59 protein-coding genes, 1 tRNA gene, 1 other RNA gene and 1 riboswitch (2 of these 62 cut by a window edge) are annotated in these 53,233 nt (G+C 67.9%); of the genes, 28 read left to right on the top strand and 33 right to left on the bottom strand.

Annotated features, from left to right (window positions below):
• The 3 genes in view from cbiB to DFS13_RS13770 are tightly spaced (each overlapping or abutting the next) and all read left to right on the top strand, a layout consistent with a single transcriptional unit that may run on beyond the window.
• Nucleotides 1-292, top strand: the end of a protein-coding gene (cbiB, locus tag DFS13_RS13780) for an adenosylcobinamide-phosphate synthase CbiB (protein ID WP_006496108.1). Its footprint begins 653 nt before the window's first position; only the last 292 of its 945 coding nucleotides appear in the window; its start codon lies off the left edge, out of view; its stop codon occupies nucleotides 290-292.
• Nucleotides 285-1,301: a threonine-phosphate decarboxylase CobD gene (gene cobD / locus DFS13_RS13775; protein ID WP_006496109.1), complete on the top strand. Its 1,017-nt coding sequence runs from the start codon at nucleotides 285-287 to the stop codon at nucleotides 1,299-1,301. Before cbiB ends, cobD begins: the two co-directional genes overlap by 8 nt.
• Nucleotides 1,298-2,215 (top strand): cobalamin-binding protein, encoded by a 918-nt coding sequence (locus DFS13_RS13770; RefSeq protein ID WP_111441816.1) that lies wholly within the window; start codon nucleotides 1,298-1,300, stop codon nucleotides 2,213-2,215. The genes cobD and DFS13_RS13770 overlap by 4 nt, the downstream gene beginning before the upstream one ends.
• Before the next feature lie 104 nt (nucleotides 2,216-2,319).
• On the opposite strand, the gene cobC is transcribed toward DFS13_RS13770, so the two are convergent.
• The 5 genes from cobC to DFS13_RS13745 all read right to left on the bottom strand — a co-directional run bounded on the left by cobC (nucleotide 2,320) and on the right by DFS13_RS13745 (nucleotide 6,699).
• Nucleotides 2,320-2,904, bottom strand: coding sequence for an alpha-ribazole phosphatase (gene cobC / locus DFS13_RS13765; RefSeq protein WP_062884371.1), 585 nt, complete (start codon nucleotides 2,902-2,904; stop codon nucleotides 2,320-2,322).
• Nucleotides 2,889-3,641: an adenosylcobinamide-GDP ribazoletransferase gene (locus DFS13_RS13760; RefSeq protein ID WP_060210788.1), complete on the bottom strand. Its 753-nt coding sequence runs from the start codon at nucleotides 3,639-3,641 to the stop codon at nucleotides 2,889-2,891. The genes cobC and DFS13_RS13760 overlap by 16 nt, the downstream gene beginning before the upstream one ends.
• Before the next feature lie 13 nt (nucleotides 3,642-3,654).
• On the bottom strand, nucleotides 3,655-4,710 hold the full coding sequence (gene cobT, locus DFS13_RS13755; protein ID WP_111441815.1) for a nicotinate-nucleotide--dimethylbenzimidazole phosphoribosyltransferase: 1,056 nt from the start codon (nucleotides 4,708-4,710) through the stop codon (nucleotides 3,655-3,657).
• A 61-nt stretch (nucleotides 4,711-4,771) separates the two neighbouring features.
• A complete protein-coding gene (locus DFS13_RS13750; protein ID WP_006484439.1) occupies nucleotides 4,772-5,587 on the bottom strand; it encodes an ABC transporter ATP-binding protein in 816 nt (271 codons plus the stop codon).
• Nucleotides 5,584-6,699, bottom strand: a complete 1,116-nt coding sequence (locus tag DFS13_RS13745; protein WP_048989041.1) for an iron ABC transporter permease — start codon at nucleotides 6,697-6,699, stop codon at nucleotides 5,584-5,586. Before DFS13_RS13745 ends, DFS13_RS13750 begins: the two co-directional genes overlap by 4 nt.
• 41 nt (nucleotides 6,700-6,740) lie before the next feature.
• Nucleotides 6,741-6,990: riboswitch (cobalamin riboswitch) on the bottom strand.
• 154 nt (nucleotides 6,991-7,144) lie between these two features.
• Here DFS13_RS13745 and DFS13_RS13740 point away from each other — a divergent pair.
• The 5 genes from DFS13_RS13740 to DFS13_RS13720 all read left to right on the top strand — a co-directional run bounded on the left by DFS13_RS13740 (nucleotide 7,145) and on the right by DFS13_RS13720 (nucleotide 9,765).
• Entirely contained in the window at nucleotides 7,145-7,495 is a 351-nt protein-coding gene (locus DFS13_RS13740; protein WP_006478092.1) for an ATPase, read from the top strand.
• Nucleotides 7,492-7,806, top strand: coding sequence for a cell division protein ZapA (locus DFS13_RS13735; RefSeq protein WP_006478091.1), 315 nt, complete (start codon nucleotides 7,492-7,494; stop codon nucleotides 7,804-7,806). Before DFS13_RS13740 ends, DFS13_RS13735 begins: the two co-directional genes overlap by 4 nt.
• An 81-nt stretch (nucleotides 7,807-7,887) precedes the next feature.
• A non-coding RNA gene (ssrS, locus tag DFS13_RS13730) (6S RNA) lies at nucleotides 7,888-8,069 on the top strand.
• Nucleotides 8,070-8,380: 311 nt separating this feature from the next.
• A complete protein-coding gene (locus DFS13_RS13725; protein ID WP_006478090.1) occupies nucleotides 8,381-8,842 on the top strand; it encodes an EVE domain-containing protein in 462 nt (153 codons plus the stop codon).
• A gap of 182 nt (nucleotides 8,843-9,024) precedes the next feature.
• A complete protein-coding gene (locus DFS13_RS13720; protein WP_006484449.1) occupies nucleotides 9,025-9,765 on the top strand; it encodes an SIMPL domain-containing protein in 741 nt (246 codons plus the stop codon).
• A gap of 123 nt (nucleotides 9,766-9,888) precedes the next feature.
• On the opposite strand, the gene lgt is transcribed toward DFS13_RS13720, so the two are convergent.
• Complete coding sequence (gene lgt, locus DFS13_RS13715) at nucleotides 9,889-10,785, bottom strand: prolipoprotein diacylglyceryl transferase (RefSeq protein ID WP_034201458.1); 897 nt, start codon at nucleotides 10,783-10,785, stop codon at nucleotides 9,889-9,891.
• Between the two features lie 87 nt (nucleotides 10,786-10,872).
• Nucleotides 10,873-11,787, bottom strand: a complete 915-nt coding sequence (locus tag DFS13_RS13710; RefSeq protein WP_006484440.1) for a LysR substrate-binding domain-containing protein — start codon at nucleotides 11,785-11,787, stop codon at nucleotides 10,873-10,875.
• Between the two features lie 134 nt (nucleotides 11,788-11,921).
• On the opposite strand from DFS13_RS13710, the gene ilvD reads away from it, so the two are divergent.
• Nucleotides 11,922-13,595: a dihydroxy-acid dehydratase gene (ilvD, locus tag DFS13_RS13705; protein WP_060264752.1), complete on the top strand. Its 1,674-nt coding sequence runs from the start codon at nucleotides 11,922-11,924 to the stop codon at nucleotides 13,593-13,595.
• A 128-nt stretch (nucleotides 13,596-13,723) separates the two neighbouring features.
• Entirely contained in the window at nucleotides 13,724-14,050 is a 327-nt protein-coding gene (locus DFS13_RS13700) for a c-type cytochrome (protein ID WP_006484446.1), read from the top strand.
• Nucleotides 14,051-14,188: 138 nt separating this feature from the next.
• On the opposite strand, the gene DFS13_RS13695 is transcribed toward DFS13_RS13700, so the two are convergent.
• From DFS13_RS13695 to DFS13_RS13685, 3 genes are read right to left on the bottom strand one after another with little or no spacing between them, the layout of a single operon-like run.
• Nucleotides 14,189-14,944 (bottom strand): DUF2486 family protein, encoded by a 756-nt coding sequence (locus DFS13_RS13695; RefSeq protein WP_006496119.1) that lies wholly within the window; start codon nucleotides 14,942-14,944, stop codon nucleotides 14,189-14,191.
• Nucleotides 14,945-14,969: 25 nt separating this feature from the next.
• Nucleotides 14,970-15,386, bottom strand: coding sequence for a DNA polymerase III subunit chi (locus DFS13_RS13690; RefSeq protein WP_006484796.1), 417 nt, complete (start codon nucleotides 15,384-15,386; stop codon nucleotides 14,970-14,972).
• Between the two features lie 34 nt (nucleotides 15,387-15,420).
• Nucleotides 15,421-16,932 (bottom strand): leucyl aminopeptidase, encoded by a 1,512-nt coding sequence (locus tag DFS13_RS13685; protein WP_006484797.1) that lies wholly within the window; start codon nucleotides 16,930-16,932, stop codon nucleotides 15,421-15,423.
• Nucleotides 16,933-17,054: 122 nt separating this feature from the next.
• Between DFS13_RS13685 and lptF the strand changes: the two genes are divergently transcribed.
• The 3 genes from lptF to DFS13_RS13670 are packed head-to-tail and all read left to right on the top strand — an operon-like array spanning nucleotide 17,055 to nucleotide 19,712.
• A complete protein-coding gene (gene lptF, locus DFS13_RS13680; protein WP_006484800.1) occupies nucleotides 17,055-18,149 on the top strand; it encodes an LPS export ABC transporter permease LptF in 1,095 nt (364 codons plus the stop codon).
• 3 nt (nucleotides 18,150-18,152) lie between these two features.
• Nucleotides 18,153-19,301, top strand: coding sequence for an LPS export ABC transporter permease LptG (gene lptG, locus DFS13_RS13675; protein ID WP_006496121.1), 1,149 nt, complete (start codon nucleotides 18,153-18,155; stop codon nucleotides 19,299-19,301).
• Between the two features lie 27 nt (nucleotides 19,302-19,328).
• Complete coding sequence (locus DFS13_RS13670) at nucleotides 19,329-19,712, top strand: sirohydrochlorin chelatase (RefSeq protein WP_058901720.1); 384 nt, start codon at nucleotides 19,329-19,331, stop codon at nucleotides 19,710-19,712.
• Nucleotides 19,713-19,793: 81 nt separating this feature from the next.
• On the opposite strand, the gene cobA is transcribed toward DFS13_RS13670, so the two are convergent.
• The 6 genes from cobA to DFS13_RS13640 all read right to left on the bottom strand — a co-directional run bounded on the left by cobA (nucleotide 19,794) and on the right by DFS13_RS13640 (nucleotide 25,977).
• Nucleotides 19,794-20,543: a uroporphyrinogen-III C-methyltransferase gene (gene cobA / locus DFS13_RS13665; RefSeq protein WP_111441814.1), complete on the bottom strand. Its 750-nt coding sequence runs from the start codon at nucleotides 20,541-20,543 to the stop codon at nucleotides 19,794-19,796.
• Nucleotides 20,544-20,603: 60 nt separating this feature from the next.
• Nucleotides 20,604-21,920, bottom strand: coding sequence for a sulfate adenylyltransferase subunit 1 (locus DFS13_RS13660; protein WP_006484806.1), 1,317 nt, complete (start codon nucleotides 21,918-21,920; stop codon nucleotides 20,604-20,606).
• Nucleotides 21,921-21,942: 22 nt separating this feature from the next.
• Complete coding sequence (gene cysD / locus DFS13_RS13655; protein ID WP_006478076.1) at nucleotides 21,943-22,905, bottom strand: sulfate adenylyltransferase subunit CysD; 963 nt, start codon at nucleotides 22,903-22,905, stop codon at nucleotides 21,943-21,945.
• Between the two features lie 75 nt (nucleotides 22,906-22,980).
• The gene (locus DFS13_RS13650; RefSeq protein ID WP_006496123.1) at nucleotides 22,981-23,733 is read right to left on the bottom strand and encodes a phosphoadenylyl-sulfate reductase; all 753 of its coding nucleotides are present in this window, start codon (nucleotides 23,731-23,733) and stop codon (nucleotides 22,981-22,983) included.
• Nucleotides 23,730-24,272 carry a DUF934 domain-containing protein gene (locus tag DFS13_RS13645; protein ID WP_006496124.1) on the bottom strand — a complete coding sequence of 181 codons (543 nt, stop codon included), beginning with the start codon at nucleotides 24,270-24,272 and terminating at the stop codon, nucleotides 23,730-23,732. The genes DFS13_RS13650 and DFS13_RS13645 overlap by 4 nt, the downstream gene beginning before the upstream one ends.
• A 25-nt stretch (nucleotides 24,273-24,297) precedes the next feature.
• Nucleotides 24,298-25,977: a nitrite/sulfite reductase gene (locus DFS13_RS13640; protein ID WP_006484802.1), complete on the bottom strand. Its 1,680-nt coding sequence runs from the start codon at nucleotides 25,975-25,977 to the stop codon at nucleotides 24,298-24,300.
• Nucleotides 25,978-26,189: 212 nt separating this feature from the next.
• Between DFS13_RS13640 and DFS13_RS13635 the strand changes: the two genes are divergently transcribed.
• The 3 genes from DFS13_RS13635 to DFS13_RS13625 all read left to right on the top strand — a co-directional run bounded on the left by DFS13_RS13635 (nucleotide 26,190) and on the right by DFS13_RS13625 (nucleotide 28,548).
• A complete protein-coding gene (locus tag DFS13_RS13635; protein ID WP_006478072.1) occupies nucleotides 26,190-27,131 on the top strand; it encodes a CysB family HTH-type transcriptional regulator in 942 nt (313 codons plus the stop codon).
• A 69-nt stretch (nucleotides 27,132-27,200) separates the two neighbouring features.
• Nucleotides 27,201-28,367, top strand: coding sequence for an ABC transporter substrate-binding protein (locus DFS13_RS13630; RefSeq protein WP_034201450.1), 1,167 nt, complete (start codon nucleotides 27,201-27,203; stop codon nucleotides 28,365-28,367).
• Nucleotides 28,368-28,463: 96 nt separating this feature from the next.
• Nucleotides 28,464-28,548 (top strand) — tRNA-Leu (locus tag DFS13_RS13625).
• A 138-nt stretch (nucleotides 28,549-28,686) separates the two neighbouring features.
• Here DFS13_RS13625 and DFS13_RS13620 read toward each other — a convergent pair.
• Entirely contained in the window at nucleotides 28,687-29,589 is a 903-nt protein-coding gene (locus DFS13_RS13620; RefSeq protein WP_058901738.1) for a LysR family transcriptional regulator, read from the bottom strand.
• Nucleotides 29,590-29,710: 121 nt separating this feature from the next.
• Between DFS13_RS13620 and DFS13_RS13615 the strand changes: the two genes are divergently transcribed.
• A complete protein-coding gene (locus DFS13_RS13615; protein WP_111441813.1) occupies nucleotides 29,711-30,448 on the top strand; it encodes an SDR family oxidoreductase in 738 nt (245 codons plus the stop codon).
• 43 nt (nucleotides 30,449-30,491) lie between these two features.
• Nucleotides 30,492-31,391 carry an SDR family oxidoreductase gene (locus DFS13_RS13610; RefSeq protein WP_111441812.1) on the top strand — a complete coding sequence of 300 codons (900 nt, stop codon included), beginning with the start codon at nucleotides 30,492-30,494 and terminating at the stop codon, nucleotides 31,389-31,391.
• A 33-nt stretch (nucleotides 31,392-31,424) separates the two neighbouring features.
• Here DFS13_RS13610 and DFS13_RS13605 read toward each other — a convergent pair whose 3' ends face one another.
• A complete protein-coding gene (locus DFS13_RS13605; RefSeq protein WP_077020354.1) occupies nucleotides 31,425-32,315 on the bottom strand; it encodes an alpha/beta fold hydrolase in 891 nt (296 codons plus the stop codon).
• Between the two features lie 106 nt (nucleotides 32,316-32,421).
• Between DFS13_RS13605 and DFS13_RS13600 the strand changes: the two genes are divergently transcribed.
• Entirely contained in the window at nucleotides 32,422-33,318 is an 897-nt protein-coding gene (locus DFS13_RS13600) for a LysR family transcriptional regulator (protein ID WP_111441811.1), read from the top strand.
• A gap of 25 nt (nucleotides 33,319-33,343) precedes the next feature.
• Here DFS13_RS13600 and DFS13_RS13595 read toward each other — a convergent pair whose 3' ends face one another.
• The 4 genes from DFS13_RS13595 to copC all read right to left on the bottom strand — a co-directional run bounded on the left by DFS13_RS13595 (nucleotide 33,344) and on the right by copC (nucleotide 36,341).
• Nucleotides 33,344-34,279 carry a LysR family transcriptional regulator gene (locus DFS13_RS13595; protein ID WP_111441810.1) on the bottom strand — a complete coding sequence of 312 codons (936 nt, stop codon included), beginning with the start codon at nucleotides 34,277-34,279 and terminating at the stop codon, nucleotides 33,344-33,346.
• Nucleotides 34,280-34,445: 166 nt separating this feature from the next.
• Nucleotides 34,446-35,219, bottom strand: coding sequence for an SDR family oxidoreductase (locus DFS13_RS13590; protein ID WP_111441809.1), 774 nt, complete (start codon nucleotides 35,217-35,219; stop codon nucleotides 34,446-34,448).
• A gap of 180 nt (nucleotides 35,220-35,399) precedes the next feature.
• Entirely contained in the window at nucleotides 35,400-35,900 is a 501-nt protein-coding gene (locus tag DFS13_RS13585; protein ID WP_034201446.1) for a DinB family protein, read from the bottom strand.
• Nucleotides 35,901-35,966: 66 nt separating this feature from the next.
• Nucleotides 35,967-36,341 (bottom strand): copper homeostasis periplasmic binding protein CopC, encoded by a 375-nt coding sequence (copC, locus tag DFS13_RS13580; RefSeq protein ID WP_059721392.1) that lies wholly within the window; start codon nucleotides 36,339-36,341, stop codon nucleotides 35,967-35,969.
• Between the two features lie 115 nt (nucleotides 36,342-36,456).
• Between copC and DFS13_RS13575 the strand changes: the two genes are divergently transcribed.
• Entirely contained in the window at nucleotides 36,457-37,173 is a 717-nt protein-coding gene (locus DFS13_RS13575) for a 16S rRNA pseudouridine(516) synthase (RefSeq protein WP_006482773.1), read from the top strand.
• Between the two features lie 105 nt (nucleotides 37,174-37,278).
• On the top strand, nucleotides 37,279-37,467 hold the full coding sequence (locus DFS13_RS13570; RefSeq protein ID WP_006496133.1) for a hypothetical protein: 189 nt from the start codon (nucleotides 37,279-37,281) through the stop codon (nucleotides 37,465-37,467).
• On the opposite strand, the gene DFS13_RS13565 is transcribed toward DFS13_RS13570, so the two are convergent.
• Nucleotides 37,450-38,487: an NAD-dependent epimerase/dehydratase family protein gene (locus DFS13_RS13565; protein WP_060210764.1), complete on the bottom strand. Its 1,038-nt coding sequence runs from the start codon at nucleotides 38,485-38,487 to the stop codon at nucleotides 37,450-37,452. The genes DFS13_RS13570 and DFS13_RS13565 overlap by 18 nt on opposite strands.
• 107 nt (nucleotides 38,488-38,594) lie before the next feature.
• On the opposite strand from DFS13_RS13565, the gene DFS13_RS13560 reads away from it, so the two are divergent.
• From DFS13_RS13560 to DFS13_RS13550, 3 genes are all read left to right on the top strand, one after another.
• Nucleotides 38,595-39,626 carry a CDP-6-deoxy-delta-3,4-glucoseen reductase gene (locus DFS13_RS13560; protein ID WP_006478058.1) on the top strand — a complete coding sequence of 344 codons (1,032 nt, stop codon included), beginning with the start codon at nucleotides 38,595-38,597 and terminating at the stop codon, nucleotides 39,624-39,626.
• 292 nt (nucleotides 39,627-39,918) lie between these two features.
• Entirely contained in the window at nucleotides 39,919-41,103 is a 1,185-nt protein-coding gene (locus DFS13_RS13555; protein ID WP_059721393.1) for an acetylornithine transaminase, read from the top strand.
• A 13-nt stretch (nucleotides 41,104-41,116) separates the two neighbouring features.
• The gene (locus DFS13_RS13550; RefSeq protein WP_006488959.1) at nucleotides 41,117-41,572 is read left to right on the top strand and encodes a GNAT family acetyltransferase; all 456 of its coding nucleotides are present in this window, start codon (nucleotides 41,117-41,119) and stop codon (nucleotides 41,570-41,572) included.
• 17 nt (nucleotides 41,573-41,589) lie between these two features.
• Here DFS13_RS13550 and DFS13_RS13545 read toward each other — a convergent pair whose 3' ends face one another.
• The 8 genes from DFS13_RS13545 to DFS13_RS13510 form a co-directional block, all read right to left on the bottom strand.
• The gene (locus DFS13_RS13545; RefSeq protein WP_006496136.1) at nucleotides 41,590-42,261 is read right to left on the bottom strand and encodes a DUF2278 family protein; all 672 of its coding nucleotides are present in this window, start codon (nucleotides 42,259-42,261) and stop codon (nucleotides 41,590-41,592) included.
• A gap of 246 nt (nucleotides 42,262-42,507) precedes the next feature.
• Complete coding sequence (locus tag DFS13_RS13540; protein ID WP_012492822.1) at nucleotides 42,508-43,224, bottom strand: ABC transporter ATP-binding protein; 717 nt, start codon at nucleotides 43,222-43,224, stop codon at nucleotides 42,508-42,510.
• Nucleotides 43,224-44,000 carry an ABC transporter ATP-binding protein gene (locus DFS13_RS13535; RefSeq protein ID WP_006478053.1) on the bottom strand — a complete coding sequence of 259 codons (777 nt, stop codon included), beginning with the start codon at nucleotides 43,998-44,000 and terminating at the stop codon, nucleotides 43,224-43,226. Before DFS13_RS13535 ends, DFS13_RS13540 begins: the two co-directional genes overlap by 1 nt.
• Before the next feature lie 23 nt (nucleotides 44,001-44,023).
• Nucleotides 44,024-45,193: an ABC transporter ATP-binding protein gene (locus tag DFS13_RS13530; protein WP_006488940.1), complete on the bottom strand. Its 1,170-nt coding sequence runs from the start codon at nucleotides 45,191-45,193 to the stop codon at nucleotides 44,024-44,026.
• A 19-nt stretch (nucleotides 45,194-45,212) separates the two neighbouring features.
• Entirely contained in the window at nucleotides 45,213-46,163 is a 951-nt protein-coding gene (locus DFS13_RS13525) for a branched-chain amino acid ABC transporter permease (protein ID WP_006488946.1), read from the bottom strand.
• Between the two features lie 211 nt (nucleotides 46,164-46,374).
• A complete protein-coding gene (locus DFS13_RS13520) occupies nucleotides 46,375-47,085 on the bottom strand; it encodes an amino acid-binding protein (RefSeq protein ID WP_080747390.1) in 711 nt (236 codons plus the stop codon).
• A 204-nt stretch (nucleotides 47,086-47,289) separates the two neighbouring features.
• Entirely contained in the window at nucleotides 47,290-48,270 is a 981-nt protein-coding gene (ispH, locus tag DFS13_RS13515) for a 4-hydroxy-3-methylbut-2-enyl diphosphate reductase (RefSeq protein ID WP_006488968.1), read from the bottom strand.
• Between the two features lie 2 nt (nucleotides 48,271-48,272).
• Nucleotides 48,273-48,728, bottom strand: coding sequence for a peptidylprolyl isomerase (locus DFS13_RS13510; protein ID WP_006496137.1), 456 nt, complete (start codon nucleotides 48,726-48,728; stop codon nucleotides 48,273-48,275).
• A gap of 135 nt (nucleotides 48,729-48,863) precedes the next feature.
• Here DFS13_RS13510 and radC point away from each other — a divergent pair, with 135 nt between their 5' ends.
• From radC to nadB, 4 genes are all read left to right on the top strand, one after another.
• A complete protein-coding gene (gene radC / locus DFS13_RS13505; protein ID WP_006496138.1) occupies nucleotides 48,864-49,637 on the top strand; it encodes a DNA repair protein RadC in 774 nt (257 codons plus the stop codon).
• Between the two features lie 237 nt (nucleotides 49,638-49,874).
• Nucleotides 49,875-50,108, top strand: coding sequence for a 50S ribosomal protein L28 (gene rpmB, locus DFS13_RS13500; RefSeq protein ID WP_004186391.1), 234 nt, complete (start codon nucleotides 49,875-49,877; stop codon nucleotides 50,106-50,108).
• A gap of 17 nt (nucleotides 50,109-50,125) precedes the next feature.
• Nucleotides 50,126-50,293 (top strand): 50S ribosomal protein L33, encoded by a 168-nt coding sequence (gene rpmG / locus DFS13_RS13495; RefSeq protein WP_006478046.1) that lies wholly within the window; start codon nucleotides 50,126-50,128, stop codon nucleotides 50,291-50,293.
• 169 nt (nucleotides 50,294-50,462) lie between these two features.
• The gene (gene nadB, locus DFS13_RS13490) at nucleotides 50,463-52,049 is read left to right on the top strand and encodes an L-aspartate oxidase (protein ID WP_006488962.1); all 1,587 of its coding nucleotides are present in this window, start codon (nucleotides 50,463-50,465) and stop codon (nucleotides 52,047-52,049) included.
• A 95-nt stretch (nucleotides 52,050-52,144) separates the two neighbouring features.
• Here nadB and nadC read toward each other — a convergent pair whose 3' ends face one another.
• Both nadC and nadA read right to left on the bottom strand, forming a co-directional pair.
• A complete protein-coding gene (nadC, locus tag DFS13_RS13485) occupies nucleotides 52,145-53,026 on the bottom strand; it encodes a carboxylating nicotinate-nucleotide diphosphorylase (RefSeq protein WP_111441808.1) in 882 nt (293 codons plus the stop codon).
• A protein-coding gene (gene nadA / locus DFS13_RS13480; RefSeq protein ID WP_048984591.1) for a quinolinate synthase NadA crosses the window boundary here: on the bottom strand, nucleotides 53,023-53,233 show its 3' end. The gene runs 926 nt beyond the window's last position; the window shows 211 of its 1,137 coding nt (coding positions 927-1,137); its start codon lies off the right edge, out of view — the gene reads right to left on this strand; its stop codon occupies nucleotides 53,023-53,025. Before nadA ends, nadC begins: the two co-directional genes overlap by 4 nt.

Genomic DNA, 53,233 nt, shown 5'->3' with positions numbered 1-53,233 from the left:
GCTCGGCGACACGGCCGCCGCATGGCGCTGCTGGCGCACGCAGGCGCGCCACTGGGACAGCCCGAACGCGGGCCCCGTGATGGCCGCGGGCGCCGGCAGCCTGAACGTGCAGCTCGGCGGCCCGGCCGTCTATCACGGCGAAATCGAGGATCGCCCGGTGCTCGGCACCGGGGCCACGGCCACCGCCCTTCACATCGTCGCCGCGCTGTCGCTCGTCACGCGCACGCTCGCGCTGTGGCTCGCGCTGCTGGTCGCGAGCGGCGCACTCGTTATGGCCACCCATCATGTCTGATTCATCCATCGCGCACGGCGGCAACCTGCATGAAGCCGCCCGCCGCCACGGCATTCCGTACGACGCGTGGCTCGATCTGTCGACCGGCATCAATCCGATCGGCTACCCGGTGCCCCCCGTGCCGGCCAACGCCTGGCGCCGGCTGCCCGACGACGGCGACGGCCTCGCGGCCTGCGCCGCGCAGTACTACCACGCGCCCGATCCCGCGCACGTGCTGCCGGTCGCCGGCAGCCAGGCCGCGATCCGCGCGTTGCCGGCGTTGCTGCCGGCCGGCGACGCCGGCGTCGCGGCGCTCGCGTACGGCGAATACGCACCCGCGTTCGCGCGCCACGGCCATCGCGTCGTCGCGCTCGACATCCACGCGGATACGCTGCCCGCGACGCTGCGTCACGTCATCGTCGGGAATCCGAACAATCCGACCGCCGAATTCGTGCCGACCGCGCGCCTGCTCGGCTGGCATGCGCAACTGGCGGCACGCGGCGGTACGCTGATCGTCGACGAAGCGTTCGCCGACACGGGCGCCGCCCCATCGCTCGCGCCGCACGCCGATCGTCCGGGGCTCGTCGTGCTGCGCTCGGTCGGCAAGTTCTTCGGGCTCGCCGGGATTCGCGCGGGCTTCGTGCTCGCGTGCCCGACTCAGATCGTCGCGTTGCGCGACACGCTCGGCGCGTGGACCGTCGGCGGCCCCGCGCGCCACGCGGTCGCCGCGGCATTCGCCGATCGCGCGTGGCAAGCTGCCGCCCGCGAGCGACTCGCGGCAGACGGCGAACGACTGGCCGCGCTGCTGCGCGCGCACGGCTTCGCGGTCCGCGCGACACCGCTCTTCAGCTGGACCGACGACCCGCGCGCCGCGGCGCTGCATGCGGCGCTCGCAACGCACGGGATCTGGACGCGGCACTTCCCGGCCCCGTCGAGCGTGCGCGTCGGCTTGCCGGGCAGCGAAGCCGAATGGCAGCGCCTCGGCGACGCGCTCGCGCAATGCGTACCCCTGCTGCAGGCGTCCGCATGAGTCCGCGCATGTTCCGTCGGCTCGCGCCGGCCGCGCTGCTGACCGCGCTCGTTCATGCGCCGCTCGTCCACGCCGACGTCTCGACGCGCGACGACGCCGGCAATACGGTCACGTTACCCGCGCCTGCCCAACGCGTGATCAGCCTCGCGCCGCACGCGACCGAACTCGTCTACGCGGCCGGCGGCGGTGCGAAGCTCGTCGGCACCGTCACGTACAGCGACTATCCGCCCGCCGCGCAAGCGGTGCCGCGCGTCGGCGACAACAAGGCGCTCGACCTCGAACGCATCGCTGTGCTGAAGCCCGACCTGATCGTCGTCTGGCGGCACGGCAACGCCGAGCGGCAGACCGACGCGCTGCGCTCGCTGCACATTCCGCTGTTCTTCAGTGAACCGAAGCATCTCGACGACGTGTCGTCGTCGCTGCGCCGGCTCGGCACGCTGCTCGGCACCCAACCGACCGCCGATGCCGCCGCGGCCGCCTTCATGCGCGACATCGCGGCACTACGCGCACGCTACGCGGCACGCCCGCCCGTCTCGATGTTCTTCCAGGTGTGGGACCGCCCGCTGACGACGCTCAACGGCACGCACCTGATCAACGAAGTGTTCGAACTCTGCGGCGGCCGCAACGTGTTCGCGTCGCTCAAGCCGCTCGCGCCGACCGTGACCGACGAAGCCGTGCTCGCGGCGAATCCGGAAGCGATCGTGACGACGAGCGCCGGGGCGACCCGTTCGAACGAACCGCTGCCGAGCCTCGCGCGCTGGCGTGCGTGGCCCGCGCTGACGGCCGTGGCGCGCAACAACCTGTTCGCGATCGACGGCGATCTGCTGACGCGGCCGTCGCCGCGCATCGCGCAGGGCGCGGCCGCGCTGTGCGAGGACCTGGATGCCGCGCGTGCGCGGCGGCCGGCGCGCTGATGTCCGGCGGCGGGCGGGTGCATCGCGCGTCGATATCGGATGCGCCGGGCGAGCGCGACGGATCGGTCCTGCGCGGCGTCGGTCATCTGCAGACGCAACCGTGCCTACGCGTCCCAGTGCACGACTTCCGCTGCATGTGCGTCGTCGTCCGCGCGCAGCCAGACGGCCCCGCCCGTCGGCACCGGCCGCGACAGCAGCGTATCGAGCGGCACACGCAATAGATGCGACGCGAATGCGCGGATCACGCCCGCATGCGTGACGACCCATTGCGGGCCGTCGAGCTTCGCCATCGCATCGGCCTGCCGCGCAATCCGCGCGGCGAATCGCGCCACGCTTTCGCCGCCGTGCGCGCACGCATGCATCAGGTCGGCCGCCCATGCATCGAGCGCCGCACGGTCGATATCGTCCCAGCGCTGCATTTCCCACGCGCCGAAATCCATTTCCTGCCAGTCGGCATCGCGCCGCAGCGGCACGTCGAGTGCCCGCGCGAGCCGTTCGGCAATCGACGCGCAGCGCGTCAGCGGGCTCGTCCAGACCTGTTCGGGCAACGGCGCGCCGAGTGTCGACAGATGCGCACGCACGGCCTGCGCGCCGCCATCGGCCGATTCGGCGAGCGGCACGTCGCTGCGCCCGTAGCAGATGCCCGGCTCGATGCCGACGGCCGGATGGCGGATCAGGACGATGTCCACCCGAGCACCACGAGATAGATCGCCAATTCGCCTAGTTGCTGCGCGAAACCGAGACAGTCGCCCGTATAACCGCCGATCCGCTTCACGAAGTAGCGGGCCAGCCACGCGCGCACCAGGACGAGCGCCACGCATGCGGCAGCGCCCATGCGCCAGTCCGGCCAGAACAGCCACGGCAGTCCGAACACCGCCGCGATGCACGCCGCGCGTGCGCCCATCCGTTGCGCGACCGGCTTCGCCTTGCCTTCGGGCCGCACGTAGTCGAGCGTCATCAGCAGGCTCACGGCCATCGCGCGGCTCGCCGCATGCGCGGCGATCATCGTCCATGCGGCGCGCAGCGGCAGCATCGACGTCAGCGCCTGCCATTTCAGCCCGAGCGCGATCACGAGCGCGACCGCACCGAACGTGCCGATCCGCGAATCGTGCATGATGCGCAGCACGTCGTCGCGCGTGTAGCCGCCGCCGAACGCGTCGCAACTGTCGGCGAGGCCGTCTTCGTGGAAGGCGCCGGTCGCGAGCAGCGTCGCGGCCATCGACAGCCCGACCGCGATCGACGGTGGCAGCGCGCGCAGCGCGACGAGATAGACCAGCGCGCCCCATGCGCCGACGCAAGCGCCGACGAGCGGGAAATAGCGCGCTGCCTGGTCGAGATCGCCGGCCGCATAGCCGATCGAGCGCGGCACGGGCACGCGCGTGAAATAGCCGAGCGCGACGAAGAAGTAGCGCAGTTCGGCCCGCATGCCGCGCGCGCGCTCAGGCGTCACGATTGTCGACACCGGCGGATTCGAAGCTCGCCATCTCGCTGAGGAACGCGGCCGCCGCGCGCACCAGCGGCAGCGCGAGCGCGGCGCCCGTGCCTTCGCCGAGCCGCAGGTCGAGCGCGAGCAGCGGCTTCGCGCCGAAATGCTCGAGCATGCGCCGATGGCCGGCCTCGTGCGACGTATGCGAGAACACGCAGTAGTCGCGCACGCCGGGCGCGATGCGCTCGGCGACGAGCAGCGCGGCGGTCGCGATGAAGCCGTCGACGAGGATCGTCATCCGCTCGCTCGCGGCCGCGAGGTACGCGCCCGTCATCATCGCGATCTCGAAGCCGCCGAACGTCGCGAGCACGTCGAGCGGCGCGATCGCATGCGAATGCTTGACGAGCGCGCGGCCGAGCACCGCGCGCTTGTGCGCGAGGCCCTGATCGTCGAGCCCCGTGCCGCGGCCGACGCATGCGTCGATCGGCACGTCGAGCAGACGGCTCATCAGGCACGCGGCCGACGACGTGTTCGCGATCCCCATCTCGCCGAAGCCGATCACGTTCGTGCCGAGCGACGCGTGCAGGCGAACGCGCGCCGCGCCGGCGGCCAGCGCGGCCATCGCCTCGTCGCGCGTCATCGCCGGCTGCGCCGCGAAGTTGCGCGTGCCGCGCGCGACCGGCAGCGACACCAGCCGGTCCGACAGCGGCAGCGGCGTCGCGACGCCCGCATCGACGATCTCGAGCGTGCTCTGCGCGACACCCGAAAACGCGTTGATCGCCGCACCGCCGGCCAGAAAGTTCGCGACCATCTGCGCGGTCACCGCCTGCGGATAAGGACTGACGCCCTCGGCCGCGATCCCGTGGTCGCCCGCGAACACGATCGTCGCGGGCCGCTGCACGACCGGCCGCTCGGTGTGCTGGATCAGGCCGATCTGCAGCGCGACCGCCTCGAGCTGACCGAGGCTGCCGGGCGGCTTGGTCTTGTGGTCGATCACATGTTGGAGACGCTTGCGCAGTGCGTCGTCGAGCGGCGCGATCGCGGGCGGGAATTGGGTCGGAGTCGTCATCGAGGAGCCGTGTCGTGCGCGCGGCATGCGCCGCGCATCGGAAAAATCGGAACGGGAAACGTCATTGTCGCGCAGGCCATGCGGGCAGCAGCGCATCGCGGCCGTTCTCGCGGATCAGCACGAGCGGATAGCCGAACGCGTCGCTCGCGCGCTCGGGCGTCAGCACGTCGTGCACGCGGCCGGCCCACGCTTGGCCGCGGCCGTCGAGCAGCAGCGCATGCGTCGCGAAACGCCGCGCGAGATTCAGGTCGTGACACGAAAACACCACCGTGCGCGGGCCTGCCGCGAGCCACGCGGCGAGCGCGGTCAGGCAGTCGATCTGGTGATGCAGGTCGAGATGCGCGAGCGGTTCGTCGAGCAGCATCAGCGGCGCATCCTGGCACAGCGTCGCGGCCAGCGCGACCCGCTGCCGCTCGCCGCCCGACAGCGACATCACGTCGCGCGCCGCGAGCGGGCTCAGGTCGAACGTCGCCAGCGCATCGCGCGCGGCCGCGCGGTCGTCGTCGCGCTCCCAGCCCCAGCCGCCGAGATACGGAAAGCGGTTGAGCAGCACCGTGTCGAACACCGTCGCGCTGAACGCATCGTGCAATTGCTGCGGCATCAGCGCGCGGCGCTGCGCGAGGTGCTCGGGACGCCACGCGGCAAGCGGCCGGCCGTCGATCTCGACGTGTCCGCCAGCGGGCGGCTGCAATCCCGCGAGCGTGGCGAGCAGCGTCGTCTTGCCCGCGCCGTTCGGGCCGGCGACGCACCAGATCTCGCCGGGGCGGAACGCGTGCGTGAAGCGATCGAGCAGCGTGCGCGCGCCGGCCTTCAATGTCAGGTCGACGGCCCTGTAGTGCATGTCGCCGGCGGCGGCGTACGATGTGGCGCCCGTCATCGCATCGGCCTCCTCAGCAACATCCACAGGAACACCGGCACGCCGATCAACGCGGTCATCACGCCGACCGGCAGTTGCGCGGGCGCGATCGCGGTGCGCGCGAGCAGGTCGGCCGCCATCACGCCGCCACCGCCCGCGAGCATCGCGGCCGGCAGCAGCATCCGCTGGTCGTTGCCGAACGCGAGCCGCAGCGCATGCGGCACGACGAGCCCGACGAAGCCGATCGTGCCGGCCGTCGTCACGGCAGCGGCGGCGGCCAGCGACGCGACGAGATAGATCCGCACGCGCAGCCGCGCGACCGGCACGCCGAGCGCCTGCGCGGTCGCGTCGCCGCGCAGCAGCACGTTCAGTTGCGACGCGGCCGGCAGCGCGACGCACGCGCTCAGCAACAGCGCGCCCCACGCGAACCACGGCGCCGTCGCGCCGTTCAGGTCGCCCGTCAGCCAGAAGATGATGCCGCGCAGCCGCGCATCGGGCGCGAGCGACAGCAACAGCGTGACGAGCGCGCCCCATCCCGCCGCGATCACGACGCCGGTGAGCAGCAGCCGCGGCGATGCGTCGCGCGATTCGCCGCGCCACAGCTCGCGTCTGGCGAGACCGAGCACGAGCGCGACCGAGACGAGCGAACCGGCGAACGCGGATGCGTCGACGAGCCACCACGCGCCGCCCGCGATCATCGCGACGAGCGCGAAGCCGGCCGCGCCGCCGGACACGCCCAGCACGTACGGCTCCGCGAGCGGATTGCGCAGCAGCACTTGCAACAACGCGCCGGCCAGCGCGAGCAGCGCGCCGCACGCGAAACCCGCGAGCGCGCGCGGCAGGCGCAGCGTGCGGACGATATCGGCAAACAGGGTATCGCCGCCGTGCGGCACGAGCGAAGCGAGTGCCTGCCACGGCGACATCGGCACGCTGCCGATCGACAGCGACGCGACGAACAGCAATGCGACCACGGCGGCCAGCGCGGCCCAGATGACAGTGGCGCGTGCGGCGCTCATGCGGCGCACGGCCGCGCGCCCGACGCACGGCGCATCCGCTTGCAGGGGCCGGCCGGGCGCGACGGGGGCGCGTGGCGGACGATTGGGGTCGGCATCGAAGAACGTTCCGTGAAGCATTGCGCGCCCCGCTTCCCCGCAGGCCGCGCGTCATGGAGCCCGTGCGGGCTCCCCGTCTCGGCCGGTATCCGGGCTGGCGGCGGTCCGGCTCGCCTTCCCGCGCGATGACGCGCAGTGGCCCGCGCCCGCGTGCGACCTGCACGCGAAACGCGCCCGAGCCGGCCTGCGTCATGCGACGCGGCCGCTTACCGTTGCGGGGGCAGCGCAGGTTGACGCGCTCGCGGAGCCCGCACCCTGCTTCCCGTTTAACCGCGCGTCCTGCGCGCGAGCACCGAGGCGGCGCCAGTTTAGGAGCCGGTCGCGCGAGCGTCAAGGAAGCGTCCGGAGACACGCGGGACGCGCCTATTCGCGGCAAGAAGCAGGGGTGTTACGACTGGAAACGTTACAGATGTCGGATTGCGCGTTATTCCGCGCTAAAATGCTGGGTCTTTAGAGGACGCAGCAAATGCTCAACGAACTCGAAACCCTATCTCAAAATATTGGCCGTCTGATTTCGCTGAACAAGCGCTATCACTCGGAACGGCTCGCGCTCGAGGAGCAGGTCGCGCAATTGCGCGCGGAAGCGGACACGGTCCGCGCGGAACTCGCGCAGTTGCGCGACGAACGCAATGCGCTCGCGGCCGAGCGCGACACGCTGTCGGCGAAGATCGACGACGCCCAGGTGAAACTGAACGCGATTCTCGAAAAGCTGCCGCGCTCGAAGAGCGCGGAGCAAGCCGACAACCAGCTCGACCTGCTGGATGCGCAGGCGCGCACGGATGGCGATGACGCGGCCAGCCACGGAGAACATGCATGAGCACCAAGCAGATCGAAGTCTCGATTCTCGGTCAGCCCTATCGGCTCGCCTGTTCGGCCGAGACCGAAGCGGCGCTGCTCGAAGCGGTCGCGCGCGTCGACGCCGAAATGTCGAAAATCCGCTCGAACAGCTCGGTACGTGGCACCGATCGCATCGCGGTAATGGCGGCGCTGTCGCTCGCATCGGAATTGCTGCGACTGCAAACGAGCGTGCGGCATGGTGAAGCATTTCCGGCGGAGGAAATCCGTCGTACAATGCACCAGATGAACGAACAACTCGGTGCGGTGCTCGCACAGCACGAGACGCAGTAACGTTTCAAACGATGCGTCGATTCCCCTTGATCTCGACGGTCAACGGTGGTCAAATTGGCGCATCGAATCACAGTTCAGTCAGCTTCCCTGCCTGGTTCGCCAAGGTCATATATTCCTTGAACCAATGCCATGTGCACGGTTGCGGAAATTTGTAGCACGGGCGCGCGCGTCACTCTGTCTGATGTACCCGAAGTGCTGCTAACTGCGACCAATTCTGAACCTCAGGTTCAGGATGCCGGCCTAGCGGCCAAGGCGGGGGCCTATCCAACGGCATCGGGAATTTCCGATGCCGTTTCCTTTTGAGGGTCTGTTTGCATGCGGAACGCGCATGCGAATGCCCGAAATCGCTCGTCCCCCGAGGGGACGTCCTTGCGGGGCGCAGGCAAGAAGCGAGGAGCGCCGTTTGGCCGAGCCAAACAAGTGACGAGCGACGCCGCCATACGGGCGATTTCGGGCATTCCCGTGGATTGAATTTTTAGTTTGGGTTGCCACGAGAACGGCCGTCCTCGTGGCAACGCATGCGCGTTCCGCATGCAAACAGACCCTCATGCCCATTCTGCGTCGATTACGATCCATGCAATACTGGCTGATGAAGTCCGAACCGGACGAAGCAAGCATCGACGATCTCGCCAACGCACCGCAGCGCTCGCTGCCGTGGACCGGCGTGCGCAACTATCAGGCGCGCAATTTCATGCGCGACACGATGAAGATCGGCGACGGCGTGCTGTTCTATCACTCGAGCTGCCCCGAGCCGGGCATCGCGGGCCTCGCCGAAGTATCGTCGACGCCCTACCCCGATCCCACGCAGTTCGATCCGAAAAGCCCCTATTACGATCCGAAATCGACGCAGGAAGCGCCACGCTGGCTGCTCGTCGACGTGCGCTTCGTGAAGAAGTCGCCGCTCGTGCCGCTCGCCGCGCTGCGCGAGCACGACGAGCTGGCCGACATGCGCGTGCTCGCCCGCGGCAACCGGCTGTCGATCACGCCGGTCACGCGGGCGGAATGGCGCTTCATCACCGAAAAGTTGATGAAGTAGGCCGCGCGCCAAAGGTCAAATCTGGTCAGTACACGCCGCCGCGACGGAACTCGCGGCCGGTTCGCACGGCCTAAGCAACCGCTGTCGGCCGATCGGGCCGGCTGTCGTTTTTTTCGTCGCGCGGTACGCCCGCGTCGTGCACGCGTGATCCGCGTGCGCGCCCTCGCACAAGGAGTCCAACAATGACCAAGAAATCCGCACTCGCGCTGTCGCTCGCCCTTGCCGCCGCCGTTCCCGTCGCGCTGACGCTCGCGTCGCCCGCCGCGCACGCCCAGACGGCGAACCCGCACTTTCCGGAGCCGGCGGGCGTGCTGTCGCTGTCGTCGCAGGCCAGTGCCGACGTGCCGCAGGACATCATTCACATCACGCTGTTCTACGAGCAGCAGGCCAAGGATCCGGGCAGCCTCACCGCGCAGCTGAACCAGCGCGCGGACGCGGCGCTGTCGCAGGCGAAGGGCGTGTCGGGCGTCACCGCGCATACGGGTGCGTTCTCCGTGTATCCGAGCACCGATCGCGACGGCAAGATCTCCGCATGGCGCGGCCGCACCGAGGTCGCGCTCGAATCGCGCGATTTCGCCGCGGCGTCGAAGCTGGCAGGCCAGTTGTCGAACCTGATGCAGGTCGCGAACGTCGAGTTCTCGTTGTCGCCGGAAGCGCAGCGCGCGGCCGAGCAAAAGCTCACGACGGAAGCGATCAAGTCGTTCCGCGCCCGCGCGGACGAAGCCGCGAAGGCGTTCGGCTACAGCAGCTACACGATCCGCGACGTGAACGTCGGCAGCGGCCGCAACGTGCAGCCGTACACGCGCATGATGGCGATGGCCGCGGCGCCGATGGACAGCGCGAAGATGAGCGCGCCGATCGCGGTCGAAGGCGGCAAGGCCACCGTGTCGGTCACCGTCAACGGCTCCGTGCAGATGAAGTAACGCGCGTCGCGCAGTTGTCGGAAACGAAAACGCCGGCCCGAGGGCCGGCGTTTTTCATGTACCTCCGTGCAGCCGATGCACGCGCCGATCACGCGTGCATCGATACCGCGTCACGTAATCACTTCATGCAGCCGCATTCGCGTTCGCCGCGCGGCGGCGATACGCCCAGACCATCATCGCGATCCCCGCGACGATCATCGGCAGCGACAGCCACTGCCCCATCGACAGGCCGAGCGCCAGCAGACCGAGGAAGTCGTCGGGTTCGCGCGCGAACTCGACCGTGAAGCGCGCGAGGCCATAACCGATCAGGAACAGTGCCGATATCGCGCCCATCGGCCGCGGCTTGCGCGCGAACAGGAACAGCACGAAGAACAGTGCGATACCTTCGAGCGCGATTTCATAGAGCTGCGAAGGATGGCGCGGCAGCATCTGGTATTGCATGAACACGTCGGCGAGATGCCACTTCTCGACGAGTGCCGGGTGCTTCGGCAGCCATGCCGCATCGTCGCGCATCGCGCCCGGGAACAGCATCGCCCACGGCGCCGTCGGATCGGTCACGCGGCCCCACAGTTCGCCGTTGATGAAGTTGCCGAGCCGCCCCGCCGCGAGCCCGGTCGGCACCATCGGCGCGACGAAATCGGTGACCTGCAGCCAGTGCCGCTTGCGCTGCCACGCGAACAGCATCATCGCGAGCGTCACGCCGAGGAAGCCGCCGTGAAACGACATGCCGCCTTCCCACACCTTGAACACGTCGAGCGGGTGCGAGAAGTAGAAATCGGCCTTGTAGAACAGCACGTAGCCGAGCCGGCCGCCGAGCACGGTGCCCAGCACGCCGTAGAACATCATGTCGTCGATGTCCTTCGCGGTCCAGCCCTGCGCCGCGACGTACGGCAGCTTCAGGCGGATCCGGCCGACGACGATCGCCGCGATGAAGCCGACGAGATACATGAGGCCGTACCAGCGCACGGCCAGCGGCCCGAGATGGATCGCAACGGGGTCGAAATTCGGGTGAATGATCATGGGTTAGCGAAGAAGTTTTCGAATACGGTACGGCCGTCGCACGCGCAGCACCGCGCGTTGGACGGCGCCCGCGCGCCATCGTTCACGTCACGCGGCAAGACCTTGCGCGCGCACGACGTCGATGAAGCCGGCGAGCACGGGGCTCACGTCGCCGGTGCGCCACACGAGCCCCGTCTCGACGACCGGCGCAGAGCCGGCGAGCGGCCGGTAGACCACGCCGGTGCGCCGCAGGTTACGCAGCGATTGCGGCACCAGTGCGACGCCCATGCCGGCCGACACGAGGCTGACGATCGTCTGCATCTGGATCGCCTCCTGGCCGATGCGCGGGGTTGCCCCCGCCGCGCCGTAGCAGCCCGTAATGATGTCATAAAAGCCGGGCGCCAAACGGCGCGGAAAGATCACGAGCGGCAACGCGGCGACATCGGCAAGCTGCACGGGCGCGTCCTCGGGCGCATCGGACGCCCCGGCCGGCATCGCGACCACCAGCGGCTCGCGCACGACCGGCAGGTACGACAGCCCGGCCGCGTGACGCGGCGGCACGGGCGGAATGACGAGCCCGGCGTCGATGCGCCCGGCGACGAGTTCGTCGATCTGCACGTCGCTCGTCGCTTCGGCGAGCTGCAACCGCACCTGCGGGTAGCGCGCGCCGAACGCACGCAGCAAAGACGGCAACAGCCCGTAATCGGCGGTCGACACGAATGCGAGCGACAGCGAGCCGGCCTCCCCGCGTGCGAGCCGTCGCGCGAGCGGCGGCAGTGCATCGGCCGACGCCAGCAGCCGGTGCACGTCCGGCAACAACGCCGCGCCGACCGCCGTCAGCGCCACCGAGCGCTTGGTGCGCACGAACAGCGCGACGCCCAACGCGTCCTCGAGCGCGCGGATCGCCTGCGACAGCGGCGGCTGCGTCATCGACAGGCGCTCGGCTGCGCGACCGAAGTGGCGCTCGTCAGCGACGGTCGCGAAATAGCGCCACTGGCGCAGGTCGGGGATCGGATCGGCCATGTTCGACTCATTCGAAAAACGACTTAATAGGCGACAAATAATATATTGGACATCCCAATCGGGAAACTCCATGCTTGTTCGATCCGAACCGGCGCGCCCTTCAGGGTAACGCCCATACAACGATGGAGTCCCCCATGTCGTACAACCGCCGCTCGAAGCACATCACGCAAGGCGTGGCCCGTTCGCCGAACCGCTCGATGTATTACGCCCTCGGCTACCAGAAGGACGATTTCGACAAACCGATGGTCGGCATCGCGAACGGCCATTCGACGATCACGCCGTGCAATTCCGGCCTGCAGCGCCTGTCGGATGCGGCCGTGGCGGCCGTGAAGGCGGCCGGCGCGAATCCGCAGATCTTCGGCACGCCGACGATTTCGGACGGCATGTCGATGGGCACCGAAGGGATGAAGTATTCGCTCGTGTCGCGCGAAGTGATCGCCGACTGCATCGAGACCTGCGTGCAGGGCCAGTGGATGGACGGCGTGGTGGTGGTCGGCGGCTGCGACAAGAACATGCCGGGCGGCATGATCGCGCTCGCGCGCCTGAACGTGCCGGGCATCTACGTGTACGGCGGCACGATCCGCCCGGGCAACTGGAAAGGCCGCGACCTGACGATCGTGTCGTCGTTCGAGGCCGTCGGCGAATTCACCGCGGGCCGGATGTCGCAGGAGGATTTCGAAGGCGTCGAGAAGAACGCGTGCCCGACGTCGGGTTCGTGCGGCGGCATGTACACCGCGAACACGATGAGCTCGTCGTTCGAGGCGCTCGGGATGTCGCTGCTGTATTCGTCGACGATGGCGAACCCCGACCAGGAGAAAGTCGATTCGGCCGCCGAATCGGCGCGCGTGCTGGTCGAGGCGGTGAAGCGCGACCTGAAGCCGCGCGACATCATCACGAAGGAATCGATCGAGAATGCGGTGTCGCTGATCATGGCCACCGGCGGGTCGACCAATGCGGTGCTGCACTATCTCGCGATCGCCCACGCGGCCGAGGTCGACTGGACGATCGACGACTTCGAGCGCATCCGCAAGCGCGTGCCGGTGATTTGCGACCTGAAGCCGTCCGGAAAGTACGTCGCGACCGACCTGCACCGGGCCGGCGGGATTCCGCAGGTGCTGAAGATCCTGCTGGATGCGGGGCTGCTGCACGGCAACTGCATGACGATTACCGGCCGCACGATCGCCGACGAGCTGAAGGACGTGCCGAGCGTGCCGCGCGCGGACCAGCACGTGATCTTCCCGATCGACCGCGCGCTGTACAAGGAAGGCCACCTGGCGATCCTGAAGGGCAATCTCGCGGAAGACGGTGCGGTCGCGAAGATCACCGGCCTGAAGAACCCGGTGATCACGGGCCCGGCGCGCGTGTTCGACGACGAGCAGAGCGCGATGGACGCGATCCTCGGCGACCGGATCCGCGCGGGCGACATCCTCGTGCTGCGCTACCTCGGCCCGCAGGGCGGCCCCGGCATGCCGGAAATGCTCGCGCCGACTTCCGCGATCATCGGCAAGGGGCTCGGCGAATCGGTCGGCTTCATCACGGACGGCCGCTTCTCGGGCGGCACCTGGGGCATGGTGGTCGGCCACGTCGCGCCGGAGGCGTTCGTCGGCGGCACGATCGCGCTGGTGCAGGAAGGCGATTCGATCACGATCGACGCGCACCGGCTGCTGCTGCAACTGAACGTCGACGAGGCGGAACTCGCACGCCGCCGCGCCGCGTGGCGGCAACCGGCGCCGCGCTATACGCGCGGGGTACTCGCCAAATTCGCGGCGCTCGCGCGGCCGGCGAACCAGGGGGCGGTCACGGGCTGAGGCAGGGACACCATCGCATGCGGCCCCGATAAACGGGGGCCGCCTGGGGAACGCGCAAAACGTGCTTCCCCTTTGCTTCTATAATGCGCGGACCATGAAGCCGGCCGTCCCCGCCGGCGGAGAACCGCATGAAACAGACGATATTGCGCGTGCTGCTCGCGATGCTGCTGACCGGCAGCGCGGCGGCGGCGCGTGCCGACCAGGCCGACGGGCTCGCCCTGGCGCAGCGCAGGAACTGCATGGCCTGCCATGCGATCGGCAAGCCGCTGATGGGCCCGGCGTTTCGCGACATCGCCGGCAAGTACGCGGCGCGTGGCGATGCGGTCGATTACCTCGCGCAATCGATCGTGAAAGGCAGCGTCGGCGTGTGGGGCAGCGTGCCGATGCCCGCCAATACGCAACTGACGAGCACCGAAGCGCACACGCTCGCGCAGTGGGTGCTGTCGGTACGCTGAACCGGATAGCGGCGCGGCGCCCCCCCGTCGTGTGCAGGGCGCCGCAAGAAGGCAGCCCTGTAACGACTGGCCAGCGCCTTCCCGGCGGCTTCACAGGCGCTTACCGCACCTGCTCCCCGTTCGCGAACGATGGCCCGTTCAGCCGGAATGACCGGCGCGACGACGGGCGATCTCTTCATCGACCGCATCGCGCACCCAGTCCATCACCTCGGTTTCCAGCGCGAGCGCGACTTCGCGCGTGACCTGGCCGACCAGCCAGGCCGAATGCTCGTGCAGCGCATCGCGACAACGCGCTTCGATGGCCTCGCGCCCGGCCCCGGTCAGATAATTCGTCAGGCGATTGCGCAGCCGTTCGGCGATGTGCTGTGCATCTTCCGGCGTCAGCCCGTCCGCGGCCTGCGCGTCCGGCTGCGGCGCTGCGCTCGGCAGGACCGCCTCCGGCATCGCCGTATCGGGCGCGTGCCCGGCCGCTTCGTGCGCCATCGCGGCGAACGTGGGCTGCGGCAGGTCGTCATTGACCAGCGACGAGCGCAGCGGCGCCATCGTCGCCCCGGCCTCTTCGGCGACCACGCGCTCCGCGGCGCCGGGTTCGGCCGGCGCATCGGTCTCGCCCGCGGCGGCCGGCGTCGCCACGTCGCCCGGCAGCTCGACGGCCGGCACGTGCGGCGTCGGGACGCGTTCGACCACGACGGAATCGGGGTCGGCTTCGGTTTGACGGGAATCGGCCGGCGCGGCAGCGGCGGCGCCCGGTGCGATCACGTCGGTGAGCACCGGAATCGCCGCGCGGTCGTGCGGCGCGGCGGCGGCGGACGCGGACGAACGCGCCGACGCCGGCTTGCCCGGCACCAGCACGTCGGTCAGTGTCGGGATCGAGGATGAATCGGCTTCTGTCACGGGAACACTCCGTCGACGGTTGCGGCTAGCCGCCCTGCTTGTAGTTGTTCAGCGCGTAGCCGCGGTCGCGGTAGAACCGGTAGCGGTCGCGGCCCGCGGCCAGCTCGTCCGGCGCGTTGCCGACCACTTCGAGCAGGCGCTCGAAGCGGGCGAACTGCGCGGGCACGGTCGCGCCGAGGTTCAGCAGCACGTGATGATGCGGCGCGCGATCGAGATCGGCGGCCAGCACGATCGGCGTGCCGGCTGCATGCTCGCTGTCGACGCCGCAATGCGGGATGAAATCGAGCGGCGAGAACGTCCAGAGCCGCTCGTCGAGCGCGCGCAGGCGCGCGGGCTCCGCGAGCACGACGACCGGCTGCCCGGCCTGATAGGCCTTGCGCAGCAGCCGGCACGCGTACGCGAGCGAATCGCCGACGTTCGAGTGGAAATCGATCCGCGTCATGGCCCGCGCACCCGCAGCGTCGTCAGCCCCGCCATCACTGGCCGGCGCGGTCGATCAGGAACTGCGCGAGCAACGGCACCGGACGGCCCGTCGCGCCCTTCGCGGCACCGCCCTTCCACGCGGTGCCCGCGATGTCGAGGTGGGCCCACGGGTAGCTCTCGGTGAAGCGCGACAGGAAGCACGCGGCCGTCACGGCGCCGGCCGGGCGCCCGCCGATGTTCGCGAGATCCGCGAAATTCGACTTCAGCTGATCCTGGTACTCGTCGTCGAGCGGCATGCGCCATGCCGGGTCGTTCGCCTCGCGCGACGCGTCGAGCAGTTCGCCCGCGAGCGCGTCGTTCGTCGAGAACAGCCCGCTGTTGTGGCCGCCCAGCGCGATCACGCAGGCGCCCGTCAGCGTCGCGACGTCGATCACGGCGGCCGGCTTGAAACGCTCGGCGTACGTGAGTGCGTCGCACAGGATCAGGCGGCCTTCGGCGTCGGTGTTCAGCACCTCGATCGTCAGCCCCTTCATGCTGGTGACGATGTCGCCCGGCTTCGTCGCATTGCCGCCCGGCATGTTCTCGCAGGTCGGCACGATCGCAACGACGTTGATCTTCAGGCCCATCTCGGCGACCGCGCGAATCGTGCCGAGCACCGAGCCCGCGCCGCACATGTCGTACTTCATCTCGTCCATGCCCTCGCCCGGCTTCAGCGAGATGCCGCCCGTATCGAACGTGATGCCCTTGCCGACCAGCACGACCGGCGCGGCCTTCGCGGCGGCGCCCTGGTAGTGCAGCACGATGAACTGCGGCGGCTCGACCGACGCGCGCGCGACCGACAGGAACGACCCCATCTTCAGCGCCTGGATCTGCTTGAGCCCGAGGACTTCGGCCTTCAGGCCCCAATCCTTCGCGATCTTCTTCGCGGTGTTGCCGAGATAGGTCGGCGTGCAGACGTTGCCGGGCAGGTTGCCGAGGTCGCGGGTGAGATCCATCCCGTTCGCGAGCGCGACGGCCTGCTTGACCGCGACCTTCGCGGCCTTTTCGTCCGCCGGGTCGACGCTGAACACGACCCGCTTGAGCGTGTGCGACGCCGGTTCCGGCTTGCTCTTCATCTGCGTGAAGCGGTAGGTCTCGTTGCGCAGCGCGAGGATCGCGGCGCGCACGCCCCAGTCGGAGCTGCGCTCGTCGACCGGCAGTTGCGCGAGCGAGAACGTGACCTGGACGACCTTGGTCGCCAGCAGCGCGCGCCAGGCGGCCGTCACCGCATCGTTATAGGCTTTCTGATTGAAAGCATCCTGCTTGCCGAGCCCGACCAGCAGCACGCGCGACGCGCCGATGCCCGACACTTCGTGCAGGAACAGCGTCTTGCCGCGCTTGCCGTCCATGTCGCCGGCCTTCACCACGCGCGAGATCAGTCCCTTGGTGGCCGTGTCGATGTCGAGCGCCGCGCCCGACAGGGTCTGCGCCTCGAAGATGCCGAGCACGATGCAGTCGGACTTCCCGGTCAGGAACCCCTTGGCCTCGCCTTTGCTCCAATCACAGCCTTTTATGCTAAAGTCCATCGCGCTTGTCCTCGGATAAAATCTGGGCTAAGGATGAAAGCCGCAATTATCCGCTATTTTTCCCGTGGCGGCGCGAGCGCTCCACCACGCGTGCGCAGCCTCCCGCCCTCTTCTCATCAAGAATGATCTTCGAACGCTCCCTCCAGCGCGAGCTTGCGTATACGGCTGGCGCCGTGTTCATGGTGCTGCTCACGATCATGCTCACGACGATGATGATTCGCATCGTCGGCTACGCCGCGTCCGGCGAAATCGATCCGCGGGACGTGCTCGTGCTGATCGGCCTGACCGTGATCGGCTATCTCGCCGTGATGCTCGTCGTCACGCTGTTCGTGTCGATCCTGTTCGTGCTGACCCGGTGGTACCGGGACTCCGAAATGGTGGTGTGGCTCGCGTCCGGCGTGAGCCTCACGCGCCTCATCAAGCCGATCGGCGTGTTCGCCGCGCCGATCATCCTGCTGATCACCTTCTTCGCGTTCGTCGGCTGGCCGTGGTCGAACCAGCAGAGCAAGATGATCAAGGCGCGCTTCCAGCAGCGCGACGAAATCTCGCTGCTCGCGCCGGGCCAGTTCCGCGAATCGGCCGCGAACCATCGCGTGTTCTTCATCGAGAAGATGTCGCCGGACCAGAGCAAGGTCCAGAACGTGTTCGTCACGTCGACGGAAAACGGCAAGGTCAACGTGGTCGTGTCGCAGACGGGCCATACGGAAACCTCGAAGGACGGCGATCGCTTCGTCGTCCTCGAGGACGGCCGCCGCTACGACGGCACGCCCGGCCAGCCGAACTTCAAGATCATGGAGTTCGAGCGCTACGGCGTGAAGATCACGAGCAAGCCCGTCACCAACGTGCAGACCACCAACAGCACGCCCACGCCCGACCTGTTGCGCAACCCGACGCGCGACAACCTCGCGGAATTCGCGTGGCGCGCGGGGCTGCCGCTGATCGCGATCAACCTGATGGTGCTCGGCATCCCGCTCTCGTACCAGAACCCGCGCCGCAGCCGCACGATCAACCTCGTGATGGCCGTGCTGATCTACCTCACGTACTCGAACCTGCTGAACGTCGTGCAGGCGCAGATCGAGCAGGGCAAGATGTCGTTCGGCGTCGGGCTCGTCGGGCTGCACGTCATCGTCGCGGCGATCGTCGCGTTCATTTTCTGGTTGCGCGTGCGCAATCGTCCGTTGTTGACACGCGCGCTGTTCGGCCGCTCGGGAGCATGATCGATGCGGCTCTATGAAAAGTACTTCGCGCGACAGATCTACATCACGTTCATCTTCATCCTGTTCGCGTTCTCGGGTCTGTTCTTCTTCTTCGACCTGATCAGCGAGCTGAACTCGGTCGGGCACGGCAACTACAAGTTCGGTTACGCGGTGCTGCGCGTCGCGCTGCAGACGCCGTCGCGCTTCTACGAGATCATCCCGGTCGCCGCGCTGATCAGCGCGATCTACGTGTTCGCGCAGATGGCCGCGAACTCGGAATTCACGATCTTCCGCGTGTCGGGCCTCGCGACCAACCAGGCGCTGCGCTCGCTGCTGAAGATCGGCGTGCCGCTCGTGATCGTCACCTACCTGATCGGCGAATTCGTCGGCCCGTACGCCGACCAGTTGTCCGAACGCGTGCGGCTGCAGGCGCTCGGCGCATCGGTGTCGTCGAACTTCCAGTCGGGCGTGTGGGTGAAGGACACGCTCGCGGCCCGCGAGAACGGCGAGCAGGTCACGCGCTTCGTCAACGTCGGCAGCCTGTCGCCCGACTCGACGATCAGCAACGTGCGCATCTACGAATTCGACTCGAAATTCCAGCTGCGGAACGTGCGCATCGCGCAGACGGGCCGCTACGAGCCGCCCGGCCACTGGCTGCTGAAGGGCGTCACCGAGACGGAGCTGACGCCGATCAAGCCGATCAGCGGCCAGCCGGCCGATGCGCTGAACCCCGTGTACCGGTCGCAGCAGGTGTCGCTGCCCGAATACCGGCTGCGCTCCGACCTGACGCCGCAGATCCTGTCGGTGCTGCTCGTGTCGCCGGAGCGCATGTCGATCATCAACCTGTTCCGCTACATCCAGCACTTGCGCGAGAACCAGCAGGACACGCAGCGCTACGACATCGCACTGTGGCGCAAGCTGCTGTATCCGTTCGCGGTGTTCGTGATGCTCGTGCTGTCGCTGCCGTTCGCGTACCTGCATACGCGCGCCGGCGTGGTCGGCGTGAAGGTGTTCGGCGGCATCATGCTCGGCATGAGCTTCCAGCTGCTCAACACGCTGTTCTCGCACATCGGCACGCTGAATACGTGGCCCGCGCCGCTCACCGCGGCGACGCCGGGCCTCATCTATCTCGCGCTCGGCCTGTTCGCGCTCAAGTGGGTCGACCGGCACTGAGCGCCGCGTCGCGACGGAGGCTTCGACATGCATTCGCACGGTATCGTCCTGTTCGGCCACGGCGCCCGCGACCCGCGCTGGGCCGAGCCGTTCGAGCGGCTCGCCGCGCGGCTGCGCGGCGCCGGCTCCCCTGCCGCGCAGGTGTCGCTCGCCTTCCTCGAACTGATGACGCCGTCGCTCGGTGACGCCGTGGCCGCGCAAGTCGCGGCCGGCTGCACGCGCATCACCGTGGTGCCCGTATTCTTCGGCCAGGGCGGCCATGTGCGCCGCGACCTGCCGCAGCTCGTCGACGCATGCCGCGCCGCGCATCCGGGCGTCGAGATCCGCTGCGCAACGGCCGTCGGCGAAGACGACGGCGTGCTCGACGCGGTCGCGCGCTATTGCATCGGGCAACTCGGCGGCGACGCGTAGGCCGCGCTTTCCGCGCAGCCAAAGAAAAAGCGCTGGCGGTTGCCAGCGCTTTTTTCGTTTCGGACCGCGTTCGAGCCGCGCTCAGGCGGCATTGCGCACCGGAGCACCCGCCTGCACCTGCCGTGCGCGTTCGGCGAATGCATCGCCGATCATCAGCAGGCTCGGTTCCGCCGGATCGAGCCACGCCTGCGCGTCGCCGGCCGCCATCTGCGCGAGCGTGAGCGTCAGCGTGCGTTCGCGCGCGGTGCTGCAGGCCTCGACGATCGCCACCGGCGTCGCGGGCGCACGGCCGGCGTCGATCAGTTCCTGCGCGATGCCGGGCGCGCTGTCGCGGCCCATGTAGTAGACGATCGAATCGGCACGCGCGGCTTCGCGGATCTCGTCGCTGCCCGGCGCGCGGCTGTGCGTCGCGAACGCGACGCTGCGCGACACGCCGCGCAACGTGAGCGAACGCTTGAGCGTCGCCGCGCCGGCCAGCGCCGCGGTGATGCCCGGCACGACCTCGTAGTCGATGCCGGCCGCCTCGAGCGCGCGCATTTCCTCTTCGGCGCGGCCGAACAGCATCGGATCGCCACCCTTCAGCCGCACGACGCACGCGTGCTCGCGCGCCGCGTCGACGATCTGCTTGTTGATGAAATGCTGCGCGGTCGAGCGCTGCCCGCAGCGCTTGCCGACCGCAATCTTGCGCGCGTTCGGCGCGTAGTCGAGCATCGCGGGCTCGACGAGCGCGTCGTGCAGCACGACGTCGGCCTGCTCGAGCAGCCGCATGCCGCGCACCGTGATGAGGTCCGCGGCGCCCGGCCCTGCTCCGATCAGATACACCTTGCCCATGTTTGTCGCTTCGTTAGGGTCCTGCCGCGGCGGCCGGTTCGCCGCCGCGCCGATTGACGATTACGCCGAGAACGCGCGGATCATGCCCGCGGCGACCGTGTGGTGGGTCGCCTCGTCGATCAGCACGAACGCGCCCGTACCGGGATGCGCATCGTAGGTGTCGCAGACGATCGGCTTCTGCAGCGTCAGCGCCACGCGGCCGATGTCGTTCATCTTCAGTTCCTGACGGTCGGTCGCGTGCGACAGCGTATGCACGTCGAGCACCTGCTTGACCGCGCCGATCTTCGCGAACACCGTGCTGGTGGTCTGCTTCAGCAGGTACTTGCGCTGCGGCGACAGCGGCGCCTCGTCGAACCAGCACAGGTCGGCCTCGAGCTTCTTGGCCGGCTCGACCGGCTCGGCGGTCGTGACGAGCATGTCGCCGCGCGACACGTCGACATCCTGTTCGAGACGGATCGTCACGGTCTGGCCCGCGAACGCGTGCGCAACCGCCGCGGTGCCGCCGGGCACCGGCGCGACGATCTCGGCCACCGTCGCGGTGCGGTTCGACGGCAGCACGACGATCTCGTCGCCGACCTTCACTTCGCCCGACTCGATCCGGCCCATGTAGCCGCGGAAATCGTCGGCCGAGCTGCCGTCCTGGCGCGCGACCCACTGCACCGGGAAGCGCAGCGCGTCATGCGCCTGCGTCTCGACCGGCAGCGATTCGAGCACGTCGAGGAGCGGCTCGCCCGCGTACCACGGCATGCGCTCGCTCGCGCCGACGATGTTGTCGCCCTTGAGCGCCGACACCGGCACGAAGCGCACGTCGGTCAGGCCGAGTTGCTTCGCGAGCGCGACGTACGCGTCGCGGATCTCGTTGAAGCGCGCCTCGCTGTAGTCGACGAGGTCCATCTTGTTGATCGCGACGATCACGTGCTGCAACCCGAGCAGCTTGACGATCGCGCTGTGGCGCTTGGTCTGCGGCAGGAGTTGCACGACGCCGTTCTCGACCGTGATGCGCGTCGCGTCGACCAGGATGATCGCCGCGTGCGCGGTCGACGCGCCCGTCACCATGTTGCGCGTGTACTGCTCGTGGCCCGGCGTGTCGGCGATGATGAACTTGCGCTTCGCGGTCGCGAAGTAGCGGTACGCGACGTCGATCGTGATGCCCTGCTCGCGCTCGGCTTCCAGACCGTCCGTCAGCAGCGCGAGGTCCAGTTCGTCGCCGACCGTGCGCTTGTTCTTCGCGCGCGACAGCGCGGACAGCTGGTCGGACAGCACGGCCTTGCTGTCGTACAGCAGGCGGCCGATCAGCGTGCTCTTGCCGTCGTCGACGCTGCCCGCGGTGATGAAGCGCAACACGCCGAGGTCTTCGGTGTTCTCGATGATGCTCATGATGTGAATGTCCTCGTGTGCTTCAGAAATAACCTTGCTTCTTGCGCTGTTCCATCGCGGCTTCGGAGGCCTGATCGTCCATCCGGGTCGCGCCGCGCTCGGTGATCTCGGTCACCGCCGTCTCGGCGATGATCTTCTCGACGTCGTCCGCGTCGCTCTCGACCGGGCACGTGCAGCTGATGTCGCCGACCGTGCGGAAGCGCACCTGCGCCAGCTCGCTCGTCTCGCCGTCACGCATCGGCGTGAGCGGCGTGACCGGCACGAGCAGCCCGTTGCGGCGCACGATCTCGCGCTGGTGCGCGTAGTAGATCGACGGCAATTCGAGGTTCTCGCGCGCGATGTACTGCCACACGTCGAGCTCGGTCCAGTTCGAGATCGGGAACACGCGCAGGTGCTCGCCCTTGTGCAGGCGGGCGTTGTACAGGCTCCACAGCTCCGGGCGCTGCGCCTTCGGGTCCCACTGGCCGAATTCGTCGCGGAACGAGAAGATGCGCTCCTTCGCGCGCGCCTTCTCTTCGTCGCGGCGCGCGCCGCCGATCAGCGCCGTGTAACCGTGCTGCTCGATCGTTTCCAGCAGCGTGACGGCCTGCGCGGCGTTGCGCGAATCGGTTTCGCGGCGCAGCACGACCGTGCCGCGCTTGATCGAATCCTCGACGTGGCCGACCACCAGCTCGGCGCCGAGCTCTTGCGCACGACGGTCGCGGAAGTCGATCACCTCCTCGTAGTTGTGGCCCGTGTCGATGTGCACGAGCGGGAACGGCAGCGTCGTCTTGCGGTTCGCGCCGAGGCCGAACGCCTTCAGCGCGAGGTGCAGCACGACGACCGAGTCCTTGCCGCCCGAGAACAGCAGTGCCGGCTTGCTGCATTCGGCAACCAGTTCGCGCAGGATGTGGATCGACTCGGCTTCGAGCCAGTCGAGGTGGCCCATGCGGCTGTCGGCGCCGGTGGGCGGGGCAAAGGCGGATTGCTCGAGCGTCGTGCTCATGATTTCAGTCCTTCTCTTCTGGGTTCGTGCCGCCCGCTGTCGCGGGCGACGCAATATTCAGTTTCTTGTCGGCTTTCAGTGCGCGGCGCCGGCTTCGGCATTCGCGGGAATCGGCGTGATCGTCGTGACGTGCAGCCCGCATTCCTTCGTGTCGCGCGACTCCCACCACCAGCGGCCCGCGCGGCTGTCCTCGCCGGGGCGGATCGCACGCGTACACGGCTCGCAGCCGATGCTCGGGTAGCCGCGCGCATGCAGCGGATTGACCGGCACGTCAAACGCCTTAAGGTACGCCCACACGTCGGCTTCCGTCCAGTCGGCGAGCGGGTTGTACTTCGCGATCCCGCGCGCTTCGTCCTGTTCTTCCTCGTGCAGCTCCGCGCGCGTGACCGACTGCTCGCGGCGCTGGCCCGTCACCCACGCGCCGACGTCGGCCAGCGCACGGTTCAGCGGCTCGACCTTGCGGATGTGGCAGCACGACTTGCGCAGCTCGACGCTCTCGTAGAACGCATTCAGGCCGTGCTCGGCAACGTACCGGTCGACCGCGTCCTGCTGCGGATGGAACTGCTCGATCTCGTAGCCGTAGCGCTCGCGCACCCGGTCGATCATGCCGAGCGTTTCCGCGTGCAGGCGGCCCGTGTTCAGCGAGAAGATGCCGATCGGCACGCCCTTCGACAGGATCGCGTGCGTGAGCAGCATGTCTTCCGCGGCGAGGCTGCTCGCGAACTTCACCTTGTCGTGACGCTCGCCGATCTGCGCGAGCAGCGCGTCGAGGCGCTCGACCTTCGCGGCGAGTTCCGGCGTCAGCGCGGTGGCGGTCGCGGTGCTCATGCGCTCACCTTGGCGTCGGGCGCAGCCTCGCGGCGGCGGAACAGCGGCGCCGGCTCGTCGAATGCGCCCTGGTAACGCTGCGTGAATTCGGTGAACGCATTCAGCGCGTCGTGGATGTCCTTGTCGGCACGCACCGCGAACGCGTCGAAGCCGCAACGCGACATGTACAGCAACTGGTCGCGCAGCACGTCGCCGATCGCGCGCAGCTCGCCGGTCCAGCCATGACGCTCGCGCAGCAGGCGCGCGATGCTGTAGCCGCGGCCGTCCGCGAAGCGCGGGAAGTCGACGGCGATCAGCGAGATCGCGCCGAAGTCGGCCACGAGATCGGCCGGCTCGCTGTCCGGCGCGAGCCACACGCCGAGTTCGTCCTTCGTCTTCGCGGCGACGAGCGCGGCACGCTCGGCCTGCCACAACGCGAACGGCACCAGCACCTTGCCGGCCGGCAACGCGTCGACCGCGGGCAGCGCACCGTCTTCCGCCGCGCGCACGACCTGCCATGCATCGTCGATCACTGCGCGGTTCTTGATAATCGAAGCCATCTGCAAATTCCTTCTACCCGGTTGGTTACGCGTTCACTGCCTGGCGCGCCGCATACACGCGCTCCTTGAACGGCGCGATGCCGATGCGGTCGTACGTGTCGACGAAGCGCTCGCCGTCGAGGCGCGCCTCGACGAACGTATCGATCAGCTTCGCGATCACGTCGGGCACTTCCTCGGCCGAGAACGACGGCCCGATCACGCGGCCGAGGCGCGCGCCGTTCTGGCCCGTGCCCTGCTCGCCGCCGAGCGACACCTGGTACCACTCGGCGCCGTCCTTGTCGACGCCGAGGATGCCGATGTTGCCGACGTGGTGGTGACCGCACGAGTTCATGCAACCGGAAATGTTCAGCGACAGTTCGCCGAGGTCGTACACGTAGTCGAGATCGTCGAAACGCTGCTGGATCGCCAGCGCGATCGGGATCGACTTCGCGTTCGCGAGCGAGCAGAAGTCGCCGCCCGGGCACGCGATGATGTCGGTCAGCAGGCCGATGTTCGGCGTCGCGAAACCGGCCGCCTTCGCCTTTTCCCACAGCGCGAACAGGTCGCGCTTCTTCACGTTCGCGAGAATCAGGTTCTGCTCGTGCGACACGCGCAGCTCGCCGTACGAGTACGCGTCGGCCCAGTCGGCGACCAGATCCATCTGCGCGTCGGTCGCATCGCCCGGCGCCACGCGGTGATCCTTCAGCGACAGCGTGACGGCTGCGTAACCGGGCACCTTGTGCGGCGCGACGTTACGCTCGACCCAGCGCGCGAACGCCTTGTTCTCGAGCAGGTGCTGTTCGAACGACGCGTCGGTGTCGGCCAGCTTCTCGTAGACCGGCGGCTTGAAGTACTGCGACACGCGATCGAGCTCGGCCTGCGTGAGCGTCGACGGGCCGTCCTTCAGGTGCTGCCATTCTTCCTCGACCTGCTGCGCGAACTTCGCCGGCGACAGCGCCTTCACGAGGATCTTGATCCGCGCCTTGTACAGGTTGTCGCGGCGGCCGTAACGGTTGTACACGCGCAGCACGGCTTCGCAGTACGTGAGCAGGTGCTGCCACGGCAGGTCTTCCTTGATCACCGCGCCGATGATCGGCGTACGGCCGAGGCCGCCGCCCGCGAGGATGCTCGCGACCACTTCGCCCTGCGCGTTCTTCTTCAGGTACACGCCGAGGTCGTGGATCTGCACGGCCGCACGGTCACGCTTCGAGCCCGACACCGCGATCTTGAACTTGCGCGGCAGCCACGCGAATTCGGGGTGGAACGTCGACCACTGGCGCAGGATCTCGGCCCACGGGCGCGGATCGATCTCTTCGTCCTGCGCGACGCCGGCGAACTGGTCGGCCGTGATGTTGCGGATGCAGTTGCCCGACGTCTGGATCGCGTGCATCTGCACCGACGCGAGCTTCGCGAGGATCTCGGGCGTCTCTTCGAGCTGCACCCAGTTGAACTGGATGTTCGAGCGCGTCGAGAAATGGCCGTAGCCGCGGTCGTGTTCGCGGGCGATGCGCGCCAGCATCCGGAGCTGGTCGCTGCGCAGGTTGCCGTACGGAATCGCGATGCGGTGCATGTACGCGTGGCGCTGCATGTACAGGCCGTTCTGCAGACGCAGCGGACGGAATTCGTCTTCGCTCAACTCGCCCGACAGCCGGCGGCGCACCTGATCGCGGTACTGCGCGACTCGCTCGTCGACGATCGTCTGGTCGTATTGGTCGTACTGATACATTCGGGGACCCCAGGGTTTTCGTGGTGACCGCGCGACGTCCTAGCCACGTCGCGCCCGAATCTCCGTTCCGCCGCACCGCCGCATCCGCTGCCGGCTGGATTGCTAATGACGAAAACAGATATCCATATTTGAAAAACTCCGGTGAATCGTAATAAACTCGCCTTATATTTCAAACGACTAAAAAATTCTGTTGATATGCGGAAGGGTTATAAATGAACCTGCACCAATTTCGCTTCGTGCGCGAGGCCGTCCGGCAGAATTTCAACCTCACCGAGGCCGCCAAGGCGCTCTACACGTCGCAACCGGGAGTATCGAAGGCGATCATCGAGCTCGAGGACGAGCTGGGCGTCGAGATCTTCACGCGGCACGGCAAGCGCGTGCGCTCGCTCACCGAGCCGGGCCGGATCATCCTCGCGTCGGTCGAGCGGATTCTTCAGGAGGTTGAAAGCCTCAAAAGGGTCGGGAAGGATTATGCGGCGCAGGACCAGGGCAACCTGACCATCGCCGCGACCCACACGCAGGCCCGCTACTCGCTGCCGGCCGCGATCGCCGAGTTCAAGAAGCGCTTCCCGAAGGTGCACCTGTCGATCCTGCAAGGCAGCCCGACGCAGGTGGCCGAGATGGTGATCCACGACCAGGCCGATCTCGCGATCGCGACCGAGGCGATCTCCGACTACAAGGAACTCGTGTCGCTGCCCTGCTTCCAGTGGCACCACGCGGCTGTCGTGCCGGCCGACCACCCGCTGCTCGAACGCAAGCCGGTCACGCTGGACGATCTCGCGCAGTACCCGCTGATCACGTACGACGACGCGTTCGCGGGCCGCAAGAAGATCAACCATGCGTTCGCGCTGCGCGGGCTGTCGCCGGACATCGTGCTCGAGGCGATCGACGCCGACGTGATCAAGACCTATGTCGAGCTCGGCCTCGGCGTCGGCATCATGGCCGACATCGCGTTCAACCCCGAGCGCGACCGCGGCCTGCGGCTGATTCCGGTCGGCCACCTGTTCGGTAGCAACGTGACGCGCGTCGCGCTCAAGCAGGGCGCCTACCTGCGCAGCTATGTGTATACGCTCGTCGAACTGCTGTCGCCGACGCTGAATCGCAAGCTGATCGAGCAGGCGCTCAAGGGCGAAGCCGAATCGTACGAGCTTTGACGGACAGGTATGAACACGGGGGCGCGCATTGCGCCCTTTTCGTTGCCCGACGGAGATGGAGATTCCCGCATGACGCTTCCCGCCCTGTTGCGCCGCACCCGCCTGGCCGCCGGCGCCGCCCTCGTGCTGGCCTGCGCGGCCGCGCATGCCGACCTGAAGGTCGGCGTCGACCTGTCGTCGACCGGCCCGGCCGCCGCGATCGGCATCACGAGCAAGAACGCGATCCTGATGTGGCCGAAGACGATTGCCGGACAGCCCGTGCAGGTCACGGTGCTCGACGACGCATCCGACCCGGGCGCCGCGGTGCGCAACATCCGCAAGCTGGTCGACGAGGATCACGTCGACGTCGTGGTCGGCCCGAACATCACGCCGGCCGCGCTCGCGGCGCTCGACGCGGTGGCCGCCGCGCAGACGCCGATGATCACGCTGGTCGGCTCCGGCTCGATCGTCGAGCCGCAGGAAGGCGCGCGGACCTGGGCGTTCAAGATGGCGCAGAGCGACCGCGCGATGGCCGACGTGATGACGCGCTACATGGCCAACCACGGCGTGAAGACGGTCGGCTTCATCGGCTTCGCGGACAGCTACGGCGACAGCTGGCTCAACGAATTCACGCGCTTCGCGGACCTGCGCAAGATCCGCGTGATCGCGACCGAGCGCTTCAACCGCACCGACGCGAGCGTCACGGGCCAGGCGCTGAAGCTGATCGCGGCGAAGCCCGACGCGATCCTGATTGCCGGCGCGGGCACGCCGACCGTGCTGCCGCAGCGCACGCTGATCGAGCGCGGCTACAAAGGGCCGATCTACCAGACGCACGGGATCGCGACGCCGGAATTCATCAAGCTCGGCGGCAAGGACGTCGACGGGACGCTGTTCCCGACCCAGCCGGTGGTCGTCGCGCGCACGCTGCCGGCCGACCATCCGGCCCGCCAGGCCGCGCTCGCGTTCGTCGATGCGTACGAGGCGAAGTACGGCGCCGGCACTGTCACGCAGTTCGCGGGCGATGCGGCGGGCGTGTACCCGCGCCTCGCCGACGCGGTCGGCCGCGCGCTGAAAGCCGCGCAGCCCGGCACGCCGGCGTTTCGCGCGGCGCTGCGCCGCGAGCTGGAACGCGCGCATGAGCTGGTCGTACCGAACGGCGTCGTCAACACGAGCGACAAGGATCATGTGGGGCTCGATCAGCGCGCGAGCGTGATGGGGATCGTGAAACAGGGCCGCTTCGTCTACCTGAGCCAGTAATGTGCGTGCCGGGCATCGGCACAGCTTGCCCGGCATCCGGATTTCCGCCATAATCCGCGTTTCGCCGCGCACCACCGCATGCGCGGCCAGGATCAAGCCCAGGTGGTGAAATTGGTAGACGCAGGGGACTCAAAATCCCCCGCCGCAAGGCGTGCCGGTTCGATTCCGGCCCTGGGCACCAGTATTTCGCAGCGTCACGCGCTGCATCTGTCGAAACCCGCGCAAGCTGCCGCTTCGCGGGTTTTTTATTTTTGCCGCGCGTTCCGCCCCGCACCGCGACCGACGGTGGCCTGCCGCCGATCTCCCTCCCCCGATACGCTCAGACCGTCAACTCGCGGACGAAGTCGAGAAACACCCGCACCTTCGCGGCCACGAGGTTCGACGCGTGGTGATACGCGTAGAGCGGAAATGTCTCGTCCGTCCACTCCGGCAGCAGCAGGACCAGTTTCCCGTCGGCAACGATGTCCCGCGCGTAGAGTTCCAGCAATTGCGCGATGCCCGCGCCGCCGACGCACGCGCCGAGCAGGCCGCCCGTATCGTTGACCATCAATCGTCCACCGGCATCGAACGGCACGACTTCCTTGCCCCGATGAAATTCCCATTCGTACGGCCGCCCCGTTACCGGGTCGCGGATCAGCACGCATCGGTGACCGTCCGCGAGATCGCGCGGATGACGCGGTTCGCCATGACGCGCGACATAGGCCGCCGATGCGCAGGTCAGCACGCGCGTCTCGAGCAGTAGCCGCGCACGGTATGACGACGGCTCGGGCACGCCGAAGCGCACCGCCACGTCGAATCCGTCGGCGACGAGGTCGCCCATCCGGTCGCGCACGCTGATCTCGACGGACAGGTCGGGAAAGCGGTCGAGAAACTCCGCCATCCTCGGCGCCAGCACGTAGTGGCCGAACGTACCGTCCACGTTGACCCGCAGCCGCCCCCTGACGCGTGCCTTCGATCGGCCGGCGTCGATCGCCGCGTCCTCGATGCCGGCCAGCAGCGGCGCGACCGCCTCGTAGAAGCGCCGCCCTTCGTCGGTCAACGTGATCGCGCGCGCCGTCCGGTTGAAGATCCGGATGCCGACCCGCTCTTCCAGCCGCGCGACGGCACGGCTCACCGCCGGCTGCGTCAGGCCCATTGCCTCCCCGGCACGCGCGAAGGTGCCCGCCTCGATCACCGCCGAGAGCACGCCGATTCCGCTCAGAAGCCTGCTGTCGAATGCCATAAGACATACTTTTAGTCATGTATTAACTGAGCATTATTCATTATTTTTATTGATCGCAGAAGCCTACATTTGTCCCTGTCGCCGGATCGAACGGCATTCATCCATTCACCAGGAGCAGGACATGAACACATCGGAACAGGTCGCCCTCGTCACGGGTTCGTCGCGCGGCATCGGCGCGGAAATCGCCCGCCAACTCGCCCGGGACGGCTTCCGGGTCGTCGTCAACTATGCCGGCGGCGCCGGCCCGGCCCGCGAAGTGGTCGACGCGATCGTGGCCGACGGCGGCCATGCCGTCGCGGTGCAGGCGAACGTCGCCGACCGGGCGGCCGTGGCCGCGCTGTTCGACGCCGCCCGCGACGCATTCGGCGGTCTGGATGTGGTGGTCAATTCCGCAGGCGTGATGAAGCTCGCGACCATCGCCGACTGCGACGATGCGCTCTTCGACGAAACGTTCGCCATCAACGTGAAGGGCACCTTCAACGTCTGCCGCGAAGCGGCAAAGCGGGTGCGCGACGGCGGACGCATCATCAACCTGTCGACCAGCGTGATCGGCATGCGCATGCCGACTTACGGCGTGTACGTCGCCAGCAAGGCAGCGGTCGAAAGCCTCACGCAAGTGCTCGCGCAGGAAATGCGCGGGCGCGGCGTCCGCGTGAATGCCGTCGCGCCGGGACCGGTCGCGACCGAGTTGTTCCTGCAGGGCAAGAGCCCGGAACTCGTCGACCGGCTCGCGAAGCTGAACCCGCTCGAGCGGCTCGGCCAGCCCGACGACATCGCGCGCGTCGTCGCGTTCCTCGCCGGCCCGGACGGTGCGTGGATCAACGGCCAGATCCTGCGCGCCAACGGCGGCATGTGCTGACGGCCGCTCGCTGCCACCCTATCTTTCCGCCAGGAGATCGCTCATGAAGGAAGTCGTCCTCGTCACCGGCGCGTCCAGCGGCTTCGGCTTGCTGACGGCCCAGGCGCTCGCCCGCGCCGGTCACACGGTCTACGCGTCGATGCGCGAGAGCGCCGGGCGCAACGCGCCGCGCGCCGCCGCCGTCGCGGCCTATGCGCAAGAACACGGCGTCGACCTGCGCAGCCTCGAACTCGACGTCGGCGACGATGCGTCGGTCGACGCCGCCATCGAGCGCGTGATCGCCGACCACGGCCGTCTGGACGTCGTCGTCCACAACGCCGGCCACATGGTGTTCGGGCCGGCCGAAGCGTTCACGCCCGAACAGCTTGCGCAGCTCTACGACGTCAATGTCGTGTCGACCCAGCGCGTAAACCGCGCGGCGCTGCCGCACCTGCGCGGCCAGCGCCGCGGCCTGCTCGTCTGGGTATCGTCCTCGTCGGCGCGCGGCGGCACCCCGCCGTTCCTCGCGCCCTACTTCGCCGCAAAGGCCGCGATGGATTCGCTCGCCGTGTCCTACGCCGCCGAACTCGCCCGCTGGGGCATCGAAACGTCGATCGTCGTGCCGGGCGCGTTCACCCGGGGCACGAATCACTTCCTGCATGCGGGCAAGCCGGCCGATACCGCCGTGCAGGCCGCCTACGACAGCGGGCCGTACGCGGGGGTCGCCGATCAGGCGTTGCGGGGCCTCGCCGCGCTCGAACCGGCGGACGCCGACGCGGGCGCCGTCGCCACGGCGATTGCCGAGCTCGTCGCGGCGCCGGCCGGCAAGCGCCCCTACCGTGTGTTCGTCGATCCGTCGCAGGACGGCGCCGAGGAAGTGTTCCGCGTCGGCGATCGCATCCGCCGCGAGATGTTCAGGAACATCGGGCTCGCCGACCTGCTCGCGCCGCGCGCCGGCGGTTGATCCTTCGCGCGCCGGCGGGCCGGCCGGCGCGCGTCACCCGCGCCCGCAGAACCGGAGAATCGCGTCCGCGACCGCCGCCGCGGATTCACGCTGCGGGAAGTGCCCGATTCCGTCGAGCACCTGCCGCTCGTAGCGCCCGGAGAAGAACCGCTCGCGCCCGGCCGAGCTGTCCGGATGATTGCAGGTGTCCGCGCCGCCGTGCAGCACGAGCGTCGGCACCGCCAGCACGGGCGCCGGGTTCAGCCGCGCGTCGTCGTCGGCATAGGCCGGCGTGCCCGGCGCGAAGCCCCAGCGCTGCCGGTACGAATGCAGCACGACGTCGATCCAGTCGGGTCCGTCGAACGCAACGGCCGCCGCGTCGAAATCGCCGTCGCGATACCAGCCCGGCGGCGACCACGTATCCCACATCAGGCGCGCGAACGCACGGCGGTCGTCGCGCAGCGCCTGCTCGCCGCGCGGCGTCGCCATGAACCAGTGATACCAGTAGTTGCGCGCCTGCTGCAGCGACAGCGGCTGAGCGGGATCGTTGGTGCCGTACCCGACCGACAGCATCACGAGCTGCGATGCGACACCGTCGCGCAACCCGCACGCGTTCGCGGCCGCGCGGGCGCCCCAGTCGTGCCCGACCAGCAGCGGCCGCTCGATGCCGAGCGCATCGACGAATTCGAGCAGGTCGCGCCCGAGCGCCGCGAGCTGGCCGCTGCGCGGCACGGACGCGTCGCGAAAGCGCGTCGGCGCGAAGCCGCGCAACGCGGGCGCGAGCACGCGGTAGCCGTGTGCGGCGAGCGCCGCGGCCACCGCTTCCCAGCCGACCGGGCTGTCCGGCCAGCCGTGCAGCAGCACGGCCGCGCGTTCGCCGCGCGGGTTCCATTCCAGATAGGCAATATCGAGCGACGCGGTGGCCGCATGCGCGTAGGTCGTCATCGTGTACTCCGTGAGGTCAGCCTGAACCTACGATGGTAGGCCGGTCTTTCATCACGATTCACGGAGTATCACGATTCATTCCTCATATTTCGCGTCGAATCGATCCATGGAACCGCCGACCGATCCCGCGTCGACCGCGCTCGACATCGCGCTGCTGCGCACCTTTCTCGAAGTCGTCGACCGCCGCGGGTTCGCGCCGGCCGCCGAGCGCCTCGCGCTGACGCCGTCCGCCGTCAGCGGCCACATCAAGCGGCTCGAACAGGCGGCCGGCACCGTGCTGCTGGCGCGCACGACGCGCCGTATCGCGCTCACGCCGGCCGGCGACACGCTGTACGCCTACGCGCGCAACATCGTCGACATGGAGCGGGAGGTGCGCGCGCGGCTGCGCGGCGCGCCGGCGCACGGACCGTTGCGGGTCGGCGCGTCGGAGGACTTCGCCGGCGCGTGGCTGCCGCACGTGTTGCGCATGTTCCGCGACCGCCACCCGCACACGTCGATCGAGCTGAAGGTCGGGATCACCGCGTCGCTGCTGCGCGAGCAGATGCTCGGCCGGCTCGACGTCGTATTCGGCAAGCAGTGCCGGCAGGTCGACGCGCCGGGCGAGCTGCTGTGGGAGGAGCCGCTCGTGTGGGCGTTCGCAGCGGACCGCCCGCTCGACGCAGGCGGCGAAGTGCCGCTCGCGCTGTTTCCGCAGCCGTGCGTCTATCGGGAAGCCGCCGTCGCGGCGCTCGCCGCCGCGCTGCGGCCGTTTCGCGTGCTGTTCGAAAGCGGCAGCATGGCCGGTTGCGTGTCGGCCGCGCTCGCCGGCTTCGCGGTCACCGCGCTGGCGCGCAGCCAGCTGCGCGACGGCTTGCGCGAATGCGGGCCGCAGGACGGCTTGCCGGCGCTGCCGGCCGCGCGCTTCCATGCGTTCGCGGCGAAACCGGACGGCCCCGGCGCGGCGTTGATCGAGGCCGTGCGGGACATCGGGCGCGACCGGCGGTTCGCCACGCAGCCCGACTGAAGAGCCGCGCGCGCCGGCCTGCCGGTCAGTCGCCGTCCGAACTCGCTGCTTCGCCGGTCCCCGTCAGCGCATCGGCCATCAGTTCCCCGAACCATTCGATGAACGCATTGAGCCGCCTCGACCGGTGCCGGCGGTGCGGATACACGGCCGACACGTCCATCGGCTCGGCGCGACGGCCGGGCATCACGTCGACGAGCGCGCCGCTTGCCAGCAGATGCTCGACGTCGAAGCGCGGAATCTGGATCAGCCCCATGCCCGCGATGCAGCTGGCGATATAGGTTTCGGCGTTGTTGACGATCACGCGGCTCGGCAGCGTCAGCACGTGCCGCTGCCCGTCCGCGCAGTATTCCCAGCCGAGTTCGCGCCCCGTCGTCGGCGACGCATAGCCGATCGCCCAGTGCCCGTGCGCGAGCGCGTCCGGATGCTCGGGCACGCCGCACTCGCGCAGGTAGTCGGGGCTCGCGCAGTTGATCAGCGTGAACTGCCCGAGCGGCCGCACGACGAGGCTGCTGTCCGCGAGCCGCCCGACGCGAATCGCGCAATCGACGCCCTCCTGCACGAGGTCGATCGAGCGGTCCGTGGAGCCGAGCGACAGCTGCAGCTTCGGATAGCGGCGAAACAGCGACGGCAGCGCGGGCGCCACGACGCGCCGCGCGATCCGGCTCGGCACGTCGACGTTCAGCCGCCCGACCACGTCGTGGTCGCGGCGCCGAAACAGGCGGTCGAGTTCGTCGGCCTCCGCGAGCAGGCGCCGACCGCGCTCCAGCAGCAGCGCGCCGTCGGCAGTCAATTGCACCTGGCGCGTCGTACGGTGCAACAGACGCGTGCCGAGCGCCGTCTCCAGTTGCTGGACGGCCGCCGACACGGTCGCGCGCGGCGCGTCGAGCGCATGCGCGGCCTTGATGAAGCTGCCCATCTCGGCAACCTGCAGGAAGATCCTGACCTGATCCAGCTTGTCCATCGGCGGGAAACCCGGGTTCGAACGACGGTCACCGCCGGCCGCCGCGCATCGCGACCGGCTTCGGCGGCACAGAGAAAACGGGCGCGCGGCCTCGTGGCTGCGCGCCCGTCCATTGTCCACGCAAACGCGCCAGTGCGGTGCGCCGCGCGGCCCGCGAGCGGCCCGGTTACTTGGTCGTGTAGCCGCCGTTGATCAGGATCGTCTGGCCGGTGATCCACCAGCCGTCGGTCACCAGATGGCGGATGAACGGGACGACGTCCTCGATGTCGGTCAGCCCCGTCTTGCTGAACGGCGACAGCGCGGCGGCCGTCTTGTGATACGCGACCGCGTCGGCGCCTTCGGCCGGATAGAAGAACGGCGTGTCCATCGGGCCCGGCCCGACGGCCGTCACCGAGATCCCGCGCGCGCCGTACTCCTTCGACGCCGCGCGCGTGAAGTGCTCGACCGGCGCCTTCGACCCTTCGTACGCCGCGTAGAACGGCGTGAACGCGCCGAGCAGCGACGTCACGAGCGTGACGAGCTTGCCGTGATCCTCGAGATGCCGGCCCGCTTCCTTGATGAAGAAGAACGCCGACTTGCTGTTGACCGCGAACATCTCGTCGTACTCGGCCTCGCTGATCTCGGTGAACGGCTTCTTCAGCACCTTGCCGACCGTGTTGATCGCGACGTCGATCTTGCCGAAGCGCTGCTTCGCGTCGTCGAACAGCTTCTCGACCGCGGCGGCCGTCGTCAGGTCCGCCTGGAACGTCGCGGCTTCCGCGCCGGCCGCACGGACCGCCGCAGCGGTCTCCTCGGCCTGCGCCTGCGATGCCGCGCTGTTGTAGTGAATCGCCACCGCCTTCGCGCCGTGGCCCGCCAGGTCCCGGGCGATCAGGCCACCGAGATTCTTTGCCCCGCCTGCGATCAGGACGACCTTGTCTGCGAGCGTATGAGTTGCCACGGTTGACTCCTTTTTTCGTTGGACGAAGCTAGGAGTGTAGGCATCCGCGCCCGGTCGATCAGCCGGCTGCGGCTGGATGGATTATCCAGAAAACCGATCCAATCCGAGCCGCGCAATGTGGCGTGCCGCACCGACGGCGGCGCCGGATTCCGGCATGCCAATGCGCGAGCGCCGGCCGACTCAGCGCGCGTACAGCGCCGCGTCGATCTTGCCGAGCAGCCACTGCATGCCGGCCAGGTGCTGCTGATCGTGGCTGCACAGGTAATGGACCAGCCCGCGCACGGTCAGCGAACCGTAGCCGTCGAACTCGCCGGTACGCGCGAACTGTTCGGGCGTGAGACGCGACAGCAGCGCCAGCGTCTCGCGTCGTGCGTCGCGAATCGCCGCGAGCACGTCGGACGCATACGCGTCGTCGTAGCGCCGCTCGATCGCGAGTGCGTCGCCGTCGAGCGAGACCAGCAGCGGCCGGTCTTCGTCGAGCATGCGTCGCAGCCGAACGTGATAGCCGTCGATCTCGATGTCGCGCACATGGCAGAGTTGCCCGAGCGGCGAGAAATGCTCGCTCGGCATGCCGGACCAGTCGTCGGGGGTCCAGCGCGCATAGCCGTCGGGCACGGCTGCGAAATGCGCTTCGAGCTGACGGGGAAAATCGGCGAGTGCGTCGAGCGTCGTCGGATTCATGCGGGAGACTCCCTGTCGGATGAAGGCGGGCGGCAACCCTGGCACGGGCCTGCCGCCGCCGTTGCGTCACTTCACGCTGAAGCCGTACGCGCCCTGCGTGCGATGCCCGTCGGTCGCGACGGCTACCCACTTCACCGTGTACGCGCCCGTACCGGGCGCCGCGAGCGGCACCGTCATCCGCTTGCGGTTCGACGCGTCGATGCGCGCGCGGCCGTCCGACACCGTCTTGCCGGCGCCGTCGACGACGACGATCGAGCTGAATGCCGGCTCCAGCGGCTCGGTGAAGTCGATCGTGACGGCGGCCGGTGCGGCAGCCAGCGCCGCGCCCGCCGCCGGGTCGCTGTGCGCGAGATGCGCGTGCGCGAACGCGGCCGACGAAACGGTCGCGGCCACGATGACGGCGGCAACGTGTCGGCCGAACGGGAACGAATCGAAAGGCATGGACTTTCCGTGAAGAATGAACGGGGCGCCGCGCACCGCGCAGCGTTCCGGCAGCTTACCAGCGCACGCGCGTTCATGCCGGTCGGGCGCCAGTGCTTGATAGAATGCGCGCGCTATGGATCTCGAAAGCATTCTCTACACTCAGGGCTTCGGCTCGCGTCGCCAGTGCCGCGGCCTGATCGAAGCCGGCCGCGTCGCCGTCGCGGGCGCCGCCGCGACCGACCCGGACGCCGCGTTCGACACCGACGGCCTCGTGTTCTCGGTCGACGATGCGGCATGGCCGTTCCATGCGCGTGCGTATCTCGCGCTCAACAAGCCGGCCGGCTACGAGTGTTCGCGCGATCCGCAGCACCATGCGAGCGTGTTCAGCCTGCTGCCCGCGCCGCTCGTCGCGCGCGGCGTGCAGTGCGTCGGCCGGCTCGACCAGGACACGACCGGCCTGCTGCTGCTGTCCGACGACGGCCAGTTCGTGCACGCGTACACGTCGCCGAAGCGCAAGGTGCCGAAGACCTACGTCGCGACCGTGCGCCACCCGCTCGACGACACGCAACTGCACGCGCTGCGCACCGGCGTGCAACTGCACGGCGAGCCGAAGCCGATCGCGGCCGTCGCGGCCGACGCCCGCGCCCCGCACGCGCTCGCGCTGACCGTCCTCGAAGGCAAGTACCACCAGGTCAAGCGGATGGTCGCCGCGGCGAGCAACCGCGTCGAATTGCTGCATCGCGAAAGCATCGGCGGCTTCACGCTGCCGGCCGACCTCGCGCCCGGCGCATGGCGCTGGCTCGACGAAGCCGACCTTGCCGCACTGCGCAATCCCGTCAAAACCCTGTAAGGGAAAATCCGCACGACCGTTCGGTGTCCGGCCGCCTCTTTGCCGCAGGTTCCCCCGCTATACTGAAATCACAAGCTGCAAGAGCAGCGATGCAGGGGAGACATCATGAACATCGACCATTCTTTCGAACTGTCGTCCGTGATGATCGCGTTCGCGGTCATCGGCGTCATCGTGATCGGCGGCCTGCTGGCCGCGATGCATCTGAAGCACAAATATCACCCGAACCTGATCGGCGCGCTGATCGGTGCGCTGCTGTGCTTCCTGCTGATCGAGGCGTTACCGGCGCTCACCTGACGCGCTGCCCGGCGCGAGCGTTTGAAGGAAATCGTCTACGGTCGGATAGCGCAACGTCACGCACAATTCGGCCTTGAGCCGTGCGTTGGACAGGCGCCGCGACTCGCGCATGAACGACAGCAGCGTCGGCTCGAGCAGACGCTCGGCGTCCGCGCGGCTGACGCGCGGCGGCCTCGGCAGGCCGAGCACCTGCGCGACCCGGTCGAAATACTCTCCCATCCGCAGTTCCGTGTCGTCCGACGCGTGCACGACGCGCGCCGGCTTGCCGCGCACGGCCGCACGACGCAGGATCGCCGCGAGATCGTCCGCGTGGATGTGGTTCGTGTATACGTCGTCGGCCGGCTCGAGCGCCGGCGTGCCGCGCTCGAGCCGCGCGACCGGCAGGCGGTTCGCCGCGTAGATGCCGGGGATGCGCACGATGCGCGCGGACAGCACGCCGCGCACCGTCGCCGCACGCAGTTGCCGCTCGGCCGACACGCGCCGGAACGCGCGCGGATTCGCCGGGCGCAGCGGCTGCGTTTCGTCGATGCGCGCGCCGCCGCAGTCGCCGTAGACGCCCGTCGTACTGGCGTAGACGAGCGTCGGCGCGCGAAGACCGTCGGGTACAATACGCGCTGCCCGAACGGGCGCGCCGGCCTGTCGGGCCGCGGTGCGCAGCGTTCGGAGCCGGCCGACCGCCGGGGCCGGCGGTGCCGCCGGCCGACGCGCGGGCATGGACGTTGCGGCGATCAGCGCACGCGTGCGCCGGTCGTCGCGGCCGTCGGATGGCGGCGGCGCGAGATGCAGGATCGTGCGGGCGAGGCCCGCGAGACGGCCGAGCGTCGCCGGGCGATCGAGGTCGCCGACGATCGGCGTCGCGCCCGCGGCGCGCAGTTCGTCGCGGCGGGCCGGGTGGCTCGTCAGCGCGAGGATGCGCAGATTGCGGCGCGCGTCACGCCATTGCGCGACGCAGCGCATGCCGACGTCGCCGCAGCCGACGATCAGTACGCGCGGCCGGCGCAGGATTCGTGTCGCGATCATGTTGGTTGCGAAATCAGTAGCCGCCGTTGCGCGACGCGCAGCGGTTTTGCATTGTAGCTGCCGTGCGCGACATGCACGGTCCCCCCATTTTGTTCTAGTTTGGTTCTATGGCATTCAACGTCACTCTCAAGCAAAGCGGCCGGCAATTCCAGGTCGAGTCGGACGAAACCGTGCTGGCGGCCGCGCTGCGCCAGAACGTCCATCTGCCGTACGGCTGCAAGAACGGCGCGTGCGGCTCCTGCAAGGGCCAGATCGTGTCGGGCCAGATCGAACAGGGCCCGCACGCCGCGTCGGCGCTGTCCAACGACGAACGCACGCGCGGCCTGGCGCTGCTGTGCTGCTCGAAGGCGCAATGCGACCTCGAGATCGACGTGCGCGAGATCGCCGGCGTCGACGGCGTGCAGGTCAAGAAGCTGCCGTGCCGGATCGCCGCGCTCGAACGCAAGGCGGACGACGTGATGGTCGTGAAGCTGCAGTTGCCCGCCAACGAACGCCTGCAGTACCTCGCGGGCCAGTACGTCGAATTCATCCTGAAGGACGGCTCGCGCCGCAGCTACTCGATGGCGAACGCGCCGCACGAGGAAGGCCCGATCGAGCTGCACATCCGCCACATGCCGGGCGGCAAGTTCACCGACCACGTGTTCGGTGCGATGAAGGAGCGCGACATCCTGCGCTTCGAAGGCCCGCTCGGCACGTTCTTCCTGCGCGAAGACTCCGACAAGCCGATCGTGCTGCTCGCGTCGGGCACCGGCTTCGCGCCGATCAAGGCGATCATCGAGCATGTGAAGCATTCGGGCATCACGCGCCCGATGACGCTCTACTGGGGCGCGCGCCGCAAGAAGGACATCTACCTCGCCGAGCTCGCCGAGCAGTGGGCGCGCGAGATCCCGAACTTCAAGTACGTGCCGGTGCTTTCCGAGCCGGACGACGCCGACCAGTGGACGGGCCGCACGGGCTTCGTCCATCGCGCGGTGATCGAGGATCTGCCCGACCTGTCCGGCCACCAGGTGTACGCGTGCGGCGCGCCGGTGATGGTCGAATCCGCGCAGCGCGACTTCACGCAGCACCACGCGCTGCCGGCCGACGAGTTCTACGCGGACTCGTTCACGAGCGCCGCCGATCTCGCGCATCCGGTCTGAACACCGGGCGCGACCGCACCCCGCCGTGCGCCGCCGTGTCACATCCGTGGCATCGCGGCGGTTTACAGTGGGGCGCGGGATGCCTTATGCTTGCGCACATGAACCGCTTCCTGTCCGCTCTCCGACGTCGCCGCTCGCCGCTCCGCCCGGATGCCGCCGGCTCGTCACGGACTCGCGCGTAACCCTCCTCCGCTTCACCGGTTACGCACAAGCTGTTCGACCCACCAGCCACGGCCTTCCGTGGCTTTTTTATTGCCCGTTTCCCTTTCAACGCCCGCTGGAGTCTGCTGCCATGCCCCTGAACGATTATCCGATCGACTCGCTGATGTACATCACGAACCGCCCCGACATCGTGTTTACGCACGGCAAGGGTTCGTGGCTCTACGATCACACGGGCAAGCGCTATCTGGACTTCATCCAGGGCTGGGCCGTCAACAGCCTCGGCCACTGCAACGACGGCATCGTCGAGGCGCTGAAGACGCAGGCCGACAAGCTGCTGAACCCGTCGCCCGCGTTCTACAACGAGCCGATGGCGAAGCTCGCGGGCCTGCTCACGCAGCACAGCGTGTTCGACAAGGTGTTCTTCACGAACAGCGGCGCGGAAGCGAACGAAGGCGCGATCAAGCTCGCGCGCAAGTGGGGCCGCAAGTTCAAGAACGGCGCATACGAGATCATCACGTTCGACCACAGCTTCCACGGCCGCACGCTCGCGACGATGTCGGCCAGCGGCAAGCCGGGCTGGGACACGATCTACGCACCGCAGGTACCGGGCTTCCCGAAGGCCGAGCTGAACAACATCGCGTCGGTCGAGAAGCTGATCACCGACAAGACCGTCGCCGTGATGCTCGAACCGATCCAGGGCGAAGGCGGCGTGATTCCGGCGACGCGCGAATTCATGCAGGCGCTGCGCGCGCTGACGAAGCAGCACAACCTGCTGCTGATCGTCGACGAAGTGCAGAGCGGCTGCGGCCGCGCGGGCACGCTGTTCGCGTACGAACTGTCCGGCATCGAGCCGGACGTCATGACGCTCGCGAAGGGCATCGGCGGCGGCGCACCGCTCGGCGCGCTGTTGTCGAAGGCCGACGTCGCGGTGTTCGAGGCCGGCGACCAGGGCGGTACGTACAACGGCAACCCGCTGATGACGGCGGTCGGCTATTCGGTGATCTCGCAGCTCGTCGCGCCCGGCTTCCTCGAAGGCGTGCGTGCGCGCAGCGAATACCTGAAGCGCAAGCTGCTCGAACTGTCGGAGGAGCGCGGCTTCGAGGGCGAACGCGGCGAAGGCCTGCTGCGCGCGCTGCTGCTCGGCAAGGACATCGGCCCGCAGATCGTCGAGAAGGCGCGCGACATGCAGCCCGACGGCCTGCTGCTGAACGCCGCGCGCCCGAACCTGCTGCGCTTCATGCCCGCGCTGAACGTGACGACCGACGAAATCGACCAGATGATGGCGATGCTGCGGTCGATCCTCGACACGCTGTAAGGAGACCGCCGCGATGGATGCCGCCGCCGATGCTGTCGCTATCCGCCCGTTCGAACGCGCCGACACCGATGCCGTGCTCGCGGTATGGCGCGACGCGTTCCCGCACTACGACGAAGCCGGTGCGCCGCCGCACCGCGATCCGCTGCGATCGATCGAGCTGAAGCTCGCGACCCAGCCGGAACTGTTCTTCGTCGCGACCAGCGGCGCGCGGGTCGTCGGCACGCTGATGGCCGGTTTCGACGGACATCGCGGCTGGCTCTACTCGTTCGGCGTCGCGAACGACGCGCGCCGGCTCGGCGTCGGCCGCGCGCTGATCGCGCATGCGGAAAGCGCGCTCGCCGCGCGCGGCTGCCTGAAGATCAACCTGCAGGTGCTGCCCGGCAACGACGACGCATGCCGCTTCTATGCGGCGCTCGGCTATCGCGTCGAGGAACGCATCTCGTTCGGCAAGACGCTGCCGGCCGCGTAAGACCGCCGCCGGCCGATTCAGCGCGTGATCGGCCCCGCGCCCGGCAGCGGATTGCCGAGCGCGTCGGTCGGCACGGCCTGCTGCTCGAACGCCGCGAAATACGCGGCCCACTGCGATTCGCTCACGCGCACCAGCAGCGCGCCGTCCTGCCACACGTCGTTGTGGTCGTTGTGGTCGTCGCCCGCGCGATGCAGGTAGTGCGGGCCCGTCGAGCCCTGGTTCATGTGCGTGTCGTGGATGCCGTTGCCTTGCGCATAGGTGCGTCCGAACACGACGACGTCGAGGCCCTGCGACTGCGCGGCGCTCACCAGCCGCAGCAGCGACGGGATCGGCTCCGGATGCTCGGTGCCGTCCATCACCGCGCTCGCGCGCCACGCGCCCGTCTCGTTCAGGATGTCGCTGCGCAGGTAGTCGAGCGCGGGCAGCGCGGTCTGCGCCGTCAGATCGGTATAGCCTTCGGCCGCGGCGGCGAGCGTCTGCGTGACCGGATGGTGGAAATCGTAGACGAGCTTGTAGTTCAGCAGGTCGTCCGCGTCGTTGGTGCCGACGTTGATCGCGACATCCCAGTCGCCCGCCGGCAGCGCCAGCGTCAGGTGAACGTGATACTGGATCTCGCTGCCGTGCGGCGAGCCCTTCAGCTTCGCCACCGACGTCACCTTCGCCTTCACGAAACCGTAGTCCAGACTCATGCGTGTTCTCCGTGTCCCGATGGGTCATCGATGCTACGCAGCCCGTGTGTCGGTTTGCCGACGGCCGGCCGCGGTGTCGCCGGCACGCGATGCAGCCTGCGCAGTGCAACAGTCGAATGGAGTCGCCTTTGCGCGCACAGTTCGACGCGAATCGCGCACGACGAAAAAAAACCGTCACGGTTTCCCGTGACGGTTTTTCGACAGCCCGGATGCGCCATGCGCAACCGGGCCCGCGCGTTCGATCGCTTACTCGCCCAGATACGCGGCGCGCACCTTCGGATCGTCGAGCATCTGCTTCGCGTCGCCTTCCATCGTGACCGTGCCCGAATCCATCACGTAGCCGCGGTCGGCCGCCTGCAGCGCGAGGCGTGCGTTCTGCTCGACCAGCAGCACCGTGATGCCCTCCTTCGAGATCTCGCGCACCACTTCGAAGATCTTCTCGACCATGATCGGCGACAGGCCCATCGACGGCTCGTCGAGCAGCAGCAGCTTCGGCTTGGAGAGGATCGCGCGCGACATCGCCAGCATCTGCTGCTCGCCGCCCGACAACGTGCCCGCAAGCTGCGTCGCCCGCTCCTTCAGGCGCGGGAAGAAGCCGAACATCCGGTCGACGTCCTTCTTGATCTGCTCGTTGTCGTTGCGCAGGTACGCGCCCATCTGCATGTTCTCGATGATCGACATCCGCGCGAAGATCCCGCGGCCTTCCGGCACCATCGCGAGGCCGCGCTTGAGCAGTTCGTGCGGCGGGATGCCCTTGATCGACTTGCCGTCGTACTCGATGTCGCCCGCCGAGTACGGCTTCAGGCCGGTGATCGCCTTCATCGTCGTGGTCTTGCCGGCGCCGTTCGCACCGATCAGCGTCACGAGCTCGCCCTGACGGACTTCCATGTCAACGCCCTTGACGGCCTGAATGCCGCCGTAGTTGACCTGCAAGCCCTTGATTTTCAACATTGCCGCTGCCATCAGTGCACCCCTGCGCCGAGATATGCCTCAATCACCTTCGGATTCTTCTGCACGTCCTGCGGCAGACCCTCGGCGATCACCTTGCCGTAATCGAGCACCGTCATCCGGTTGCACAACCCCATCACGAGCTTCACGTCGTGCTCGATCAGGAGAATGGTGCGGCCGTCCGAGCGGATCTTGTCGAGCAGGCGCGTGAGTTCGACCTTCTCGGTCGCGTTCATCCCGGCCGCCGGCTCGTCGAGCGCGAGCAGCTTCGGGTCGGTCGCGAGCGCGCGGGCGATTTCGAGACGACGCTGGTGACCGTACGACAGGTTGCGCGACGTGTAGTCCGCGTACTGCAGCACGCCGACGTATTCGAGCAGCTCGATCGCGCGCTCCTTGATCTCGCGCTCTTCCTGACGTTCGGCCGGCGTCTGGAACACCGCGCCCAGCAGACCGTGCTTGGTGCGCACGTGGCGGCCCACCATCACGTTCTCGAGCGCCGTCATCCCGCCGAACAGGCGGATGTTCTGGAACGTGCGCGCGATGCCGGCCTTGGCCACCTGGTGCACGGCCGTCGGCGTGTAGTTCGTGCCGTCCAGCTTGAAGTCGCCGGAGTCCGGCGTGTAGAGGCCCGTGATCACGTTGAAGAACGTCGTCTTGCCGGCCCCGTTCGGGCCGATCAGACCGTAGATCTCGCCTTCGCGGATCTGCAGGCCGACGTCGGACAGTGCCTGCAGCCCGCCGAAGCGCTTGTTCACGCCCGAGACGGACAGTCGGATTTGCTTGTCGCTCATGTGTGTATCCCCTTGTCCGTAGGTTAAGCGCGCACCGGCTTCTTGCTGTTGCGCTTCGCCAGTTTCGCGATCTTGTCCTCATGCTTCGGCGCGGGCCACAGGCCTTCCGAGCGGTACAGCATGATGATCACCATCGCGAGGCCGTACAGCGCCTGACGGATCACTTCGGTATCGACGATGTCGTGACCGAACAGCGCGTGCTGCAGCGGGCTCATCGTCGAGCGCAGGAATTCCGGGAAGATCGCGAGCAGCACCGCGCCCAGGATCACGCCCGGGATGTGGCCCATGCCGCCGAGCACCACGCAGGCGAGCACGACGATCGATTCCCAGAACGTGAACGACTCGGGCGACACGAAGCCCTGGAACGCGCCGAACATCGAGCCCGACAGGCCGCCGAACGACGCGCCCATCGCGAACGCGAGCAGCTTCACGTTACGGGTGTTGATGCCCATCGCCTTCGCGGCGATTTCGTCTTCGCGGATCGCGGCCCACGCGCGGCCGATACGCGAGTGCTGCAGACGCGTACACACCCAGATCACCAGCAGCGAGCAGAGCACGAACAGGTAGTAGTACATGTACACCGACGGCAGCTGGAAGCCGAACAGCGTATGCGTCTGCGACAGGTTGAAGCCGCCGACGTGCACCGGATCGATGCCCGTGATCCCCTTCGGGCCGTTGGTGATGTTCACCGGACGGTCGAGGTTGTTCATGAAGATCCGGACGATTTCACCGAAGCCGAGCGTGACGATCGCCAGGTAGTCGCCGCGCAGGCGCAGCGTCGGCGCGCCGAGCAGGATCCCGAAGGTCGCCGCCAGCGCCATCGCGATCGGCACGATCAGCAGGAACGGCACGTGCAGGCCGTTCGGCGCGAGCGCCGCGATCCACTCGAACTGCGAGGTCAGGTGCGGCGAGCTCAGCAGCGCCGCCGTGTAGGCGCCCACCGCGTAGAACGCGATGTAGCCCAGGTCGAGCAGGCCGGCGAAGCCGACCACCACGTTCAGGCCCAGCGCGAGCATCACGTACAGCATCGCGAAGTCGAGCACGCGGACCCAGTAGTTGCCGCCGGCCGAGCCGATCACGATCGGCGCGGCGATCACGAGGACGGCAGTGAGGAGGCCGATGACGACGGTCTTGGCGGTGTTGCGCTCTTCGACCAGCGACGTCGACGATTCGATCGGTTGAATGGATGTCATGTTGTTTGCTCCCCTTCCGTTACGCGCGGTCCGCGACACGTTCGCCCAGCAGGCCCGACGGACGGAACACCAGCACGATGATCAGCACGATGAAGGCGAACACGTCCTGGTAGTTGCTGCCGAATACGCCACCCGTGAGGTTGCCGATGTAGCCGGCCCCGAGCTGCTCGATCAGGCCGAGCAGCACGCCGCCGACCATCGCGCCGCCGAGGTTGCCGATCCCGCCGAGCACCGCCGCGGTAAACGCCTTCATGCCGGGGATGAAGCCCATGTAGAAGTGCACGTTGCCGTATTCGGACGCGATCATCACGCCGGCCAGCGCGGCGAGCGCGGAGCCGATCATGAACGTCGCCGAGATCACGAAGTTCGGGTTCACGCCCATCAGGCTTGCCGTATTCGGGCTTTCGGCGATCGCGCGCATCGCGCGGCCGAGCTTGGTCTTGTGCACGAGCAGCAGCAGGCCGCCCATCACGATGAACGCGACCGCGATGATCACGATTTCCGTGACCGAGATCACGGCGCCGGGCGTCGTGTCGGTCGCCTTGATCACGTTGATCGGGTCGGTCGGCAGCAATTGCGGGAACGGCAGCGGGTTGCGCGACCAGATGATCATCGCAGCCGTCTGCAGCAGGATCGACACGCCGATCGCGGTGATCAGCGGCGCGAGACGCGGCGCGCGGCGCAGCGGCCGGTACGCGACGCGTTCGATCGTGAAGCCGACGAACGCACAGACGACCGCGGCGATGCCCAGGCCGATCGTCAGCGTCGCGACGTTGCCGAGTCCGGGAAAGTGGTTCTGCAGCACGGTGATGGCCGACAGCGCAACCATCGCGCCGATCATCAGCACGTCGCCGTGCGCGAAGTTGATGATGCCGAGAATGCCGTACACCATCGTGTATCCCAACGCGATGATGGCGTACACACTGCCGAGCACCAGCCCGTTGAGAACCTGCTGGACGAAAATATCCATTTAAAGCTCCTTGGCCCGTGCTGCCGGAGGACGTTGCGCCCCGCGGGTAAGCGAGGAATCGCGCCTTCTCGGCGACACTGCGGGTACTAGTCGATACCGGTAAGGGTGGATCGTCCCGGCGCGCGCCGCCCGGCCTGTACGGCCGGACCTGCCGCCGGAGCGGATACAAAAACGGCACCGCACTGTTCCGGTGCCGTCATGAGTCCCGTCGCTAAATCGTCACGACATCGAGGACGGTGTTCGTGGCCTCCTTGAAGTCGTGGGGCAGCATGCCGAGACGGCCGTCGTCCGGTTTCCCGGCATCCGTGCCTTGGCCCGTCCGGCGCCGCGCAAGCAGCGCGCCCGGACGGATCGGATTCCGCGCCGCGTCGCCCGGCAGGGCGTTGCGGCAGTCGCGCCCGACTTTCGTCAGGACTGCATCGGAATCCATCGTACGAACCAGACTGCGCGTCACGACACGGTCGGTCGCGGCGGTGCGCTGTTTCGTCGAATCGAATTGAAGGGGGGACAGTGGCTTCGGCACGCTGCCGGCAACGCCGCGATCATCCGGCATCCGTCGACCGGCGGCTTGCCGCGACGCAGTCTGCATGCCCGCTGCCCGGCCCGTCGTCAGGCCAAGCGCGTTGATGTCCTCGATCGTCAAACCTGCCCCGTTTTCCTTGTCCCTGCCCAGTTGCGCGATACGGCGCGCCGATGGCGCCGCACGTCCGGCTCCGGCGACGCGCACGCCGCTGGCCGATGATGCCGCGATTACCGCAGCGTCCCTGCCCGCCCCGTCGTCGCTCTTTTTGCTGCAGCCGGCAAGCATTGCAACCGGTGCGGCGACGGACACGGCGTAAGCCAACTTCACATGCATTGAATGGTCTCCCGCGCCTTGCCAAAACCCGATTTCAAAGCCATTCCGGCTTGAAAACGGGCGCATTGTAACTCCATTTATAGGACGCCAATAATCCTGATTCGATGGGGTTTTCCTGCATTGCAACCAATTTTGAGAAACGATTGGACGAGGTGGGAGCAACCGGGTTGCACCACGATTGGGAATATTGGTTGCGATTACAATTTCGAGACACCAAAAAAAAGCGCGCCGGGAGGCGCGCTTCGGTGTTCCGCGGGTGCGATGCGGCAATCAGGCGGCGGGCGGCAGGTTCAACCCGCGCGGCAGCGGAAACGACACGTTTTCCTCGATGCCGTCGAGTGCGCGGACGTTGCGCACGCCGAGCTCGCGCAGCCGCGCGATCACGGCCTGGGCGAGCACTTCGGGCGCCGACGCACCGGCCGTCACGCCGATGCGGCGCTTGCCGGCGACCCACGCCGGATCGATCTGGTCCGGCGCATCGACCATGTACGCGGCCACGCCGCGCTTCTCGGCCACTTCGCGCAGCCGGCTCGAGTTCGAGCTGTTCGGACTACCGACCACGATCACGACATCGCATTGCGGCGCCATGAACTTCACCGCGTCCTGGCGGTTCTGCGTCGCGTAGCAGATGTCCTGCTTCTTCGGCTCGCGGATCTTCGGATACTTTGCCTTCAGCGCGCCGATGATCTCGGCCGCGTCGTCGACGGACAGCGTCGTCTGCGTGACGAGCGCGATGCGCTCGGGATCGGCGAGCTCGAGCTTCTGCACATCCTCGACACTTTCGACGAGGTGCATGCCGCGCTCGACCTGGCCCATCGTGCCTTCGACTTCGGGATGGCCCTTGTGGCCGATCATCACGATGTCGACGCCGTCCTGGCGCATCTTCGCCACTTCGACGTGCACCTTCGTGACGAGCGGGCAGGTTGCGTCGTAAATGCGCAGCCCGCGCACGTCGGCCTCGTCGCGCACGGCCTTCGACACGCCGTGCGCACTGAAGATCACGGTGTTGCCGGCCGGCACTTCCTCGAGTTCCTCGACGAAGATCGCGCCCTTCTTTTTCAGATCCTCGACCACGTACTTGTTGTGGACGATTTCGTGACGCACGTAGATCGGCGCACCGTGCATCGCGATGGCGCGCTCGACGATCTCGATCGCGCGATCGACACCCGCGCAGAAACCGCGCGGCTGGGCCAGCAGGATTTCGGCGTCGGCGGCGACGGTCTGCCCGGACAGCGTATCGGTGGTACTCATGATTACAGGATTCCGATGATTTTCACTTCGAACGTGAGCGCCTGGCCCGCGAGCGGATGATTGAAGTCGAACAGCGCCGAGGTCTCGCTGACTTCCTTCAGCACCCCCGCGTAGCGACCGCCATCCGGTGCGTTGAACTCGATGAGTTCGCCCGGCGTGAAATCGTCGCCGACCATCCCGTTCTCGCGCAGCGTCGCCAGCGTCACGCGCTGGAGCATGTCGGGATTGCGGGGGCCGAACCCCTGATCGGGGGCTAGCTGAAAAGTCGAATGGTCGCCGACCCGGAGCCCGAGCAGAATCTGTTCCAGCGACGGCGCCAGCTGCCCCGCGCCCAGCAACAGCGTGGCCGGCTTGTCCGAGAAGGTGTTGACGATGTCGGCGCCGTCGGCCAGTGCCAGCCGGTAATGCAACGTGACGTGGGAACCGGGCTTCACTTCGGATAGATCGATGAGGCTCATGAATTACTCGTTCAGTCGGCGCCCGCTACGGCCGAATGGCCCGGCGCAAAGCCAATATTGTAAGTCACCTGAGCGTGCAAGGCGGAAAGTGCGACGACGTTGCGCACGCCGCCCGCCGCCAATGGAGTTCCGACCATGCTGTCACCCTGCCTCATCGTGCCGCCGGCCGAATGCCGCGACACCGCCGACACGCCGGCCGATCCGCCCGGCCGCGTGATCCCGATCAACCGGCGCAGGCGCCGCCCGGGCGACTGGCGGCCCGAGCGGCCACGCGAGCGATTGCTGGAGCGCGGGCCGGCCGCGCTGACCGACGACGAGCTGATCGCGCTGCTGCTCGGCACCGGCAAGCCCGGTCACGACGTCTTCGTCACCGCCCGCGCACTGGTCGAGCAGTTCGGCACGTTGCGCGGGCTGCTCGAAGCGAGCGCCGACGATTTCGAGGCGTACCCCGGCATCGGCCCCGCACGCTCCGCGCGGCTCGTCGCGGTCACCGAGATCGCGCGGCGCATGCTGGTGGAGAAAGCGGAAGAACGGATGCCGATCGACTCGCCCGGCGCGGTCGAGGATTGCTTGCGACTGAAGATCGGCACGCGCCAGTACGAAGTGTTCATCGCGGTCTATCTGGATGCGCGCAACCGTCTGATCGACATGGAGGAAATCGCGCGCGGCTCGCTCACCCGCATGGCCGTCTATCCGCGCGAGATCGTGCGCCGCGCGATGAAGCACAACGCCGCGGCGCTGATCGTCGCGCACAATCATCCGTCGGGCGCGGTACAGCCGAGCGCGGAAGACCGCCGCCTGACCCGCGTGCTGAAAGACGCGCTCGAGCTCGTCGACGTGCGGCTGCTCGATCACGTCGTCGTCGGGGTCAGCGATACTTTCTCGTTCGCGCGGGCCGGTTGGCTGTAGACTGTGGCGCGGCGGCCCGTCCCAGGGCGCCGCAACGACGAAGCGAAATTGGGTTTGATTTTTCTGAACTTTTTCTGCTAGAATCGTCGTCTGTCTTTTTTCCAACCAGTTCTAGCCATCGAAGGGCCTTGTCTGTAAGGGCTACGGCGTTCTGAGTGCAGCCATGGATCACGTGGCGGTGCGATGGAACCTTCACCGGCGATCGAACCCCGAATTTAGCGTATTAGGAGTGCTCTCATGGCACGCGTATGCCAAGTAACTGGGAAAGCGCCGATGAGCGGCAACAACGTTTCCCACGCCAACAACAAGACGAAGCGTCGCTTCCTCCCGAACCTGCAGAACCGCCGGTTCTGGGTTGAGAGCGAAAACCGCTGGGTGCGCCTGCGCGTCTCGAACGCCGGCCTGCGCCTGATCGACAAGAACGGCATCGATTCCGTGCTCGCTGACCTGCGCGCACGCGGCGAAGCCTAAGCCCAAGGAGCACAATCATGGCAAAAGGCGCCCGCGACAAGATCAAGCTCGAGTCGACCGCTGGTACGGGTCACTTCTACACGACCACGAAGAACAAGCGCAACATGCCGGAAAAGATGGCGATCAAGAAGTTCGATCCCGTCGTCCGCAAGCACGTTGAATACAAAGAAACCAAGATCAAGTAATCTCCGGTTTCTGCCAGCCTGACGGCGACCGAAAAGCCCCGCACATGCGGGGCTTTTTGTTTTGCGCGGTTTTTGCGCGCACGCGTGAGCCCGACGCGGTATGCTCTCCCCTTTCCGCGGCCGCGGTCGACGGAACGCAAGATCAAAAGCGTAACGATGGAGATGCAGCATGAAATTCGACGTGGCGATCGTCGGCAGCGGCCTGGCAGGGCTGTCGGTCGCACTCAATCTGGCCAGCACGCGACGTGTCGCGCTGATCGCGAAACGTTCGATGATGGAGGGGGCGAGCGATAACGCGCAGGGCGGCATCGCGGCGGTCCTCGACTCGGCGGACAGCATCGAGAACCACGTCGACGACACGCTGGTCGCCGGGGGCGGCCTCTGCGACGAAGGCGCGACGCGCTACATCGTCGAGCACGGCCGCGAAGCCATCGAATGGCTGATCTCGCAAGGCGTGCCGTTCACGAAGGACGACGCGGCCGAACTCGGCTTTCACCTGACGCGCGAAGGCGGCCACAGCCATCGCCGGATCATCCATGCGGCCGATGCGACCGGCCATGCGGTGCTCGCGACGCTGTCGGCGCGCGCGCGCCAGCATCCGAACATCACGTTCTTCGAAAATCATCACGCGATCGACCTGATCACGTCGGATCGGCTCGGCCTGCCCGGCCGCCGCTGCCACGGCCTGTATGCACTCGACGTCGACAACGACCGCACGATCACGATCGAGGCGCCGCACACGGTGCTCGCCACCGGCGGCGCCGGCAAGGTCTACCTGTACACGACGAACCCCGACACCGCGACCGGCGACGGCATCGCGATGGCGTGGCGTGCCGGCTGCCGCGTGTCGAACATGGAATTCATCCAGTTCCACCCGACCTGCCTGTTCCATCCGTACGCAAAATCGTTCCTGATTTCGGAAGCCGTGCGCGGCGAAGGCGGCCTGCTGAAGCTGCCTGACGGCACGCGCTTCATGCCGTCGCACGATCCGCGCGCCGAACTCGCGCCGCGCGACATCGTCGCGCGCGCGATCGACTTCGAGATCAAGAAGCGCGGGATCGACTGCGTGTATCTCGACATCAGCCATCAGCCGGAAGCGTTCCTGCGCGAACATTTCCCGACGATCCATGCGCGCTGCCTCGAATTCGGCATCGACATCGCGAAAGAACCGATCCCGGTCGTGCCGGCCGCGCACTATACGTGCGGCGGGGTCGTCACCGATCTCGCCGGACGCACCGACCTCGCCGGCCTGTACGCGGTCGGCGAAACCTCGTACACGGGGCTGCACGGCGCGAACCGGCTCGCGAGCAACTCGCTGCTCGAATGTCTGGTGATCGGCCGCGCGGCAGCCGAGGCGATCGAGGCGGCCGGCTTCGACGCCGACACGCCGGCCGCGCTGCCCGCGTGGGACGAAAGCCGCGTGTCGGACGCGGACGAGGAAGTCGTCGTGGCCCACAACTGGGACGAACTGCGCCGCCTGATGTGGAACTACGTCGGCATCGTGCGCACCGACAAGCGCCTCGAGCGCGCGAAACATCGCCTGTCGCTGCTGCGCGACGAGATCCACGAGTACTACGCGAACTTCCGCGTGACGCGCGATCTGCTCGAACTGCGCAACCTCGTCGACGTGGCAACGCTGATCGTGAAAAGCGCGCACTCGCGCCGCGAAAGCCGCGGGCTGCACTACAGCCGCGACTGGCCGCATACGCTGCCGAAAGCATTGCCGAGCGTGCTCACGCCGCGCGTGCGCCGCTGAGCGGCGCGCCGCCCTTCCGCGGCCGCAGCAGCACAAGAAAAAAGCCGTTGGCGCTTGCGCGCCAACGGCTTTTTGTCTGATCGGATGATGTTCGGTCAGTCGACGATCCGCATCGAATAATCGGTCGCCCGCACATCCTTCGTCAGCGCGCCGATCGAGATGCGATCGACGCCCGTCTCCGCGAACGTGCGGACCGTCTCGAAATTGACGCCGCCCGAGACTTCGAGCACGGCCTTGCCATCCGCCACGCGCACCGCTTCGCGCATCATGTCGAGCGTGAAGTTGTCGAGCAGCACCGACTGCGCGCCGTGCGCGAGCGCCGTGTCGAGCTGCGCGAGCGTCTCGACTTCGACCTGCACCGGCACGCCCGATTCCAGCGCAAACGCCGCATCGAGCGCCTCGCCGACACCGCCTGCCGCCGCGATGTGGTTCTCCTTGATCAGGATGCCGTCGTACAGCGCGAGACGCTGGTTCTCGCCGCCGCCGACCCGGACCGCATACTTCTGCGCGAGCCGCAGCCCCGGCAACGTCTTGCGCGTATCGAGGATCTTCGCGCGCGTGCCTTCGACGCGATCGACGTAACGGCGCGTCGCCGTCGCGACGCCCGACAGCAACTGCAGGAAGTTCAGCCCGTTGCGCTCGGCCGTCAGCAGCGCGCGTGCCGGCCCTTCGAGTTCGCAGACGGTCGAATCGGCCGTCATCCGGTCGCCTTCGCGATAGCGCCAGTGGACGACGATCGACGGATCGATCCGTGCGATCACGGCCTCGAACCACGGTACGCCGCACAGCACCGCTTCCTCGCGCACGATGATCCGCGCGCGGCGGTACTCGCCGGCCGGCACGAGCCGCCCGGTCTGGTCGCCGGCACCGACGTCTTCGGCGATCGCATCGGCCACGTTGCGCGCGATCGCTTCGTCGAATGCCGCGCCGTACTGCGCGCGGACGGCTTCGAACAGCGGGGATACGGCGTTGCTCATGCGGCCCCCACGTTCGCGAACAATTGCTGGTCGCGCTGCAGATCGCCGCTCGCCTGCACGCGCTTCTTGTGCGCAGCCGCGAATTCGAGCATCCGGTCGATCGGCAAACGCGCGCGCTCGCCGATCGCGGGATCGACGAAGATCTCGTTGTGACCGCGTTCGAGCACGTCGGCGAGGTTCGCGAGGCCGTTCATCGCCATCCACGGG

Origin of the sequence: Burkholderia sp. 28_3 (genome assembly GCF_003253915.1) — a bacterium.
GTDB lineage: Bacteria > Pseudomonadota > Gammaproteobacteria > Burkholderiales > Burkholderiaceae > Burkholderia > Burkholderia cenocepacia.
This window is presented reverse-complemented; position numbering and strand designations above follow the sequence as displayed.

Coding starts and splice junctions, on each gene's coding strand:
- DFS13_RS13660 (WP_006484806.1), bottom strand. CDS start 21,920: ATGAGCATCATCGAGAACACCGAAGACCTCGGCGTGTTGCGCTTCATC.
- rpmG (WP_006478046.1), top strand. CDS start 50,126: ATGGCAAAAGGCGCCCGCGACAAGATCAAGCTCGAGTCGACCGCTGGT.
- DFS13_RS13690 (WP_006484796.1), bottom strand. CDS start 15,386: ATGACGCGGATCGATTTCCACTCGAACGTCGGCGATTCGCTCGCGTAC.
- DFS13_RS13530 (WP_006488940.1), bottom strand. CDS start 45,193: ATGACATCCATTCAACCGATCGAATCGTCGACGTCGCTGGTCGAAGAG.
- nadC (WP_111441808.1), bottom strand. CDS start 53,026: ATGAGCAACGCCGTATCCCCGCTGTTCGAAGCCGTCCGCGCGCAGTAC.
- nadB (WP_006488962.1), top strand. CDS start 50,463: ATGAAATTCGACGTGGCGATCGTCGGCAGCGGCCTGGCAGGGCTGTCG.
- DFS13_RS13640 (WP_006484802.1), bottom strand. CDS start 25,977: ATGTATCAGTACGACCAATACGACCAGACGATCGTCGACGAGCGAGTC.
- DFS13_RS13740 (WP_006478092.1), top strand. CDS start 7,145: ATGCTCAACGAACTCGAAACCCTATCTCAAAATATTGGCCGTCTGATT.
- cobA (WP_111441814.1), bottom strand. CDS start 20,543: ATGGGCAAGGTGTATCTGATCGGAGCAGGGCCGGGCGCCGCGGACCTC.
- DFS13_RS13620 (WP_058901738.1), bottom strand. CDS start 29,589: ATGGCATTCGACAGCAGGCTTCTGAGCGGAATCGGCGTGCTCTCGGCG.
- DFS13_RS13605 (WP_077020354.1), bottom strand. CDS start 32,315: ATGACGACCTACGCGCATGCGGCCACCGCGTCGCTCGATATTGCCTAT.
- lgt (WP_034201458.1), bottom strand. CDS start 10,785: ATGATCATTCACCCGAATTTCGACCCCGTTGCGATCCATCTCGGGCCG.
- DFS13_RS13700 (WP_006484446.1), top strand. CDS start 13,724: ATGAAACAGACGATATTGCGCGTGCTGCTCGCGATGCTGCTGACCGGC.
- DFS13_RS13630 (WP_034201450.1), top strand. CDS start 27,201: ATGACGCTTCCCGCCCTGTTGCGCCGCACCCGCCTGGCCGCCGGCGCC.
- DFS13_RS13575 (WP_006482773.1), top strand. CDS start 36,457: ATGGATCTCGAAAGCATTCTCTACACTCAGGGCTTCGGCTCGCGTCGC.
- DFS13_RS13585 (WP_034201446.1), bottom strand. CDS start 35,900: ATGAATCCGACGACGCTCGACGCACTCGCCGATTTTCCCCGTCAGCTC.
- DFS13_RS13745 (WP_048989041.1), bottom strand. CDS start 6,699: ATGCTTCACGGAACGTTCTTCGATGCCGACCCCAATCGTCCGCCACGC.
- DFS13_RS13770 (WP_111441816.1), top strand. CDS start 1,298: ATGAGTCCGCGCATGTTCCGTCGGCTCGCGCCGGCCGCGCTGCTGACC.
- DFS13_RS13670 (WP_058901720.1), top strand. CDS start 19,329: ATGCATTCGCACGGTATCGTCCTGTTCGGCCACGGCGCCCGCGACCCG.
- cysD (WP_006478076.1), bottom strand. CDS start 22,905: ATGAGCACGACGCTCGAGCAATCCGCCTTTGCCCCGCCCACCGGCGCC.
- DFS13_RS13750 (WP_006484439.1), bottom strand. CDS start 5,587: ATGACGGGCGCCACATCGTACGCCGCCGCCGGCGACATGCACTACAGG.
- cobT (WP_111441815.1), bottom strand. CDS start 4,710: ATGACGACTCCGACCCAATTCCCGCCCGCGATCGCGCCGCTCGACGAC.
- ilvD (WP_060264752.1), top strand. CDS start 11,922: ATGTCGTACAACCGCCGCTCGAAGCACATCACGCAAGGCGTGGCCCGT.
- DFS13_RS13525 (WP_006488946.1), bottom strand. CDS start 46,163: ATGGATATTTTCGTCCAGCAGGTTCTCAACGGGCTGGTGCTCGGCAGT.
- DFS13_RS13535 (WP_006478053.1), bottom strand. CDS start 44,000: ATGAGCGACAAGCAAATCCGACTGTCCGTCTCGGGCGTGAACAAGCGC.
- radC (WP_006496138.1), top strand. CDS start 48,864: ATGCTGTCACCCTGCCTCATCGTGCCGCCGGCCGAATGCCGCGACACC.
- cobD (WP_006496109.1), top strand. CDS start 285: ATGTCTGATTCATCCATCGCGCACGGCGGCAACCTGCATGAAGCCGCC.
- DFS13_RS13545 (WP_006496136.1), bottom strand. CDS start 42,261: ATGAGTCTGGACTACGGTTTCGTGAAGGCGAAGGTGACGTCGGTGGCG.
- rpmB (WP_004186391.1), top strand. CDS start 49,875: ATGGCACGCGTATGCCAAGTAACTGGGAAAGCGCCGATGAGCGGCAAC.
- copC (WP_059721392.1), bottom strand. CDS start 36,341: ATGCCTTTCGATTCGTTCCCGTTCGGCCGACACGTTGCCGCCGTCATC.
- DFS13_RS13650 (WP_006496123.1), bottom strand. CDS start 23,733: ATGAGCACCGCGACCGCCACCGCGCTGACGCCGGAACTCGCCGCGAAG.
- DFS13_RS13735 (WP_006478091.1), top strand. CDS start 7,492: ATGAGCACCAAGCAGATCGAAGTCTCGATTCTCGGTCAGCCCTATCGG.
- DFS13_RS13555 (WP_059721393.1), top strand. CDS start 39,919: ATGCCCCTGAACGATTATCCGATCGACTCGCTGATGTACATCACGAAC.
- DFS13_RS13610 (WP_111441812.1), top strand. CDS start 30,492: ATGAAGGAAGTCGTCCTCGTCACCGGCGCGTCCAGCGGCTTCGGCTTG.
- DFS13_RS13565 (WP_060210764.1), bottom strand. CDS start 38,487: ATGATCGCGACACGAATCCTGCGCCGGCCGCGCGTACTGATCGTCGGC.
- DFS13_RS13720 (WP_006484449.1), top strand. CDS start 9,025: ATGACCAAGAAATCCGCACTCGCGCTGTCGCTCGCCCTTGCCGCCGCC.
- DFS13_RS13600 (WP_111441811.1), top strand. CDS start 32,422: ATGGAACCGCCGACCGATCCCGCGTCGACCGCGCTCGACATCGCGCTG.
- DFS13_RS13635 (WP_006478072.1), top strand. CDS start 26,190: ATGAACCTGCACCAATTTCGCTTCGTGCGCGAGGCCGTCCGGCAGAAT.
- DFS13_RS13760 (WP_060210788.1), bottom strand. CDS start 3,641: ATGCGGGCCGAACTGCGCTACTTCTTCGTCGCGCTCGGCTATTTCACG.
- ispH (WP_006488968.1), bottom strand. CDS start 48,270: ATGAGTACCACCGATACGCTGTCCGGGCAGACCGTCGCCGCCGACGCC.
- DFS13_RS13560 (WP_006478058.1), top strand. CDS start 38,595: ATGGCATTCAACGTCACTCTCAAGCAAAGCGGCCGGCAATTCCAGGTC.
- DFS13_RS13540 (WP_012492822.1), bottom strand. CDS start 43,224: ATGGCAGCGGCAATGTTGAAAATCAAGGGCTTGCAGGTCAACTACGGC.
- lptF (WP_006484800.1), top strand. CDS start 17,055: ATGATCTTCGAACGCTCCCTCCAGCGCGAGCTTGCGTATACGGCTGGC.
- DFS13_RS13550 (WP_006488959.1), top strand. CDS start 41,117: ATGGATGCCGCCGCCGATGCTGTCGCTATCCGCCCGTTCGAACGCGCC.
- DFS13_RS13510 (WP_006496137.1), bottom strand. CDS start 48,728: ATGAGCCTCATCGATCTATCCGAAGTGAAGCCCGGTTCCCACGTCACG.
- DFS13_RS13615 (WP_111441813.1), top strand. CDS start 29,711: ATGAACACATCGGAACAGGTCGCCCTCGTCACGGGTTCGTCGCGCGGC.
- DFS13_RS13725 (WP_006478090.1), top strand. CDS start 8,381: ATGCAATACTGGCTGATGAAGTCCGAACCGGACGAAGCAAGCATCGAC.
- DFS13_RS13710 (WP_006484440.1), bottom strand. CDS start 11,787: ATGGCCGATCCGATCCCCGACCTGCGCCAGTGGCGCTATTTCGCGACC.
- DFS13_RS13645 (WP_006496124.1), bottom strand. CDS start 24,272: ATGGCTTCGATTATCAAGAACCGCGCAGTGATCGACGATGCATGGCAG.
- DFS13_RS13520 (WP_080747390.1), bottom strand. CDS start 47,085: ATGCGCCCGTTTTCAAGCCGGAATGGCTTTGAAATCGGGTTTTGGCAA.
- lptG (WP_006496121.1), top strand. CDS start 18,153: ATGCGGCTCTATGAAAAGTACTTCGCGCGACAGATCTACATCACGTTC.
- DFS13_RS13595 (WP_111441810.1), bottom strand. CDS start 34,279: ATGGACAAGCTGGATCAGGTCAGGATCTTCCTGCAGGTTGCCGAGATG.
- DFS13_RS13685 (WP_006484797.1), bottom strand. CDS start 16,932: ATGGACTTTAGCATAAAAGGCTGTGATTGGAGCAAAGGCGAGGCCAAG.
- DFS13_RS13570 (WP_006496133.1), top strand. CDS start 37,279: ATGAACATCGACCATTCTTTCGAACTGTCGTCCGTGATGATCGCGTTC.